The organism is Sphingobium sp. MK2, from assembly GCF_040170545.1.
In the GTDB taxonomy this organism is placed as follows: Bacteria; Pseudomonadota; Alphaproteobacteria; order Sphingomonadales; family Sphingomonadaceae; genus Sphingobium.
The window spans coordinates 1-55,993 of the sequence record NZ_JAZDXA010000018.1; the positions used below are offsets into that span (position 1 = coordinate 1).

Below are 55,993 nucleotides of genomic sequence, written 5' to 3' on the forward strand. Positions count from 1 at the left end.
GGCGGTCTCCTTCGATTGAGATCTAACGACTCACTCTGGCACATTCTGATGCCGTACGGAGGCCGTCCACCCCAACAGGGCATTGCGCGTGTCGCCATTCCTTATAACCCGGCGATCCGCCCTGGTGGCTTTGCCGCGGTGACGATTACCAGCGGATCGGGGACCGCGCCGTTGCTGCCGGAATCGGCGGTGCAGAGCGACGCCAAGGGCAATTATGTCTATATCGTCAACGCCAAGAATATGGTCGAGCGACGCGATGTAACGGTCGGACAGGTTTCCGATGCGGGCGTCGCTGTCACCGGCGGTATTACGGGGCAGGAAAAGATCGTGACATCGGCCGGGGCGTTCCTGACGCCGGGGCAGAAGGTCAAGCCGGAAGCGATCAAGGGCAGCTAGGGCCGGCGCGGCCGACAACGGCGCGCGCTGGATGGATTTGAAGAGAGGGGCGGCGTACCGTCCGGCGAGGGAAAGCCCGTCATGAGTTTTCGCAATATGTCCGCATGGGCGATCCGCAATCCGGTGACACCGCTGGTGATGTTCGCTGCGCTGCTGCTGGCAGGAATCGTCAGTTTCAGCCGGATGGACGTCAACAATAATCCCGACATCAGCTTCCCCGCAGTCAGCGTGATCGTCAGCCAGCCCGGCGCGGCCCCGACCGAATTGGAAACCCAGGTTACCCAGCGGATCGAAGCGGCGGTACGCGGTATCAGCGGGGTCGAGGATATCACCTCCTTCGCCTCAGAAGGTCAGTCGCTGACCAATGTGCAATTCCAGATCGGCACCCCGGTCGATCGCGCGGTCAACGACGTCAAAAATGCGGTGGACCAGATCCGCAGCGACTTGCCTGACGGGATTTTGGAGCCGCAGGTCACCCGGATCGACATTGACGGCGGGCCTATCGCCTATTTCAGTGCCGAAGCGACCGACATGACGTTGGAGGAACTGTCCTGGTATGTCGACAATACGGTCGCCAAGCGCTTGTTGTCGGTCAGCGGCATGGCGGCGGTCAATCGGGGCGGCGGCGTCAGCCGGGAAATCCGCGTCATCCTGGACCCGGCCAAATTGCAGGCGTTCGGTATTACTGCGGCGCAGGTGAACCAGCAGCTTAATCAGGTCAATCTGAACGCCGCGGGCGGTCGTACCGAAATCGCCGGGGCCGAACAGTCGATCCGCGTGCTGGGCAATGCGCGTGATGCGCGCGACCTGGGTGCGACCCAGATCGCCATTACCGGCGGCCGTACCGTCAAACTGGCCGACATTGCCGACGTGCGTGATATGTATGCCGAACAGCGCAGCCTGGCGCTGATGAACGGGCGGCAGGTCACCAGTTTCAGCCTCGAAAAGGCGAAGGGTTCGTCGGACGTCACCGTCTATGACGAGGCGATGAAGGAGCTGGACAAGCTCCGCAAGGAAAACCCCAAGGTTACCTATAAGCAGCTTTATACCAGCGTCGATTATACCAAGGAGCAATATCATTCGGCCATGGCCGCGATGATCGAGGGCGCGGTGCTGGCGGTCGTTATCGTCTTCCTGTTCCTGCGCGACTGGCGCGCGACATTGATTTCGGCGCTGGCGATCCCGCTCTCGGCGATCCCGACCTTCTGGTTCATGGACATGATGGGCTTCACGCTCAACGGCATTTCGCTGCTGGCGCTCAGCCTGGTGGCGGGTGTGCTGGTCGATGACGCCATCGTGGAGATCGAGAATATCGTGCGCCATATGCGCATGGGCAAAAGCGCCTATCAGGCGTCGATCGACGCCGCCGACGAAATCGGTTTGGCCGTGTTGGCCACCACCATGGCGATCGTCGCGGTGTTCCTGCCGGTTGCGCTGATGCCGGGTCTTTCGGGTCAGTTCTTCATTCAGTTCGGCATGACCGTGGTGGTCGCCGTGCTCATGAGCCTGGCCGTGGCGCGTCTCATCACGCCGATGATTGCAGCCTATTTCCTCAAGGCGCATGGCGAGGAAAGCCATGGCGAAGGCTGGCTGATGGACCGCTATATGAGCGTGCTGCGCTGGTCGCTCGACGAACGCCGGGCTGTCGCGCGTCGGGCGCGGGGCGGCTGGCATCGCTTTACCGCCATATTCTTCGATCATCGGGTGTGGACCGTAGGGTTCGGCGCGCTGGCGTTCATCGCGACGATCATTGCCTTCTGGACGCTGCCTATGACGTTCCAGCCTACGACCAATACGGATTTCAGTCAGGTGAAGATCGAAACCGTGCCGGGCAGTACCTTGGCGCAGACAACGGCGATCACCCGCAAGGTTGCGGACATGCTGGCGGCTGATACGAAGGTGGTCGATGCCGCCTTTGCCGACATCAAAACCACCAATGCCGACATCTTCCTGACACTGAAAAAGGATCGGCCGATGTCATCGGTCGACTGGGAGCGCAAGATCGCGCCCCAATTCCAGACGATCGCGGATGCACGAATCAATTTCCAGTCGCAGTCGGGTGGCGGCTTTGGCCGTGATATCATCATGATGTTCGGGTCGGACGATCCGGTGAAGCTGGATCAGGTGGCCAACCAGTTGGTGGCGGAAATGGCGCGTATTCCCGAATTGCGTGCGCCGCGCGTGCAGGGCGACATGCAGCGGCCCGAAATCATCATCCGGCCGCGTCTCGACCTGGCCGCAAGCATGGGTGTCACGACGGCCGCGCTCAGCCAGTCGATCCGTATCGCCACGATCGGCGACATCGATCAGAACAGCGCCCGCTTCTCGCTGTCCGACCGCCAGATTCCGATCCGCGTGTCGATCACGGAGGAAAGCCGCAAGGATCTCGGCACGATCGAGAATATGCCCGTGCCGACGGTCAATGGCGGCTTCGTCCCGCTCAAGGTGGTTGCCGACATCACATTCGGCGCAGGCCCGACGCAGATTCGCCGCTATAACCAGATCCGCCGTATTGTTGTCGGTGCCGATCTGGCACCGGGGGTCGTCACCAGCCAGGGCTTGGCAAAGCTCAACGCCCTGCCGTTGATGAAGGCGATCAATGAAGGCCGCGTTCAGGGCGTCCAGAAAATCAGCGCAGGTGACGCCAAGTGGCAGGCGGAAATGCTCGTCAACTTCGCGATCGCGGTGGCATCGGGCATATTACTGGTGCTGGCGGTTCTGACCCTGCTCTACAAGAGGATCATGCCACCCTTCGTCAATCTGGGGTCGCTGCTGCTCGCACCGCTTGGCGGAGCGCTCGCCTTGCATATCGCCGGCCAGCCCTTGTCGATGCCGGTGTTCATCGGCCTGTTGATGCTGCTCGGCATCGTCGCCAAAAACTCCATCCTCGTCATCGACTTCGCGCTGGAGGAAATCGACAAGGGCGTGCCCAAGTTCGAGGCGATCGTGGACGCGGGCCATAAACGCGCACAGCCGATCGTCATGACGACCGTGGCGATGGTGGCGGGCATGGTGCCCACCGCCTTGTCGCTGTCGGGCGATGGGGCCTGGCGCGCGCCGATGGGCATCACGGTGATCGGCGGCCTGCTGCTGTCGACCGTGCTGACGCTGGTGATCGTGCCGGCGACCTTCAGCCTGGCAATCGCGATTGAAAGCTGGGTCGGGCCGCGATTGAGCCGCGGATTGCTGACCTATAAGAAGGGCGACGACAAGGGCGTGCCTCTGCCCGCCGAATAAGGTCGCGGATTTGGGCTTTGCCTGAACGATTGGGCGGCGTAACCGTTAAGGGGCCATGAAATTGCTCCGCGCCCCCCGGTCGACCGGCGACAGCCTGCCTAATCCCGCGCGGCGCATGCGGATCGTCGCCACCGCCATGCTGCTGGTGATGGCGCTGATCTTCATTACGGCGCGCGCGACGGTGCATCTTCATCCCGCCATCGGCTTTGTGCAGAGCTTCGCCGAAGCGGCGATGGTGGGCGGCCTGGCCGACTGGTTCGCGGTCACCGCGCTGTTCCGCCATCCCCTCGGCCTGCGCATCCCGCATACCGCGATCATCCCGCGCAACAAGGACCGGATAGGCGATACGCTGGCGCTGTTCCTGCGCGACAATTTCCTGACCCCGGCCGTCGTCGCCCGGCGGATGCGGGGAATGGATGTGGCATCGGCGGCGGGTCGCTTCCTCGCCAGTCCCTCGGCGGGCGACGGGCGGTTGCGCGCAGGGGCCTCGCGCCTGATCGCCGACATGCTGGAAGCTTTGGACCAGGAACGGCTGGGCGGCATGGTCAAGGGCGCGATCGGCCAGCGACTGCGTGGCATCAACATCGGGCCGCTGATCGGCCAGGCGATCGAGGCGGCGATGCGCGACGGCCGCCATGCGCCGGTCATGGACAGCCTGATCCATTGGGCCGACAAGACGCTGGAAGCCAATGACCATCTGATCCGCCAGATGGTGCATGACAAGGCGGGCAAGGTGCTGCGCTGGACCGGGCTGGATGAAAATCTGGCCAATGCGATCATCGACGGACTGCGCAAGATGTTGGCCGAAATGGCGGCTGATCCGGGGCATGACCTGCGCCTCAAGGCGGAAGAGGGCATGGCGAAACTGGCCTTCGACCTGCAATTTGACTCGGAGATGCAGGCCAAGGCGGCAACAATCCGTGACGAGATACTGGATAATCCCGCCATGCAGCGCTGGATCGACGGATTGTGGGAACAGGCGCGCGGCGGACTGCTGCGCGCGGTGCGCGATCCGGGCCGGGCGATGGCCGGGCGACTGGGCGAAGCGCTTCGTCAATTGGGCGGCACATTGCAGGAGGATGCGCGGCTGCGGCTGGTCATCAACCGTTTCGTTCGGCGCGCGGCCGTAGGCGCGACCGCGACCTATGGCGACGCGATCGTGCGGCTGGTGAGCGATACGGTGCGCGGCTGGGATGCGGGCACCATCACCAATCGGCTGGAGAATGCCGTTGGTCGCGATCTGCAATATATCCGCATCAACGGTACGTTGGTCGGTGGCCTTGTGGGGCTGATCCTGCACATGATTGATGTTGCCCTATAGACCTCGCGGTTCCTCGATCTCGATCCTCAAAAATAATGTTGCAACATATCATTATAATATGATGTAACATTGCATGATCCGTCCAAAGACGGGCGGTGTGGAGAGGAGTCGAACGATGCGCAGGCTGGCAGTTCAGGCGACGGGCAATCAACGGCAGGAGGCGGCAGCCACTGCGCCGTCAGGCTATCAGGGCGGCAAGGGGTCGCCATTTGGCATTGGCGGCGCGATCGCCGTCCATATGGTGGCGATCGGGGTCTGGCTGATGATCCCTCAGACGATGATAGATCAGGTGTTCACACTGCCGCCTCTGGTGACCACCAATGTCCCGCTGCCTGATTCCCCACCACCCAAGGCGCACGATTCGACCAAAGTGCAGCCGGTTCCAAATCGGCCGATGCCCTCGCGGCCCACTGCGGCGGACCCGATCGTGCCGCTGAGCCAGGGTGATCCCATCATCACTGGCGGCTCAGGATCAGGGGAGGGCATAGAGCCAGGCCCCACCATCATCCTGCCACCCGCCGCCCCGCCGCATGTGCCTGTAATGGTCGAGCCGACGATCGACCCGCGCGCCCTGTCTGGTTTCCAGCCCGATTATCCCGGCAGCATGATCCGGCAGGGCGTGGAAGGAACAGTAACGGTGCGGGTGACGATCAGTGCGGAGGGTCGGGTAACCGACATTGAACGTCTTGCCGCGAGCGATGAGAGTTTCTGGCTGGCGACCCGGCGCCATGCACTGCGCCAATGGCGATTCCGTCCCGCCACGCGCGATGGCGTTGCGGTAGCGGCGACCAAGGTGCTGACTGTGCGCTTCACGCTGACCGAACGGTAATCCGCCCAGACAGGGGCATCGGCCCTGCCCTGCCAACGCGGGTTGGCAGGGCAGGGCAGCACCATTTCGCGGCAAGCAACAGACTCTTTTGCATCCTGGTCAAGCCTGCCCTATAAGGCGGGCATGGCGATCTTTCCCCGTCCCGTTTCCCCCAAAAGGGCTGCCCATGATCTTTGGGGCTATTTCCTTGAGCAGCGCCCGCATAAATGGCCCTTGCTGGGCCTGTCGGCCGCGATCACCTATGTCATTATCTGGGCGTTTATCGTCGATGGCAACACCAACACGATGCCGACGCGCAACAAGATCATCTATGTCAAAAGCTGGGACGCCAGCCGGTCCGACGCGGCGGTGATTTTGCAGCAGAAGATGGACATTGCCCGCTACGAGGTCGCGCTGGCGGCCAAGCAGAAGGACATGCAGAAGATCGCCGACATGGTCGGCATCGAATGGCGCGAAGATGCTGCGCGCAACAGTGCCCGGCGCAAGGAAGCGCTGGAACGGATCGACGCCATGCTCGATGCGCGCCTGGCTGAGGCCAAGAAGGCTGAAGGGGCGCAGCAGCCCTGACCGCGACGGTGCCGATACATGATGTAGAGGCCGACCGGCGTATCATGGCCGCGGCCATCGCGCTGTCGCGGCGCGGGCGCGGGCTTTCGACCCCCAATCCCAATGTCGGCTGCATCATCGTGCGCGACGGCCATATCGTCGGGCGCGGCTGGACGCAAAAGGGCGGGCGGCCCCATGCCGAAGCGCAGGCGCTGGAACAGGCGCTCGACCGCGCGCATGGCGCTTGCTGCTATGTGACGCTGGAACCCTGTTTTCATCTGTCGCCACGCGGGCCGCGTTGCGCCGACCTGCTGGCACGCGCAGGCGTGGCCCGCGTCGTGATCGCGCTGCGCGATCCCGATCCGCGCACCGACGGACAGGGGGCGGCCTGGTTGCGTGAACGGGGCATCACGGTCGACATGGGCCTGATGGCAGAGGATGCCGCCCGCGCCATGGCGGGGTTCGTGCTGGGCCAGACGCTGGGGCGGCCGCATGTGACGCTCAAGCTCGCTCTCTCACTTGATGGCCAGATCGCGCTGGCCGATGGTTCCAGCCGCTGGATCACCGGCCCGCAAGCGCGCGCCCACGCCCATATGGAGCGGGCGCGGCATGACGCAATTTTGGTCGGCGGCGGCACGCTGCGCGCCGACGCGCCGCGCCTCGATGTGCGGATCGCCGGGCTTGAGGGGCGCAGTCCGCGCCGCATCCTGCTCAGTCGGGGTGAAGCGCCCGACGGGTGGGAACGTATCAGCGCGCCGGACGACATATCGACGCTCGACCGGGTCGATCATCTGCTGGTGGAGGGCGGGGCGGCCACGGCAGCAGCTTTCCTCCGTGCGGGCTTGGTTGATCGGCTGATGCTCTATCGCGCGCCGATTCTCATCGGTAATGGCCTTGCAGGGATCGGCGACATCGGACTGACCGACTTGAGCGAGGCGCATGGCCGCTGGCGGCTGATCGACGAACGGCGGCTGGGTGCCGACGGACTTGAGGTTTACGAGGCGGTTCGGAGCGCTTAGAGGCCGGGGTACAGGCCCCAATAGATGGATCAGGACGCATGTTCACCGGCATCATCACCGACATCGGCACCATCCGCAGCGCGGAGCAGCGCGGCGACCTGCGGCTGGTCATCGGCAGCGGCTATGCCATGGACACCGTGGCGATTGGTGCGTCGATCGCCTGTTCGGGTGCGTGCCTGACGGTGGTGGAAAAAGGCGCGGACTGGTTCGCGGTCGACCTGTCGGCTGAAACCGTCGCGCGCACCGCGCCGGGTCTGTGGGCGGAAGGGGGGCGGCTGAACCTCGAACGCGCGCTCAAGGTCGGCGACGAACTGGGCGGGCACATCGTCACGGGCCATGTCGACGGTGTCGGGCACCTTGTGTCGGCCACGCCCGAAGGCGATTCTATGCGCCTGATCATCGCCGCGCCCGCTGCGCTGGCGGCCGCGCTGGCGGCCAAGGGGTCGATCACGCTGGACGGGATTTCGTTGACCGTGAACAGTGTCGAGGACCAGGCGGATGGCAGCGTCCATTTCGGCCTCAACATCATTCCGCATACCACCGCTGAAACCACGCTTGATGCCCTGCCCCAGGGGCGCAGCTTCAATCTGGAGATTGACGTGCTGGCGCGCTATCTTGATCGGATGCAGAGCCTTCGCACCAAGTGATTTTAAGTGAATGGCTATTGCACGACTCGAAAATCACGACCGACGAAAATCGCACGATGTGATTGTGGCTTGAAATAATCACATTGCAATGTGATATACGGCCCCGGTCCTTTCCGGGCAGGAGTCGTTTTCATGTCGTCCGCACTTCTCGATACCGTTCGCAGCCTCGTCACCGATGGCGGCATGTCCCGTTCCGGGCTGGCGCGCGCCGCCGGTCTCCACGCCAATTCGCTGCGCAAGCTGGGCGAGGGCGACTGGAACCCGACCGCCGACACGCTGGGCAAGCTGGAGGCCTATCTGTTGAAGCGCGAGGGCGGCACCGCGCTCGCCTCGCCAGAAGAGATCATCAACGAAGCGCGCAACGGCCGCATGTTCATCCTGGTCGATGATGAGGATCGCGAAAATGAGGGCGACCTGGTCATTCCAGCGCAAATGGCGACCCCGGACGCGATCAATTTCATGGCCACCCACGGCCGCGGCCTCATCTGCTTGGCGCTGACCAAGACGCGGGTCGAGGAACTGGGCCTTGGCCTCATGAGCCGCAACAACGGCACCCGCCACGAAACCGCCTTCACCGTATCGATCGAGGCGCGCGAAGGCGTGACCACCGGCATCAGCGCCGCCGACCGCGCGCGCACCGTATCGGTCGCGATCGACGGGTCGAAGGGCAAGGCGGACATCGTGACGCCGGGCCATGTCTTTCCCCTGGTGGCCAAGGATGGCGGCGTGCTGGTCCGCACCGGCCATACCGAAGCGGCGGTGGACGTCGCGCGGCTGGCGGGCCTCAATCCATCCGGCGTCATCTGCGAGGTGATGAAGGATGATGGCACCATGGCCCGCCTCGACGACCTCATTCCCTTTGCCGCGAAGCACAAGATGAAGATCGGCACGATCCGCGACCTGATCGCCTATCGCCGTCGGCATGATCATATTGTCGAACGCCGTGCCGAAGCGACTTTCCAGAGCAAATGGGGCGGCGACTGGAAGGCAATCAGCTTTTTCAACAAGGCGACCCAGACCGAGCAACTGGCGTTGCAGAAGGGGCATGTAATCCCTGACCAGCCAACCCTGGTACGGATGCATCAATTTTCGCCGTTGACCGATACGTTCGGTAAAGAGGGACCGCGCGCCGGCATGCTTGCCCGGTCGATGGAGATTATCGGCGCGGAAGGCGCGGGTATCATCGTCCTTCTGCGCGGCGACGAGCCAGATATGCTGACGCGGATGCTCCAATATCATTCCGGTGCGGCGCAAGGCGACATGGACGAACTACGCAACTATGGCGCGGGCGCGCAGATATTGGCCGAACTCGGCGTGCATGACATGATCCTGCTGACCAACAGCAACCATAGCCTGATCGCGCTTGACGGCTATGACCTGGCCGTGGTTGGGCAGCGTCCGATCGAGTTGTAAAGGATTTACCATGGCCAAATTCCTGATCGTCGAAGCGCGCTTCTACGACCATCTCAACGACCTGCTGATCGAGGGCGCGACGGCCGCACTCGATGATGAGGGGCATAAATATGAGGTGGTGACGGTGCCGGGCGCGCTGGAGATTCCAGGCGCGGTGGCGCTGGCGGCGGAAACCGGGCGCTATGACGGCTTCATCGCCATCGGCGTGGTGATCCGCGGCGAAACCTATCATTTCGAAGTCGTCTCGAACGAAAGCGCGCGCGGCCTGATGGCCTTGTCGATGGACGGTATCCCGATCGGCAACGGCATATTGACCGTTGAAGATGAGGCGCAGGCCCTGACCCGCGCCAAGATGACGGAAAAGGACAAGGGCGGCGAGGCGGCCAAGGCGGCGATCGCCATGCTTGGCCTGCGCCAGAAGTTCGCGATCTAAATTCGCGCGCTGAAAATAGGATAGTCGGCCGGAGGGGGAGACGGTCCGGCCGACTATCGACCCGATCAGGCTGGTGCGCGTGTCCGCACCAGCGTCGGGTAATCGGTATAGCCAGCCTCGCCCGGACCATACCAGGTCGGCATAGGCTGGGGCGGGTTCAGCGGCGCATCGTCGCGCAGCCGCTCGACCAGATCGGGGTTGGCCATGAAGGGACGGCCAAAGCTGATCGCATCGGCAAGGCCGCTGTCGAGATCGGCCTGCGCCCGCGCCTTGTCATAATCGCTGTTCAGGATCAGTGGCCCCTTGAAATGCTGGCGGATCAGCGGCGACTGGCGTGGCACGTCGGTCGCGCCGAAGGTGCCGTTCGGACCCGGCTCGCGCAGTTCGAGCGAGGCGATGCCGATTGCGTTCAGCACGTCGGCGGCATGGGCGAACAGCGTAGCGGGATCGCTATCGTCCACGCCCTGGCTGTCGCCATTGGGTGACAGGCGCACCGACACCTTGTCCGCGCCGATCGCATCGACCACCGCCTGGGTGACCTCGCGCAGCAGGCGAACGCGGTTTTCGACGCTGCCACCATAATCATCGTCGCGAAAATTGGCATTGTCGCGCAGAAACTGGTCGATCAGATAGCCATTGGCGGCGTGGATCTGCACCCCGTCAAACCCGGCGCGAATGGCATTCTGCGCGGCCCGGACGTAAGTTTCGATCAGCGCGGGAATTTCCTCGATCGCCAGCGGACGGGCGGTCTCGAACGGTGCCTTGCCGTCATATGTATGCGCGTCGCCTGCCGTCGCGGTGGCGCTGGACGATACCGGCTGTTCGCCGGTGACGCTCGAATGGACCTGCCGCCCCATATGCCATAGCTGGGCGATAATTCGTCCGCCTGCGTCATGCACGGCTTGCGTCACGGGCTGCCAGGCGGTGACCTGCTCGTCGGACCAGAGGCCGGGCGCGTAGGGCCAGCCAAGCCCCTGGCGCGACACGCCGGTCGCCTCGCTGATGATGAGGCCCGCGCCTGCGCGCTGGCGATAATAGTCCACCATGATCGGGGTGGGCACATGGTCGCGGGTAGCGCGGCCACGGGTCAGCGGCGCCATGAGGATGCGGTTGGGCGCGTCGATCGTGCCGATCTGGATAGGGTCGAACAGGCTGGTCATGGAATCTCCCGAACTTTCAAGGTTGCAATTTGCAACGGGACTTGGGTGCCAAAGCCAGCTAGGGAGCCGCCATGCCCAGTTCAACCCCCGCAACCCCGATGGACATACCACGCCTCGCCTTTCCGGCGCTGATCCTGGCGAATATCATGCTCTCGCTCGGCCCGGTAATGGTGCGGCTGGCCGATGTCGGGCCAGTGGCGGCGGCCTTCTGGCGGTTGACGCTGGCGTTGCCCGTGCTGCTGCTGCTCGCCATTCCCCGGCTCGCGCGTACGCCGCCGACGCGAAGCGAATGGGGCGTGATGCTGTTGGCGGGCGTGGTGTTCGCAGGCGACCTCGCCGCCTGGCATTTGGGCATCATCCATACCAAGGTCGCCAATGCGACCCTCTTCGGCAATATGAGCGCGCTGATGCTCCCGGCCTGGGCGCTGTTGGTGCTGCGCCAGCGCCCGACGCGAATCCAGGTAGCCGCGCTGCTGCTGGCGGGCGCGGGCGCGCTGGTTCTGATGGGGGGCAGCTATGACCTGTCGCCGGTCAATCTGCGCGGCGATCTGCTCTGCCTGCTCGCGGGGGTCTTCTATACCGCCTATATCCTGATCATCCAGAGCGCACGCGGGCGTCTCGACAGTTGGTCGGTGCTCGCCGTGTCGAGCGTCGCCAGCGCGCCGACCCTGCTGCTCTGCGCTGTATGGCTGGGGGAGCGGATCATGCCGGGCAACTGGACGCCGCTGCTGATCCTGGCTTTGTCGAGCCAGTTGATCGGGCAGGGGCTGCTCACCTATGCGATCGGTTGGTTTTCGCCGCTGATCTTGGGGTTGAGCCTGTTGCTGCAACCCGCCGTCTCGGTGCTGCTGGGCTGGCTGATGTTCGGCGAATGGCTCAGCATCACCGACATGATCGGAACGGTTGCGGTTGGCGCGGCGCTGGTGCTTGTGCGACTGCCCACCCGCTCCTAGATTGGGGTCATGACCCAGGATATGACCCTCGACGAAATCCGCGATCTTCTGGCCCCCGTGCTGGCCCGCCACGCCGCCTTCGACGGATGGCGCAAGGAGGCCGTGATGATGGCGGCGGCGGAAAAGGGCGTGGATTCGGATATCGCCGCGCTCGCCTTCGCCGATGGCCCGGTCGACATGATCGACGCCTGGTTCGCCAGCATCGATGCGGCGATGCTCGATGCGCTGCCGCCCGAAACGCTGGATGCCCTGTCGATCCGCAAGAAGATCATCGCGCTGATCGAGGCGCGGCTCGCCCTCATCGCCCCCGATCGGGAAGCGCTGCGTCGGGCGCTGGCGATCCTCGCCATGCCGACCAACACTGCGCGGGCCGCCCGGCTGGGCTGGCGCGCGGCCGATGCCATGTGGCGCGCGGCGGGCGACACCAGCACGGACCTGGCCCATTATACCAAGCGGATGACGCTCGCCGGGGTCTATGCCGCAACGCTGCTGGTGTTCGTCGATGACGCCAGCGATGACCATGTCGACACCCGCGCCTTTCTCGCGCGGCGGATCGAAGGGGTGATGCGCTTTGAAAAGCTCAAGGCCAGGATCAAGGGCGTCGGCGGCGGCGAACGGCTCAGCCTCGCGCGCTTCGTCGGGCGGCTGCGCTACCCCGCGATCTGACGCAGACGCGATTCGCGCTGGCCTTTCCCAATCGGTATTGATAGTCACTCGCAGCAATCATGCTGAGAGTATCCATTGCCGTGCGCCTGACCGACCTGCCGCTGCGCCAGCCCGCTTATGTTGACCTGATCGACTGGTCCGCTCTGTCTCCTTCCGAAGGCCAGCGCCTGCGCGAATTCGGCCTGTGCGAAGGCGCGAGCGTCGAGGCGCTGCACCGGGGCGGTATTTTCGGGCGCGGGCCGATCGCCTGCAAGGTCGGCCGCATGACCATCGCCATGCGCCGCAGCCATGCCGCCGCCGTCACGGTCCGCACCGGCCCGGACAGTCGCGATCAGGACCGCGCCGCATGAGCGCGCTGCCCCTGGTCGCGCTGGTCGGCAATCCCAATGCGGGCAAGAGCGCCCTGTTCAACGCGCTGACCGGCGCGCGGCAGAAGCTCGGCAATTATCCCGGCGTCACCGTCGAACGCAAGGCAGGCCGCCTGTCGCTCAGCGATGGTCGCCCGATCGAGCTGGTCGACCTGCCCGGCACCTACAGCCTCGATCCCGGCAGCCCCGACGAGCAGGTGACCCGCGATGTCGTGATGGGCAAGCAGGTGGGTGAAAAACGCCCCGACGCGCTGGTGATCGTGGTCGATGCCGCCAATCTCGACAATCATCTGCGGTTCGCGCTGGAACTGATCGCGCTCGGCCTGCCGACGATCGTGGCGCTGAACATGGTCGATCTTGCCACCCGCGACGGGCTGGAACTGGACGCCGCGACCCTGTCGCGCGAACTGGGCGTACCCGTCATCGCCACCGTCGCGGTGCGCAAGCGTGGCCTCGATCATCTGCGCGAAGCACTGGGCGAGATGCTGGGCGAGGGCCGCGCGGTGCGCGCCGCCGCGCCCGACCGCGATTTCGACGCCCTGCGCGCCGAAGCGCGGCGCATCGCCCGCGCCGGGATCGTGCGCGAAACCCCCTCGCGTCGCCTGACGGCGGCGGTCGATCGCGTCGCGCTGCATCCCGTCTTTGGCCTGTTGCTGCTGCTCGCCTTGCTGTTCGTGATGTTCCAGGCGGTCTATGCTTGGTCCGAAGCGCCGATCGCGATGATCGAGGGGATGGCCGAAGCCGCCGCCAGCGCCGTGCGCGACACGCTGCCCGATGGCATCATCCGCTCCTTCCTGGTGGATGGCGTCATCAACGGCGTCGGCTCAGTTGTGGTGTTCCTGCCGCAGATTCTGATCCTCTTCTTCTTCATCCTCATGCTGGAGGCGACCGGCTATATGGTCCGCGCCGCCTTCCTGATGGATGGCATCATGGCCAGGGTCGGCCTGTCAGGCCGCGCGTTCATTCCCCTGCTGTCCTCCTTCGCCTGCGCGATTCCCGGCATCATGGCGACGCGGACGATCGCGGATCCGCGCGATCGGCTGACGACGATCCTCATCGCGCCGCTGATGACCTGCTCGGCGCGCCTGCCGGTCTATGCCGTCATCATCGGGGCCTTCATCCCCGCGCGCGACGTGCTGCCGGGCGTGGGGTTGCAGGGCTTCGTCCTCTTCTGCCTCTATGTCGCGGGCATCGTTGGCGCGATGCTGGTGGCGCTGATCCTGCGGATGACCGTGACCAAGGGCGCCAGCGGCGGCTTCCTGATGGAAATGCCCAAATATCAATGGCCGCGCGCGCAGGACATCCTGCTCGGCCTGTGGCAGCGGGCCATGACCTTCCTCAAGCGCGCCGGCACGATCATCTTCGCGTCCACCGTGATCCTGTGGCTGTTGCTGTCTTTCCCCAAAGTACCGGACGGCAGCTCGGTCAGCCAGGTCGATCATTCGGTGGCCGGACGCATCGCCAGCGGCCTGACGGTGGTGCTGGAGCCGATCGGCTTCAACCGCGACATTTCGCTGGCGCTCATCCCCGCCATGGCGGCGCGTGAAGTCGCGGTATCCGCGCTCGCCACCGTCTATTCGATCGAGGCGGGCGATGACGAGGCACTGCTGGAAAAAAGCCTGGGCGACCGGCTCAAGGACCAGTGGCCCCTGCCCACCGCGCTCGCCTTCCTCGCCTGGTTCATCTTCGCGCCGCAATGTATTTCGACGATCGCCGTCACGCGACGCGAAACCAATGGCTGGAAATGGCCCATGTTCATGGTCGGCTATCTGTTTGCGCTTGCCTATGTCGCGGCGGGCGTCACTTACTGGACGGCGACCGCAGCGGGACTATAAGGGGCCGCTTTCAAGGCATTCGGAGGAATCATGGCAGGGTCTGTCAACAAGGTCATTCTGGTCGGCAATCTGGGCGCGGACCCGGAGGTCAAGAGCTTCCAGAATGGCGGCAAGGTGTGCAACCTGCGCATCGCCACATCCGAAAGCTGGAAGGACCGGATGAGCGGCGAGAAGAAGGAGCGTACCGAATGGCACACGGTCGCGATCTTCTCCGAAGGTCTGGTCGGCGTCGCCGAACGCTTCCTGCGCAAGGGCAGCAAAGTCTATATCGAAGGTCAGCTCCGCACCCGCAAATGGCAGGACCAGTCGGGTAACGACCGCTATTCCACCGAAGTCGTGTTGCAGGGTCTGGGCTCGGTCCTGACCATGCTGGACGGCGCGCCGGGCGGCGGCGGTCAGGGTGGCGGCTATGGCGGTGGCGGCGGTGGTCGCGCGCAGCAGGGCGTTAGCGACTGGGGCGGCGGTTCGAGCGGCTATGGCGGCGGCGATGCCGACGACTTTGGCGGTGGCCAGGGCGGCGGCTTTGGTGGCGGCCGCGCTTCGGGTGGTGCAGCCGGCGGCAGCCGCGGTGGCGCAGGCAGCCCCAATTTCGACAACGACCTGGACGACGAAGTGCCGTTCTGATCGGCACAAAGAAATCCTCCTCTGGAAGGGGAGGTGGCAGGGCGTAGCCCTGACGGAGGGGTGCACCCCTATCGAGACGGCGACACCCCTCCGTCTGGCTTCGCCAGCCACCTCCCCCACAGGGGGAGGATAATCTCCTTTTAGCCGCGCGCCAGTTCGGCGGCGGCAAAAGCGCGGATATGCGCGCCCATATCCTCACGCTCCAGTGCCAGCACCAGATTGGCCTCAACATAGCCCGCTTTCGACCCGCAATCGAAACGGCGGCCGTCAAAGGTCACGCCATGGAAGGGCTGCTGCCCGATCAGCGAAGCCATGGCATCGGTCAGTTGGATTTCGCCGCCAGCCCCCTTTTCCTGCGTTTCCAGGATCTTCATCACTTCGGGCTGTAAAATATAGCGACCAGGCAGGATGAGATTGGAGGGCGCGGTGCCGAGCGCAGGCTTTTCGACCAGCCCCTTGACCTCCGTCAGCACGCCATCGCGCGCACCCGGATCGATCACGCCATAGCTCGGCGTCTGTTCCATCGGAATTTCGAGCGCGCAGACCAGATTGCCGCCGACCTGTTCATAGGCATCGACCATCTGCTTCATGCAGCCATGCCCCGGCGCGCCCTTCATAAACTCGTCGGGCAGCAGGATGGCGAAGGGTTCGTCGCCGATGATGTCGCGCGCGCACCAGATGGCGTGGCCCAGACCCAGCGGCTCCTGCTGGCGCAGGAATACCGCATTGCCCGGCAGCAACCGCGTCCCGTCTAGCGCCGACAGATCCTTGCCGCGCTCGCGCTGCGTCGCCTCGGTCTCATAGGCGATGTCGAAATAATCCTCGATCGCCCCTTTGCCACGCCCGGTGACGAAGATCATCTGCTCGATCCCGGCTTCCAGCGCTTCGTCCACCGCATATTGGATCAGCGGGCGATCAACGACCGGCAGCAATTCCTTGGGCACCGCCTTCGTCGCGGGCAGGAAGCGGGTGCCAAGCCCCGCAACGGGGAAAATGGCCTTGCGGATAGGTTTGTTGGACATGCTACTCCATTCTCGCTGTGAGGCGGGATGAAGCAAGGCATCGCCATCCTTGCTGCAAAGGTCAAGCGTTACGACGGCGACATACCATGTTCGGGAAAGCGATGTTCACGCAGCGCGAATATTATACCGCTATTATACCGCTAAAAGTCGCTGTGCGATCTGGTCGAGCGAAGCGATCTCGATTTCAAGCTGGTCGAGCGAGACATGAATCTGGGTATTGCGCCCGTCGCGACAGGTAAAGCCGTCCTCGGCCGGTTGCTGGAAACCATTGATGATGAGCGCGCGGAAACGGTCGATCCGCTGCATGTCGCGCTCGATTGCGGAAATTTCGGTCAAGGCGCTCGCGTTGCGCCGGTCGCGCATCGCGACCATGGTGCGCAATTCGGTCATCAGCTTGGCCATGCTTGGCCGGGTGCGCGCGCCCACCGTGCGGATATCGCCCATCGCTTCGCGCAACAGGCCGATCTTGGCCTCCAGGCTTTGTTCCAGCATCGTCCAGGCGCAGACCAGTCGCCCCACCGCACAGAGCAGCGCCGCGTCCTGCGGCGCATAATCGGAAACCGGCTTCATCGTCATATCGGAAACTAGCTGCAATCCCACGCCCCATACTCCTTTGTCCAAATCCTGCACAGGACGTGGGACAAAAGGCCATAGGGCGATCGGTGTCCGCTCGTGCGCATAACACGGCCTGGCGGCAGCCGTGCAAAAAGGGCGGCGAGCGGAGGAAGGAGGCGCTAAGTCCTAAAAATCAATCGCAATTCCCTTCCGCTCCCAATCGCCATAGCGCACCGGGCTCATCTCCTCGGTGTGCCTCGTCGGGGCGTCGATCGGGTCGGGCTGGGGCACCGGCGGGCTTTTGGACAGATGCGCCGGAGCCTGCACATGCGCCGGGCGCTTGCCGTTGAAACTTCCCATGATGACGCGGCCTTTCGATTGCGGAGCGCCAGGAGCAACCCCATATTCATCTGCAATGATCTATCTGGGTTGCAACGGAGGCAAGTGCAAGTGAACGGGTTGAAGACCACCATGTTGCTGGCGGCGCTGACGGCGCTGTTCATGGGGCTTGGTTATACGCTGGGCGGCAGCGGCGGGGCGATCATCGCGTTGCTGGTCGCGGCGGGCATGAACCTTGTCACCTTCTGGAACGCCGACAAGATCGTGCTGTCGATGCACAATGCCCGCGAAGTGGACGCCAATAGCGCGCCGGAATTTTACGGACTGGTGCGTGATCTGGCGCAGCGGGCCGGACTGCCGATGCCGCGCGTGTATCTGATCGACCAGCCAGCGCCCAATGCCTTCGCCACCGGGCGCGATCCCGATCATGCCGCCGTCGCCGCGACCACCGGCCTGCTGGCGATGCTGAACCGCGACGAAGTGGCGGGCGTGATGGCGCATGAACTGGCGCATGTGCAAAATCGCGACACCTTGATCATGACGATGGTGGCGACGATTGCGGGTGCCATTTCGATGCTGGCCAATTTCGGCCTCTTCTTCCGCAGCGGCGACAATCAAAATGGCCATGGCAATATGATCGCGACCATCCTGGCCGTGATCGTCGCGCCCTTTGCCGCGATGATCGTGCAGATGGCGATCAGCCGTCACCGCGAATATGGCGCGGACGAAGGCGGCGCTAAAATCAGCGGCAACCCCCGTGCGCTCGCCTCCGCCCTCGCCAAGATTGCAGGCCAGGCCGAACGCATTCCCAACCCCGTGGCGCAGCGCAACCCGGCCGCAGCGCAACTCTACATCGTGCCGACCCATGTCAGCGAGCTTTTCTCTACCCACCCCGCGACGGAAAAGCGCATTGCCGCGCTGGAAGATATGGCCGCGCACATGGGCGCTCCGGCGCTTCGCACGCCACCGCGCGCCTCGGCCCTCTCACCCGTCGCCCCACGCCCGCGCCGCCGCAGCGCCCTTGATCCGCACGGGCGGGATTAGGATGAGACGCTCAAGCGCAGGGCTAGAGGTGCATTGATGTGAACTGGGCCATGAAGTCGATACTGTGGAAGACTTGAGCTTGGGACAGAAACACTCGATTGGATTGTGACCGAGACGGATCGCGTAGCCCTAGAAGTAATTGCTTTTGCGAGGTGCCAATGTCGCTGTTCGAAGAAAATGCCTGGGTGTTGCAGGATCTCGAAGCCAAAGGGAGCGACCTTGGTCCGCCGCGCTTGATCGACTTCTCGCACATCTTTCCTCATGAGGCTTCAGCCAATGCGTTCGCGCGAGACGCGCAGCAGGATGGCTTCTCCATCGCGATTCAGGAAGTTGATCGGGAGGATGCCCCTTGGGACGTCACGGCATCGAAAGAAATGGTGCCAACCTGTGAAAATATCACAGGCACGGAAGCGTGCCTCGACGCTCTGGCACGGTCGTATCAGGGCCGAGCAGATGGCTGGGGCTTCTTTCGGGTCTGATCCCATTCATGTTATGGGTTCATGACTGAGTTCCCGCCAAACAGGCGTGTCTTTTCAGCTAATTCCGCCTAGGGACCGTGCATGGTCCGTAAATCACAACCCCATCCCGACACTGTCCCTGGCCTTCCCGCCCGCCGCGCCGCGCTCCGGCTGCTCGACGCGGTGCTGCGGCGGGGCGATCCGCTCGAACTGGCGCTGCACGGCGCGGCGCAGGGATTGCCGCCCGCTGATCGCGCCTTGGTCCATGCCATCGCCGCCGAAACGCTGCGCCATCTGCCCGATCTCGACGCGCTGATCGACGGCGCGACGCAGCAGGTCTTGCCGCCCGATGCCAAGGCGCGGATGGTGCTGCGCATTGCCCTCGTCCAGACGCTGGCGCTCGACACGCCGCCCCATGCCGCGATCGCCACCGCGCTGCCGCTGGTCGATGGCGGCCCGCGCAAGCTGGTCCATGGCGTGTTCGGCACGGTGACCCGCGCTGCGCCGACGCTGCCCGTGCCACCCACGCTCCCCGCCGAAGTCGCCGCCCGCTGGGACGCGCAATGGGGCGCAGCGATGGTGGAAGCGGCCGCCCGCGCCTATGCCATCCGGCCGCCGGTGGACATCAGCCTCCGCGACGCAGCGGAAACCGCGCGCTGGACCGAGGAACTGGGCGGCACCAGCCTTGCGCCGGGCCATGTCCGCCTGCCCGATGGCGTTCCGATTCCCGAATTGCCCGGCTTTGCCGAGGGGGCCTGGTGGGTGCAGGACATCGCCGCCTCCTGCGCGGCGCGGTTGCTGGGGCAAGGGGCTGGGCGCAGCGCGCTCGACCTGTGCGCCGCACCCGGCGGCAAGACGATGCAACTGGCGGCGGCGGGGTGGCATGTCACCGCGCTCGACCAGTCCGCCAAGCGGCTGGAAAGACTGACCGAAAACCTCACGCGCATCGGCCTCACCGCCCAGGTTGCCCAGGCCGATCTGCGCACTTGGCAGCCCGACGCGCCGGTCGATGCGATCCTGCTCGACGCGCCTTGCACCGCGACCGGCATCTATCGCCGCCATCCCGACGTGCTGCACCGCATCGGCGCACGCCAGATCGAGGAGCTGGCGACGTTGCAGGGCGACCTGCTCGCCCGCGCCGCCGATTGGGTCAAACCGGATGGGCGTATCATCTACGCCACCTGCTCGCTGGAACAGGCGGAGGGCGAGGATCAGATCGCTCGCTTCCTCGCCGCACGGCCCGATTTCGCGATCCACCCGGTGCAGCCCGGCGAATTGCCCGATGGCTTTGTCCCGACGTCGGACGGCTGGCTGCGCACCTTGCCCGATACGCTGGCCGATCGCGGCGGCGCGGACGGATTTTTCATTGCACGGCTTGTCAGGGGAGCGAACTAAGCCTTAACCAAGAAGGGCTTAAGACGGACATATTTCCGACGGAAAGGTGCATGATGAGACCGATCGAGCCTCTGCCCCTGCATCATAGCTGGCCGCTATTTGACCTGCACGACTATCTGGCGCCGGTCACGCTCGACCCGTCGCTGGCGCGCAATGATGTGGCTCTGGCCGAACGGGGGCTGGGTCTGTGGCATTGCGACCTGACTGATGAGACGCTGAGCTGGACAGCGGGGGTCTATGACATGTTCGGGCTGGAACGGCATAGCGTCGTACCGCGAACCTTGTCCGTGTCGCTGTACGCCTCGGAGTCGCGAGAGGCGATGGAGCGATTGCGCAGCTACGCCATCCGCCACAAGCGCGGTTTCACCCTCGACGTCGATATCCACCAGGCCGACGGCATGGGCCAATGTGCCCTGCGCCTGATCGCCGCGCCCCTGCTGGATCAGGCGGGCGAGGTGACCGCCTTGCATGGCGTCAAACAACTCCTGCCGCCCGGCGCACCTTGCTCGCGCCGCCTGGACCCAACGGTCTTCGTGATGCTATAGACGCACCGCACAAACTTATCGTTTCATCGCCAAATCCCCGTTGCCCTGAGTCCAAGCCGTAGCTAAGGCAAACGGTTAATGACCCGGCCCATTCTCATCTCTCCGTCCATCCTCTCCGCCGACTTCGCCCGCTTGGGCGAGGAGGTTCGCGCTATCGATGCGGCGGGCTGCGATTGGGTGCATATCGACGTCATGGACGGGCATTTCGTGCCCAACATCACGATCGGCCCTGCCGTCGTGAAGGCGCTGCGCCCGCACAGCGCCAAGCCATTCGACGTCCATCTGATGATTTCGCCGGTCGACCAATATCTCGACGCCTTCGCGCAGGCGGGTGCGGACATCATCACCGTCCATCCCGAAGCCGGGCCGCATATCCATCGCTCGATCCAGCATATCAAATCGCTGGGCGTGCAGGCGGGCGTGGTCTTGAACCCCGGTACGCCTGCCAAGATGCTCGATTATCTGATCGACGATGTCGACCTCATCCTGGTGATGAGCGTCAATCCGGGGTTCGGCGGACAGAGCTTCATCATGAACCAGTTGCGCAAGATTGAGGCGATCCGCAAGATGATCGACAAGTCGGGCCGCGACATCCGCTTGCAGGTCGATGGCGGCATCGACCTGACCACCGCGCCGATGGCGATCGCGGCTGGGGCCGACGTGCTGGTCGCGGGCACCGCCACCTTTCGGGGCGGGCCGGACGCCTATGCCGACAATATTCGGAAGCTGCGGGGCGGGTGAACGACGCGCGGCGCATCTCCCCCGCTTCCACCGGACAGGTGGCCGATTCCGTGGCCACGGACGATGGAATAGAACAGGGCAAGCGCCTCATTCGCGTCGCGGATGACAAGGGGCTGTCGCTGGCGCAGCGGATCGCCAATCATTTCTATCTGCTCAGTTGGAAGACGCCGATCCACGGCCGCAAGCTGCGCGGCAAATATCCGCTCAAGCTGCTGGCCGTGCCCGACGACGATATCCCCGGCGATGCGCGGGCGGGGCAGGCGTTGCGCGCGGGCTATTTCCTGTTCCGGGGCCGCAAGCAGATCATCGACACGGTCGATTTCGCGCGGCTCGATCTCGGCCCGGCCTTCGCCGACCATATTCACAGCTTCCGCTGGCTGCGCGATCTCGCCAGCGCGGCAACCCGCGAACAGGCGGCACCGATCGCCGAAGGGGTAATGCGGCGCTGGCTGGCGGCCCATGCCGAAACGCCGAGCGAACCGGCCTGGCGCGCGGACAATGCGGGCTGGCGGCTGCTGTTCTGGACCGCCCATGCGCCGTTGATCCTGTCATCGAGCGACCTTGTCTATCGTTCGCTGGTCCTCAACTGCATCGCCCGCACCGCCCGGCATCTCGACCGCATTGCCGACAAGGCCCCGATGGGCCTGCCGCGCATCGTCGCCTGGAGCGCGATCGTGGCGGCCTCGATGCTGATCCCCGGCGGCGCGTCGCGCAAGATTTTCGGGGAAGCGGGCCTCAAGCGCGCGATCGACAGCAGCTTCCACCCCGATGGCGGCATTGTATCGCGATCGCCTATGGCCCAGGTCGACGCGGTGATGGCGCTGGCCATGCTGCGCGCGGTTTACGATGTCCGCCGCGAATCCCTGCCCGCTTTTCTGGACGAAGGCCTGGGCCGCGCGGTTCCGGCGTTGCTCGGCCTCACCCATGGCGATGGCGGGCTGGGTAGCTGGCAGGGATCGGGTGCAATCGCTCCGGCGACCGTCAACGCCGTCGTGCAGGCCAGCCGCGTGCGCAGCCGCCCATTGCGACAGGCGCGCGACTGGGGGTATCAGCGGATCGCGGCAGGCGCGACCGTGGTGCAGGTCGATGCCGCTCCGCCGCCCGTCGCCCGGCTCGCCGAAGCCGGCTGCGCATCGACCGGCGCGATCGAGATCAGTGACGGCCCGCACCGACTGGTCGTCAATTGCGGCGGCGCCGGGCTGGAGGGGGCATGGATTCCCGCTGACCTCGCGCAAGGGCTGCGCACTACGGCCGCGCACAGCACGTTGGTGCTGGACGATTGCAACAGCACCGCTTTGCTGCCTGACGGCACGCTGGGCAAAGGCGTGACCGAGGTGGAATTGAACCGGCAGGAGCTGGACAATGGCAGCCGGGTCGATCTGTCGCATGACGGCTATGTCCGGCGGCTGGGTTATATCCACCGTCGCCTGCTCTTGGTCAGCGGCGACGGCAAGGAAATACGGGGCGAAGATATGTTGACCCCGGCCGAACGGCGGCGCAAGCCGTCGAAGCTGCCTGTCATGCTGCGCTTCCACCTCGCGCCCGGTGTCGAGCCGACGCTGACCGCCGACAATCAGGGGGCGCTGCTGCGCGTCGAGATGGGCGCGCTCTGGCAGTTCCGCACCGGCACGGGCCTGTTGAGCGTCGAGGAAAGCCTGTGGGTCGATGCCGATGGGCGACCGCATCCGACGCGCCAACTGGTGGTGACCAGCGAAGCACTGCCCGGTGGATCGAGCATCGGCTGGCTGTTCAAGCGGTCAGGCTAAGCGCAGCCGAATCACTCCCGCCAGCTTTTGTCGATCCGGTCGATCACCCGCACCATCGCCTGAAAATCGGGCACGCCCGGCCCGACGGGCAATTGAATCCCCGACAGATCGCGCTGATGCACCGCGATCACCTCCGGCGCGATTTCCATCGGCGTGCCCGCCGCACCTGCGGCCACCTGGATTTCGCAGGCGCGCTGGAGCGACCAATGTTTCAAAAAGGCTTCGGGTAGGGTGGACGCCATGACCAGCGTGCCATGGTTGCGCAGCATCATCACGAGCTTGTCCCCCAGATTGGCGACCAGCCGCTCGCCCTCTTCAGGGCGAATCGTGATGCCTTCGAAATCATGATAGGCGATGTGCCCGGTAAAGGCGGCGGCGTAGAAGCTGATCGGCCGTAGCCCTTCGCGGGTCGCGCTGACCGCCATCCCCGCCGTCGTATGGGTGTGGATGATGCAATGGGCGTCGGGCAGATAGCGGTGGAACACGCTATGCTGGGTGAAGCCCGCGCGATTGACCGGATAGGGACTGCCGTCCAGCACCGTGCCATCAATGTCGATCTTCACCAGATTGGATGCACAGACTTCGGCATAACCCAGCCCGAACGGGTTGATTAGGAAGGCATTATCCTCCCCCGGTACGCGCAAGGTGATGTGGTTGTAGATGAGCTCGGACCAGCCCATATGCTCGAAAATGCGGTAGCAGGCGGCAAGCTGCTGGCGCGCTTCCCATTCGGCGGGGGACATGTCGGTGCGTTTTGCGGCGCTGGCCATGGGCGATCCTCTCTTATAGTCTTGCCCCACATCATCGACCTTTCCGGCATGGGAGTCGAGACTCTGCATGCTTAAGGGTTGATGTGCCGCGACTCTACTGGTAGGGCGCGCTCCACACGGCGTAGGGTGACCTGCGACGACTCATTGGCTTTGCTATTCGGTCGGGCTGTCGGGACGGATCATAGAATCCCGGCGAACCGCTCGTTTTCGATTGGAGATAGACGGACTTATGCAGATCATCGTTCGCGACAATAATGTCGACCAGGCCCTCCGCGCGCTCAAGAAGAAGCTGCAGCGTGAAGGCGTGTATCGCGAAATGAAGCTGCGTCGTCACTACGAGAAGCCCTCGGAAAAGCGTGCCCGTGAAAAGGCCGCCGCCGTCCGTCGCGCGCGCAAGATGGACCGCAAGCGCGCCGAACGCGACGGCGCGAAGTAAGCGCCGTTCGGGGCGGCATGCGCCGTCCCGCTTTCCTGCTGCTATCCCGCCCCTAATTGCGAGACTTGTCGCCATGTCCACGACGGCTGTTCCCCTTCGTTCCATCGCCAAGGGGTCGCTTACGCGCCTCTGGATCGGTATCGCTGCGGTTGCTCTTGCGGCGGGTGGTCTCGCCTGGGCAGGCCAGCAGCATGTGCCCGCCTCTCCTGCCGCCTTCCTGGCGGACAATGCCAAGGCCGACGGCGTGGTGACGACCGAATCGGGCTTGCAGTATAAGGTGCTGAGCGAAGGCGCTGGTCCTAGTCCGACCACCGCCGACGTGGCGCTGGTGGGCTATAAGGGAACATTGCTCGACGGCACTGTGTTCGACGAGAATCCGCAGGCACCGATGCCCGTCGATGGCGTCGTGCCTGGTTTCTCCGAAGGCCTGCAGAGGATGAAGAAGGGCGGCAAATATCGCCTCTGGATTCCGGCGCAGCTTGGCTATGGCGATCAGGCGGCTGGTCCCATTCCTGCCGGTTCCGTGCTGGTGTTTGACGTCGAACTGCACGACTTCAAGTCCCGCGCCGAAATCATGCAGATGCAGCAGATGATGCAGCAACAGCAGGGTGGCGCGCCGGGTGCAGCGCCCCAGCCGATGCCGGGCAACTGACCGCTAAAGCCAAATGAGATAAGAAAAGGGGCCGCAATCGGCCCCTTTTTTGTGCGTTGCGGGTAAACAGGCGAAAGCGAATTTACCCCGGATAGCGGATCGCCATTACCTCATATTCCTTTTCACCCGATGGCAGTATGACGCGGCGCACGTCGCCTATAGCGGCACCGCGCAGGGCGCGGGCGATGGGGGAGGACCAGCCGATGCGCCCGGCATCGACATCCGTTTCGTCATTGCCGACCAGCGTGACGGTGCGATGGGCGTCATCCTCGTCGGCGATGGTGACGGTCGCGCCGAAATAGACGCGGTTCCGGTCGGGCTGCTGCCGGGCATCGACGACCTTGGCATCCTTCATCTTCTTCGACAGGCGCTTCAACTGCCCGTCAATCTCGCGCATTCGCTTGCGGCCATAGAGATAGTCGCCATTTTCGCTACGGTCGCCATTGCCCGCCGCCCAGCTCACCACCTCGACCACCGCCGGGCGCTCGACGCCCAGCAGATGGTCATATTCGGCGCGTAACTTCGCAAAGCCTTCGGGCGAGATGTAATTGGGATAGGGGGTGGTCATCGGATGACCCTATCGTGTGTCACGGGCTTTACGCAATTTTGTTCGCGCGGAGGCGCGAGGACGCGGAGAAGAATAGGCGGCCTTCCCCTTTCTCCTCCGCGTCTCCGCGCGAACCATTCAGCCCGGCGTCTGCTTGCCGAGATAGCGGCTCAATACCGCGCTGGTCCCCCGGAACCGCGCCCGTTCCGGGTTCATCGCTTCATAGACCACGGCATTTTCCAGCACCCGCTGCACATAATTGCGGGTCTCGAAAATCGGAATCTGCTCGATCCAGCGCAGCATGTCTGCACCGGGCATACGGGGGTCGCCATTGGCGCGAACCCATTTGTTCACATTGCCAGGACCGGCATTATAGGCAGCGACCGCCAAAGGGTAAGAGCCGCCATAATAATCGAGCATCCGCTGAAAATAGCCTGATCCCAACATGATATTATAGCTGGGGTCGTTGAGCGAAGCGGGGTCGTACCCCATGCCCATCTTGCCCGCCTGCTCGCGCGCCGTGCCCGGCATCAATTGCATCAGGCCGCGCGCGCCCGCATGGCTGACGATCTGCTTGTCGAACTGGCTTTCCTGCCGGGCGATGGCGTGGATCATCGTCCAGCTATGCTGGGCTTGTGCTGGCACGGGCACACGCGGGAAGGCTGTGGTGCCATAGCCCGTCAGGCCGCTCGATACCGCACGGCGACCGACCATGACGCTCATGTCGGGGCGACCGATCGCCTCGGCGAGCTGTCCCGCGAGAATATGATCGACATCATTGTCGGCATTATTGGCAATGGCGCGGGCAAAGAGTCCCTGATCCTGCCAATAGCCCATTTGTCCCAACGCCTTGACCGCGCGGACGACCGAGCGTGCTTCGAAAGCGGCACGGTCGGCCGCGGAAATCTGCACCGGCCGTTCTGCGGAGGGCGGCGGCGGGATCGGACGGCCCAGCCGTTCAAGCGACAATTGCCCGTAAAATTGATCGGGATAGATGCCAGCCTGGCCGAAATAACTGTTGGCCGTCGCGGCATCGCCCGCCTGGAGCGCAGCGCGCCCGGCCCAATAATAGCCCTTCGATTTGGTCTGCGGCGATTTGGCCGCTTCGGCATAGCGGCGGAACATCGTCATCGCGTCGGTGGGGCGATTGAGATTGTAGAAGGCCGTCGTGCCCGCCAGCCAGGCAAGACTGGTATAATCGTCGCGCACGCCAAGCGCCATGTCGCTGACGTCGCTGCCGGGCGGAACCGCATCGTCAATCTTGCTGGCGATGCCGTAGGCGAAACTCCATTGGCTATCATTGGCGGCGGCACGCGCCTGCCCCAACAGCGCTTCATAGAATTTCTCGGCGTCGGTGGGCCGATAGGTCAGGGGCGCGCGGTTCGCCAGATATTGGCGCGCCGCCACCCAATTGCCCGTATCGCGCAGCCACACCGCCTTGTCGGCGACAAAGCCCGCATCGCTGGCACCAATGGGTTCGGCTGCCTGCATCAGCATGGCCGCGTCGCTGCTCTTGCGGCGAAAGGCGATGCGTGCCTGATAGATAGGGCGGCGGGCCGGGCTGACATAGGCCAATATCCGCTCCGCGCCGCTGACGTCATTGCCCCAGAGCAATTTGTCGGCGCGTTGATCATGATCGGCGGCGGTCAGGCCGGTGCCGAACAGGGATAGCAACCGCGCTTCGTCGACCGCGTTGAGCGATCCACCGATCCAGGCATTGCGCGCGGCAACCCGCGCTTCGTCCATCCGGCCGACCTGCATCAGCGCGGTGGCATTGCGGGCATGGCCGACCGCCGTGCGCGCCGGGAAGCGCGTGAAGAAGGCCGTGACCTGGCGCGGATCATAGCTGTCGGGATTGATCCCGGTTTCGGCCAGCCGCCGCATCCGGTCCTCACCCGGCCAGCCAGGGTGGGTCGTGATAAAGCTGGCATAGGCGGAAAAGCCAAGCCCATCGCTCTGCTGGAGCGCGCGCCACTGGCTGATCGTCGCGGTGATCGCGCTGTCGCTCGGTTGGCCGACGCGGCTGGCGACCTGGTTCCAGGGGCTGGGGCCGCTGTCGCCCTTCGGGAGCGGCTGGACCACCGCGCCGGGCGGGAAGGGCGATGGCGCGGAGGGCTGTCCGTCGGTCTGTGCGCTGGCACCGGCGGTAAACAGCAAAAGGGCAATAAGAGGCATGCGAATCAGGGTACTTTCGACAGGAGGGGGCGTCGACATGCTGGACATAATCGCAATTGCATCCTTATCAGGCCCTGAATGACGCGCTATAGCGCGCCGCTTGCCCGATCATGCCCCGGCCGCCCGGAGAATTGAAGGAGTTAAATCATGTTTTCCGGCTCAATTCCGGCTCTGGTGACCCCGTTTCGCGACGGACGGGTGGATGAGGAGGCGTTTCGCGCGCTGGTCGACTGGCAGATTGCGGAAGGTTCGAGCGCGCTCGTACCCTGCGGCACGACCGGCGAAAGCGCAACCATGACGGTCGAGGAGCATAATCGCGTCATCGCGATCTGCGTCGATCAGGCGGCAGGCCACGTGCCGGTGATCGCAGGCTGCGGCTCCAACGACACGCGCATCGCGCTGGAGCATATGTATGCCGCGCAAGGGGCCGGGGCCGACGCCGCACTGGTGGTCGCGCCTTATTACAACAAGCCCAACCAGGATGGCGTCTATCAGCATTTCGCTTATCTGGCCGAACGCTGCGCCCTGCCGATCATCCTCTATAATGTGCCCAGCCGGACCATCACTGACATCGGCGTGCCGGTGATCCATCGCCTGTCCGAAGAATTTCAGACGATCGTGGGCATCAAGGACGCCACCGGCAATCTCGGCCGGGTCACGGCGCAGCGGCTCGCCTGCCGCCCGGATTTCTGCCAATTGTCGGGCAATGACGAAACCGCGCTGGGGTTCAACGCCATGGGCGGCAAGGGGTGCATTTCCGTCACCGCCAATGTCGCGCCGCGCCTGTGCGCCGATTTCCAGGCGGCCTGTGCCGCGCATGATTGGGATGGTGCCTTGGCGCTGCAGGATCGTCTTTATCCCCTGCATGATGCTCTGTTCAGCGATTCTTCACCTGGCCCGGTCAAATATGCGCTCACGCGCGTTCGACCCGACATGCCCGGCGACGTCCGCCTGCCGATCACCTGGCCGTCGGAATCGAGCCGGTCGGCGGTCGATCGCGCGCTGGAGATTGCGGGACTGGTTTAAGAGTGACAAAGCCCCATATTATCCGTTCGCCCTGAGCGAAGTCGAAGGGCTTGGCCGAGCAACGCGAGGCACTTCGCTCCGCTCAGTAGAAGGCTTCGACTTCGCTCAGCCCGAACGGGTGTTGAGAATTAGGTATTAGATTCATTTTATGGCCCGCCCACGTCCCGTCACTTTCGACAAAAAGAAGATCGTCGCCGAAAACCGGCGCGCCCGGTTCGATTATTTTATCGAGGACGTGTTCGAGGCGGGCATCGCCCTGCAAGGCACCGAGGTCAAGGCGTTGCGCGGCGGCGAGGGGTCGATCGCGGAAAGCTATGCCGAAGTGAAGGGCAATCAGGTGTTCCTGGTCAACAGCAACATCCCTGAATATAGCCATGGCAACCGGCAGAACCATGAGCCCAAACGCCCGCGCAAGCTGCTGCTGCACGAACGCGAAATCCACAAGATGCACAGCGCCGTATCCCGCCAGGGCATGACGCTGGTGCCGCTGATGGTCTATTTCAACAGCCAGGGCCGCGCCAAGATCGAACTGGCGCTGGCCAAGGGCAAGCAGAACCACGACAAGCGCGAGACGATCAAGGACCGCGACTGGAAGCGCGACCAGCAGCGCATCATGCGGGACAAGGGCTGATGGACAATCGCTTCAGCCGCTGGTGGCACGCCAACGCCCCGACCCGCGAGTCGCTGGAGCATAACAAGTTTCTGGCACCCGTTGCGCATCGGGTGCTGGAACCCTCGCTCTGGCGCTTCACCCGCCGTTCGGTGCCGCGCGGGGTGGCATTGGGACTTCTGGTCGGCATTTTCCTGCTGATCCCCGGCATCCAGATTGCCGGGGCCGCGCTGCTGGCGCTGCCGTTCCGCGCGAATATCCCGGTGGCGGCCGCCATGACCTTCCTGTCCAACCCCGCGACGACGCCGCTCATCCTGTGGCTGTCGGTCTATATCGGCAACTGGATGCTGGGCCGCAGCGCCGATGCATCGGGCTTCATGGCGCTGGTCGATGAGCATGCGACGATCGGCCAATGGACCGCCTGGCTGGTGTCGGAGGCCGCGCCTGCGATGCTGCTGGGCCTCGCGATCATATCCGTGGTGGCGGCGATCGTGGGCTATGTCCTGGCCGACTGGTTCTGGCGTCATCGCATGGGCCGCAAGTGGCAGGCGCGCAAATTGAGGATTGGCAAGGTCCACGAAAGCAGCGCAAGGGAAGAAATCGCGCCGGTGTGAACCGGGGCGATAGGGAACCAATGCTGGTGCAAGGGGAAGGCCGATCATGGCCGCGCGGCTGAACAAGGATGGAGAAGCATGGCTGACGCAGCCATCTTCGCGCCTCGCGCTGCCGCTATTGCTGCTGGCCGCCCTGCTGTCGGCTGCGCTTATTTTCTATGTCATCGGGAATGGGGCGCTGGCGGCCGGATTCGCTGCGACTCTTCTGGTGATCGCAGCGCTGATGGCCTGGGCGCGCCGCCTCTATCCACCGCATGTCGTAGCGGGTGAGGCCACGCCTGACTGGACCGTGGCGCGGGCTGCCGCCGATGCTTCCAATGTTGCGATTGCGGTTACTGATCGCGCCGGTCGGCTGGTCTGCGCCAGCGACCTGTTCGGGCAATGGTTCCCCGGCTACCCCACACCACCCGGCATTACGGGCGAAACGACGCTGACCGACAGCTTATCCCTCGCAGCGCGTGCGGCCTGGCGTGACGGGGATTCACGGGTCGAGGGGGTGGCGCAGGGCGCACTCCGGCTCGACGTTGATATCGCCCGCACGGGACGCGCGGAGGATTATCTGCTCTGGCGCTTCACGCCTGTCCGCCAGCCGAGCGCACTGGATGATGTCCATCGGCTCCTGACCGGGGAGGCGGGCCGCCAATTGGGCGAAGCGGGCGTGATGGCCGTCATGATCGGTGGCGAAGGCCGCATCCGCGCCGCCAATGGTGCTTTCCTGCTGCGCGCGGCAGGTCGGATCGACGCCAATATCATCGGCCGCGACTTCGCCGCGCATATGCGGGTCGATGACAAGGCGCGGCTGTTCCTGGCGCGCGAGGAGCAAGGCGGGCTGCCGCTCCGTTTGCTCCAGGTGCCGTTGAAACGCGCGATCCAGGCCAATGGCGCGCAGGGTTCGGCGCAGGACGGCCCGATGCTGCTGCTGCTGATTGATGAGCCGGTCGGCGGGGGCGGCACATCGGCACTGTCCTATATCGAAACGCTGCTTTCGCTGCTCCCGTTCGGCTTGGCGATGGCCGACCGCGACGGGCGGGTGCTGTTCCTCAACAATGCCTTTGCGCGGGTGGTGGGCCTCAAGCCTGGCGAAACGCCCAGCTATCCCGGTGATCTGGTGGTGCGGGAAGATCAGGCGGCGGTCGCGGACGCGGTGCGGCGCTTTGCGGTCGGCCCGCAAATGTCGGGCGACATCGCGGTGCGGATGCGCGACCAGCCGGACGAACCTGTGGCACTCAGTCTGGCGGGCGTGCGCGGCCTTGGCGAAGCGGCGGTGCTGCTTTCTCTCAAGGACAATAGCGAGGAGAGCAAGCTCAAGCGGCAGGTCGCGCAGGCGACCAAGATGCAGGCGATCGGCCAGCTCGCGGGCGGCGTCGCGCATGATTTCAACAATATCCTGACCGCGATCATCGGCCATTGCGACCTGATGCTGATGCGCCATGCGCCGGGCGACAGCGATTATGACGATCTTCAGCAGATCAAGTCGAACAGCAACCGCGCGGCGGGCCTGACCCGGCAGTTGCTCGCTTTCTCGCGCCAGCAGACGTTGCGGCCGCAGATATTGCAACTGCCCGATATCGTCGCCGACGTGTCCAACCTCTTGAAACGCTTGCTTGGCGAGAACGTCAAGCTGGAGGTCAATCACGGCCGCAATCTTGGCGCGGTGCGCGCCGACCCCGGCCAGATGGAGCAGGTGATCGTCAACCTGGCGGTCAACGCCCGCGACGCCATGCCCGAAGGCGGCACGCTGAATATCCAGACCTATGCCGTGCCCGCGATCAAGGTGCGGGAGATGCGGCAGCAGATATTGCCCGCGGGCGACTATAGCGCGCTGCGCGTGTCGGACACGGGGCTTGGCATACCGCCCGACATATTGGCCAAGATTTTTGAACCCTTCTTCACCACCAAGGAATTGGGCAAGGGCACCGGCCTTGGCCTTTCCACCGTCTATGGCATCGTCAAGCAATCAGGCGGCTATATCTTCGCGGAATCGGAGATGGGGCGCGGGGCGAGCTTCGTCATCTATCTGCCGGTCTATGCCGGCGCCGATGCGCAGGAGGTCGCGCCGGTCAAGGCGCCGGTCAAGCGCAGCGAGACATGGGGCACCGGCACGATCCTGCTGGTGGAGGATGAGGATATGGTGCGCGCCGTCGCCGAACGCGCTTTGACGCGACAGGGCTACACCGTGCTGACCGCCAATGACGGCGAACAGGGGCTCGAAGTGCTCGCGAACACCGACAGGATCGACCTGCTCATTTCGGATGTGGTGATGCCCAATATGGATGGCCCCTCGATGGTGGCCGCTGCCCGGCGGGCGCGTCCCGACCTGCCGGTCTTGTTCATGTCCGGCTATGCCGAGGAGCAATTGCGCAAATCGATCGACATTCCGAACGTCGCTTTCCTGCCCAAGCCCTTTTCGGTCAGCCAGTTGGCGGAGGCCGCGCGTGATGCGCTGGGCGTAGGGTCATCGGCCGATTAGCATATGCGCCATCGCGCCAATTATGCTGGGCAAGCCCGCAGCGATACGGTAGCGGACGATGATCGAAAACAGGGGAACCCCGCACATGACTGAAGGCAAGAGCATTTTGATCGTCGAGGATGAAGCGATGATCGGGATGATGCTGGAAGATTATCTCGACGCATTGGGTTACCGGCTCCATGCGGTGGCGGCGAGCGTTGACGAAGCCTGCGACCATGTGCGCCAGGGCGGTTTTGACGCCGCTCTGGTTGATTGCAATCTTCACGGGGAAAAAAGCTGGCCTGTTGCCGACTTGCTGGCACAGCAAGCCATTCCCTTTGTGTTTGCCACGGGCGGCATGGCGGATGACCTTCCGCCGACCCATGCCGACCGTCCGACATTGGCCAAGCCGTTTACGATCGGCGCGGTCGAGCGGGCGCTTGGCAAGATATTCGCCACGCAATAGGAAATTTCCGTTCCCCTCTTGTTCCGCTAGAACAAAAGAGATACATCATGTCCAAGACGCCGATCGAATCGGCGGCTCCGCTTGACAGGAGATTGGCTGATGACCGCAATGCTATCCCTCATCGATTCCAAAAAGAACGGGACTATGGACAGACAGAAAGCATTGGACGCGGCGCTGGCGCAGATCGACCGCGCCTTCGGCAAGGGCAGCGCGATGAAGCTGGGGTCGCGCGAGAAGCTGGAGATCGAGGCGATCTCGACCGGCTCGCTTGGCCTCGACATCGCACTTGGCATTGGTGGCCTGCCCAAGGGGCGGATCATCGAGATTTACGGCCCGGAAAGTTCGGGCAAGACGACCTTGGCGCTGCACGCCATCGCCGAAGCGCAGAAGATCGGCGGCACGGCCGCGTTCGTCGACGCCGAACATGCGCTTGATCCGGGCTATGCCAAGAAACTGGGCGTCGATATTGACGAACTGATCGTGTCGCAGCCCGATACGGGTGAGCAGGCGCTCGAAATCGTCGATACGCTGGTGCGCTCCAATGCCATTGACATACTGGTGATCGATTCGGTCGCGGCGCTGGTGCCACGCGCGGAAATCGAGGGCGAGATGGGCGACAGCCATGTCGGCCTGCAGGCGCGCCTCATGTCCCAGGCGCTGCGCAAGCTGACCGGATCGATCTCGCGCTCCAAATGCATGGTCATCTTCATCAACCAGGTGCGGATGAAGATCGGCGTGATGTACGGCAACCCGGAAACCACGACCGGCGGCAACGCGCTCAAATTCTACGCCTCGGTTCGTCTCGACATTCGTCGCACCGGCCAGATCAAGGATCGCGACGATATCGTCGGCAACGCAACCCGCGTGAAGGTGGTCAAGAACAAGGTGGCCCCGCCGTTCAAGCAGGTCGAATTCGACATCATGTATGGCGAAGGCATTTCGAAGATCGGTGAGATTCTCGATCTCGGCGTCAAGGCCGGGATCGTCGAGAAGTCGGGTGCCTGGTTCTCCTACGATTCGATCCGCATCGGCCAGGGCCGCGAAAATTCCAAGACCTTCCTCAAGGGCAATCCCGAACTGGCGGACAAGCTGGAAAAGGCGATCCGCGGCAAGACCGAAGCGGTAGCCGAAGCCCTGATGACCGGACCCGAAGCGGATGACGATGACGAATAAGGGCTGATATTCTTGTCCGGTCGGATCAGCCGGATGAGACAGCCCGGTTCGTTCGCGCTTTTGCTTCACGCACTGAAAAGGCCCGTCCCGTGGTGGGGCGGGCCTTTTACCGTGATCGGCCCAGCGGGAACGCTTCCCTTTCCGATAGGATCAGCCGGGCGTAAGATTATGTCGAAATGTGCGGGAAAAGTGCGAAGTTAAGCGCCCGCCACCATCCCCCTTGCCTTGTGCCTGCGGCTTCGCAATGTTGCTTTTGGAGCATGCGGACCCGGACTCCTTATCCGCGCGTTTGGCGCATATTCCCTGACAGAAAGGCATCCCATGCGCGTCGCGATCGAAGCGATACTGGACTATGATTTCGCCCAGCCAACCGACGTGCTCCTTGCGGTGGAAGCCGCCGCGATGCCCGACCAGCGTATCGTCGAACAGTCCCATATCATCCAGAACGCTGGCCCGCTGACCAACAAGGTCGGCGGTAGCGGCGTGGGCCGTCGCACCTGGACGCGGACTGGTACGGGCCGGATGGTCAGCACGTTCCGCGCGACGGTGGATGTGGAACGGCCGACGGTGGACATTGCGACCCTGAACAAAAGTCCGCTACCCAGCCTGCCCGAAGAGGTGCTGCCCTTCATCTGGCCGAGCCGCTATTGCGAGGCCGACCGTTTCGTCAGCTTCGTCTGCGGCCATTTCCCTGATCTGGAAGGCGGTGCGCTTGTGCAGGCCTTGATCCAGTGGGTGAACGAGAATCTGGTCTATGTCTCCGGCAGCTCCGACGCCACCACGACCGCCGCCGACACCTTCGTCGCACAGCAAGGCGTCTGCCGCGACTTCGCCCACCTGACCGCCGCCCTCATCCGCTCGCGCGACATTCCCGCGCGACTGGTGTCGGTCTATGCGCTCGGCCTTGAACCGCCGGACTTTCACGCCGTGGTCGAAGTCTGGCTCGACGGCGCCTGGCATCTGGTCGATTCGACGGGCCTTGCGCCTGTTGAAACCATGGTCCGCATCGCCGTCGGCCGCGACGCCACCGACATCGCCTTCATGACCATCTTCGGCGGCGGCCAGATGAACGCCCAGTCGATCAGTGTCACGCAGGTCGACGCCGAATAATCGTCCGATGGGGCGGCCCGGTCGTCGCCCCATCTCACTCCAACCATCGCTCCCACATTGACAGCGGCACCACTTACCCCGAAAAAGAACATAAAGGGAACAAGTGAAATGGCCGAGTCGATTCACAGTCTCGCCGCGCTCAGGCGGCATATCGCCACGCTGGACCGCGCGCCAGCGGTGGAGGCCTCGCCGCGCTTCACCTGTGGCCCGGCGGTGATGGACGCCGCGCTGGGTGGCGGACTGGCGCAAGGGCGCGTGCATGAGATTTTCGCCAGCGTCGAAGAGGAAGGGGCCGCCGCTGGCCTCGCCCTGCTCTGGATGCGCCAGGCCGGGCGCGGCGCCCCCTTATTGTGGCTGCGCAGCGCGACCGCAGTGCGGGTAGCGGGCGCACCTTATGGTCCGGGGCTGGCGGCGTTGGGGCTGGACCCGCAACGCTTGTTGATCGGCATGATGGCCGACGATGCGATGCTGTTGCGCGCCGCGGTGGATGCGCTGCGCTGTCCCGCCCTGGGCGCGCTGCTCATTGATCTGCGCGGCCCTGCGCCCTTGCTCGACCTGACCGCCAGCCGCCGACTGGCGCTGGCGGCGGAGACATCGGGCGTGACCGCGCTGCTGCTGCGGATCGGCGGTGATCCGGTGCCCAGTGCGGCCGAAACGCGCTGGCGCGTGGCGGCGGCCCCCTCCACCCCGCTGCCGGGCCAGGCACCGGGCCAAAGCGCCTTCGACGTTACCCTGCTGCGCCGCCGGGCAGGGCCGGACGGCATGGCATGGCGACTATATTGGGACAGCAACAGGGGTGAATTTGGAGACGCGGCAGATGAACGCCATGACGATGACGACATCCGCGACGCGCCGCTATCTGGCGCTGCATTTTCCCTTCCTGGCGCTGGACCGTCTGCGGGTCGCGCGGCCTGAGCAATGGGCGACGGGCGGCAACGGCCCGGCGGTCATTGTCGAACCCGTGCGCGGCGCGATGCGGCTGGCGAACGTCGATGCCGACGGGTTGGCCATCGGCTTGCACCCGGCCATGACCCTGGCCGACGCGCGCGCCCGCGAGCCGGACCTGCGCACATTCGACGCCCAGCCTCATGCCGATCAGGATTGGCTCGAACGGCTATGCGATGGCTGCGGACGCTATACCCCCAATGCCGCGCTCGATGGTCCCGACGGGCTGATGCTCGATATCAGCGGCTGCGATCATCTATGGGGTGGGGAAGAGGCGCTGGCGCGCGATGCGGCTGACCGGCTGGAGCGCTATGGCATGCGCGTCCGCCATGCGATCGCCGCCAGTCCCGAAGCCGCCCACGCGCTCGCCCGCTTTCCCGTGCCCCCCGCGCCCGACGAAGCGGCAACGATCCGCCGCCTGCCGGTGGAGGCGCTACGGCTGGAGGCGGAAAGCGCGGTGGCGCTGCGCCGCGCGGGCCTGCGGACGGTGGGCGATCTTGCGGCCCGGCCCGCTGCGACCTTGGCGGCGCGCTTCGGGGCGGAAGCGGTCGATGCGCTTCATGCGCTGTTGGGCTTGGGGCATCGCCCGCTCGCGCCCCGCCGCGCCCGCCCCGCCATCCGCATCGACCGCCGCTTTGCCGAACCGATCGGTAGCACCGCCTATGCGCTCAAACGGCTGGCGGAGATGGCCGCCGAAGCCGGCGAACAACTGGCAGAAAGAGGGCAGGGCGGCCGCCGGTTCGAAGCGGTCTTTTTCCGCAGCGATGGCCTCGCCTTTCCGCTGCGCGTCGAAACCGGCCTGCCCGTGCGCGATGCCCCCTCTATCCTGCGACTGATGCGCGAACGGATCGACGCCCTGTCCGATCCCATAGATCCCGGCTTCGGTTTCGACATGCTGCGCCTGACCGTGCCGCTGGCCGAGCCGATGGCTGCGACTCAATTGGCGCTGGAAGGGGGCGAAGCGCGCAAGGGGGAAAGCGTGGCGGCGCTGGTCGATCGACTGTCGATCCGGGCCGGGCGCGGACGCATCCAGCGGTTGGTGCCGCGCGACAGCCATATTCCCGAACAAGCGCAACTGGCATTGCCCGCTGTCGAAGTGCGCGCGCCCGCCGATTGGGGGCCGGTCGGCGAACCGGGCGACCCGCCGCTGCGCCCCATTCATTTGTTCGATCCGCCCCAGTCGATCGACGTGATCGCCGGCGTGCCCGACGGCCCGCCGCACCGTTTCCGCTGGCGGCGCGCCTTGCATGACGTGGTCCGCTTTGAAGGCCCCGAACGGATCGCGCCCGAATGGTGGCGCGCGCCCGACGGCGCAATCGAGGGGGAGAGCATCGGCAAGACACGCGACTATTACCGGGTCGAGGACGCGCGCGGCCGCCGCTACTGGCTGTTCCGCCACGGCCTCTATGGCGCGGAGACGCCTGACCCCGGCTGGTATCTCCACGGCCTGTTCGCATGAGCAGCCGCCGCAAGGGGCCAGACCCGGCCAAGCCCAAATCGGCCGACCCACGGGGCACTATGGGGCGGGAGGCGCACAGGCAAAGCGCGCCTCCCCATCCTGCGCCAGCCGATGCGCCGCCCTTTGCCGAACTGGTTGCGGCGACCAATTTCTCCTTCCTGCGCGGCGCGTCCCATGCCGCCGACATGGTGGCGCAGGCGATGGCGCTGGGGCTGACGGGCCTTGGCATTGCCGATCGCAACACGGTGGCGGGCGTCGTGCGCGCGCATGTCGCGCGCAAGCGGGCACCGGACAACGCCCGCACGGCGCTGCTCGAAGCAAAGGAGGAAGCGGGCCTGCCGCTCGAACTCAGCGCGGCGGAGGAACGATCCTGCCACTCCGACCTGCGCCTCATCGTCGGCGCGCGGCTGGTCTTTACCGATGGCACCCCGGACATCGTCGCCTATCCCGCGACGCGGCGCGGTTGGGGCGAACTCACCAAATTGCTGACGGTCGGCAATCTCCGCTCGGTCAAGGGCGACTGCATCCTGACCTATGCCGACCTGACCGGCTATATGCAGGATCTGCTGCTGATCGTCCTGCCGACATCGACCGCCACCGCCCAGACCGCGCATCGCAAGCCGGTGGACTATGAGCATGACGACAGGCCATCGGCCGAAGCGATCCGGCAGGGGCATCTCAGCCTCGTTCCCCCGCCGCGCCCCGCCGATCTGGAAGCGCTGCTGACTCGCTTGTCGCGGCTGGCACCGGGGCGGATATGGCTGGGCGCGGCCTTGCAGCGCGATGGGCGGGATGCCCGGCGGCTCGCCCGCTATCGGGCGCTATCGGCGCGCACGGGCGCGCCGCTGCTCGCGACGATGGACGCGCTCTATGCCCACCCCGCTGAACGCCCCTTGCAGGATGTGCTGACCTGCATCCGCGCGGGCACCACGATTGCCGGGGCCGGACGTATTTTGCAGGCCAATGCGGAACGGCATCTCCATGGCCCCGCCGCCATCGCGCATCTGTTCCGGGCCTGTCCCGAAGCCGTGGCGGAAAGCCTGCGCCTGCTGGACCAGGTGCATTTCTCGCTCGACCAGCTTCGCTACGAATATCCCGACGAACCCGTGCCGGAAGGCTGGACCGCGCAGCAATGGCTGGAGGAACTGACGCTCAGCGCCGCCCATGCCCGCTATGGCCCGCATATCCCCCATGCCGTGCGGGCGTTGCTGGACGAGGAATTCGGCCTGATCCGCGCGCGCGATTACGCCGCCTATTTCCTGACCGTCCATGACATCGTCGCCTTTGCCCGGATGAAGGGGATATTGTGCCAGGGACGCGGCTCTGCGGCGAATTCGATGGTCTGCTTCCTGCTGGGCGTCACCTCGGTCGATCCGCAGCGGCACGACCTGCTCTTTTCCCGCTTCGTGTCGGAAGAGCGCGACGAGCCGCCCGACATCGACGTCGATTTCGAACATGAGCGGCGCGAGGAGGTGATGCAATATATCTATGAGCGCTATGGCCGCCATCGCGCGGGAATCGCCGCGACCGTCATCCATTATCGCGCCCGCAGCGCGGTGCGCGAAGTCGCCAAGGTGCTGTGCCTGTCGGAAGATGTGTCGGCCCGGCTGACCAGCACCGTATGGGGCAGTCATGGTCGCCAAATGGCTGAAGAGCGGATCAGTGAAGCGGGCTTCACGCTCGACAATCCGCAGATTGTGCAATTGCGCGCGCTGGTGGATCAATTGCTCGACGCACCTTTCCCCCGCCACCTCTCGCAGCATGTCGGCGGCTTCGTGCTGACCCGCAACCGGCTCGACGAGACGGTGCCGCTGCATCATGCCGCGATGGCCGACCGCAGCTTCATCGAATGGGACAAGGATGATATCGACGCGCTCGGCCTGATGAAGGTCGATATATTGGCGCTGGGGATGCTGACCTGCATCCGCAAGGCGTTCGACCTGATGCGCGCGCATAAACTGGGCGACCACCAGTTGCAGGTCGACCTGCAATCCAGCGATCCCGCCGTTTACGACATGCTCTGCAAAGGCGACAGTATCGGCGTGTTCCAGGTCGAAAGCCGGGCGCAGATCAACATGCTGCCCCGCCTGCGCCCCCGCACGCTATATGACCTCACCGTGCAGGTCGCGATCGTGCGACCGGGGCCGATCGAGGGCGACATGGTGCATCCCTATCTGCGGCGGCGCTGTGGCGAAGAGAAGGTCGACTATCCCGCGCCTGCGCCCGACCATGGTCCGGCCGATGAACTGCGGCAGCTCTTGGGCAAGACGTTCGGCGTGCCGCTGTTTCAGGAGCAGGCAATGAAGCTGGCGATCATAGCAGCCGACTTCAAGCCGTCCGAGGCGAACCAGCTACGCCGCGCCATGGCGACCTTCCGCAATGTTGGGACCATCCACCATTTCCGTGAGAAGATGATCGGTGGGATGGTGAAGCGCGGTTATGAAAGGGATTTCGCCGCTCGCTGCTTCAAACAGATTGAGGGCTTTGGCAGCTATGGCTTCCCTGAGAGCCATGCGCTCTCCTTTGCCCGGCTGGTCTATGTGTCGGCCTGGCTCAAATGCCATCAACCCGCGGTCTTTGCCTGCGCGCTCCTCAATGCGCAGCCGATGGGGTTCTACGCGCCCGCGCAACTGGTGCGGGACGCGCGCGCCCATGGCGTGACCGTGCAGGGTGTCGATGTGAATGCCAGCCAATGGGACAATGGGCTGGAGCCGATCGACCGGGCGCGCCGGACGGATCGGGGGGAGGGGACGGGTCCAGCCCTGGCGCTGCGGCTGGGGTTGCGACAGGTCGATGGGTTTCGCGAAAACTGGGCTGCGCAGATGGTGGCGGCGCGGGCCGATGCCCCCTTTACCAGTATCGAGGATCTGGCGCGTCGGGCGGGCCTGCCCGCGCGCACGTTGCGATTACTGGCCGATGCCGATGCCTGCCGCTCGCTGGGGCAGGACCGGCGCGCCGCCTTGTGGGAGGCGCGGCGCACGCCGTCCGACGAACTGCCGCTCTTCGCCGCGGCGCGGAGGCAGGACCGGGCCGCGCGCGAACTGGGCGAGGAACCGGACGCCATGCTGCCCGCCATGCTGCCCGCCATGCCGCTCGCCGAGCAGGTGGCGACCGATTATCAGGTAACGCGCCTGTCCTTGAAAGGCCATCCGATGCAGTTTCTGCGCCCGGCCTTCGCCGCCGAAGGCGTGCTGAGCTGCGCGCAGGCGAGCGCGGCCAAAAATGGCGCGCGGGTGCAGGTGGCGGGCGTGGTGCTGGTGCGGCAACGGCCGGGCAAGGGCAATGCCGTCTTCATCACGATCGAGGATGAAACCGGCGTCGCCAACATCCTGCTGTGGGCGCGGCTGTTCGAGATGCAGCGGCGCGCAGTGATGGCATCGCGGCTGATGCTGGTGGAGGGCGAAATCCAGCGCAGCAAGGAAGGCGTCGTCCATCTGATGGCTGTGCGCGTGCATGACCGCAGCGACGCGCTGGGCCGCCTGACCCACAACGGCGACGGCACCGGCAGTCCCCCACCGCGCACCGCCACCCACCCGCGCCAGGTACGGATATTACCGGGATCGCGCGACTTCCATTGAGGGGATAGCGTGGCTCAACAAAAAAAGGGGCCGCGCACCGCGCAGCCCCTCGCTTTACGACCTGATGCCGGATCAGAAGGCGTAGCGCGCCATGATCTGGAACACGGGTCCAGCCTTTTCGCTTTCCAGCTCATATTCGTCGAAGTTGCGGTCGATCTGGTCGGCCAGATTGTCGAACTTGTTGAATGTCTCGCGCTTTGCACCGTTCAACAAGTTAGAGCCGACCGCACGGATCGTGAAGGTCTTGCCAAAGCGCTTTTCGACGAAGATTTCGAGGTCCGCGCCATAGGTGGTGGTCACTTCTTCTGCAAGCACCCGACCATAGGCGCTGCCCTGCTTGCGATAGGTGGCACCGAATGCCGCTCCCGCCTGTGGGAAATCCTGAATAAAGCCGAAATTATAGACATATTTCGACTGGTCATTGAAACGGCGTTTGCCTTGGAAATCACTAATCTCGCTATCCAGCAGCGAAAAATTGCCAAAGATGCCGGTGTTGGGAAGGCCGATAATGCCCAGATCGCTCGATAGGTCGAACTCGATACCCCACACTTTGCCGTCGCCCACATTCATGGGTTGATATACGAAAGTGCCTGCACCCGCCGACCCTTGCTGGCCAGTGTTGGTCAGTTCGATCAGGTTTTTGACGTCGCGATAGAAGAAGTTGACGCCAAAGATACCGCGTGGACCGAGGCGATGCTCATAGCCGATGTCGAAGCCCCACGCCGTTTCGGGGTCAAGCTGGGGATTGCCCAACAGGTCGCTGTCACCCACTTCCTCTTCCAGCGTAGCGGGTGAGAGATAGTTGAATTCCGGGCGACGATTGGTGCGAGCGGTCGAGGCAATGATGCGATTTCCCCCGCCGATGTCGAACTTGATGGATGCCGACGGCAACAGCTTGGCATAATCGTTGGACTGCACCCGTAGCGCTGCCGCCGCGGTTTCGTCGGTAATCTTCAGATCGGTCGTTTCATATCGAAGGCCCACTTCCCAACTGACCGGACCGCCCTTGCTTTCGATAAGACCAAAGAGGTCGCGCCGATCTTCCTCGATCTTGTTAAGGCCGCCAGCAATCGGTGCGGGCGTACCAAAGCTGGTGTTCAGCGTGGTGGGGTTCTGACTGAACTGGTCCCAATTATTGCGGACGGCGGCGACGTTGAAGCGGTTGCGAATCTCCGCGATCGACGTGTTGCGATCCTTATTCTGGGCGAATCCACCGACAATCAGCTTCATCTTTTCATTCAGGGGAACCGCATGCTCCAGCTTGACCGAAACTTCCTTGTCTTTGATGCGGGCCTCAGTCAGGTCGCCGGTAAAGCGGGGCGTAGAGCGATCGAAATCGACTTCATATTCGGTTTCGTCACGTTTTTCATCGAACTTGGCGTAGCTGACCCGAATGCTGGTTTCGCCCAACGACCAATTATGTGTCAACTTGCCATCAATCGAGTAATTTTCTTGGTCAATCTTTGCCACATTGGCATTGTCGGTCAGAAGGTTGCCCGATGGGACTGGTCCTGAAATAGCGGTAGGATCATTATATTCGAAGCTGCGTTCGTCTTCCGTCCGGTCGGTACGGACAAAGAAGCCGTTCAATTTGAATTTGGTGTCGCCAGCGTCGATTTCATAGCTGCCGTTGAAGCTATAATCCTTGCCATCGCGGGTATCGCTCTGGTCCTCGCGATTATCGAAATCATCGGTCGCGTAATCGGGATTATTTTCCGGTGAGTCGCCGTAGCGCAGGCTCTTTTTCTGCTTAGGATTGTGACGGCCCTGCAGGTTCGCGCCCAGCAGCAGACGGCCGGGGCCGACCTGACCGCCCCAGACCAGGCCCAGGCTCGGTTCGATTTCTTTGTCGTCATAATAGAGGCCGCCGGCACGGATATAGCCACCATCCAGCTCATAGCCGTCGCGCAGATTGATGTTGAGCGATCCTGCAACCGCATCACCCGTGCGACGCGCGGAGGAAGAGCGGACAATCTCGACGCTGGAGATCAGTTCGGCGGGGATGCGGTCGAGGAAGAAGCTGCGATCCGCGCTGCCGCCGGGCACGCGCTCGCCATTGATCAGGATCTGGGTATAACCGGGCGGCAGGCCGCGCAGACGCGGCGCGTCGCTTTCGATCACGTCCGACAGGAAGGTGACGGAGGGGACGCGCTTGAGCGCATCGCCAGCGGTCAGTGGCTCGAAGCGCTGAAAATAATCGGTGCCATATTTCAGCACGGGTTCGGGGGTGTCGGTGCGATCGCGATAGCCGATCCCGGCAATGACGACGATGTCGGCCGCCTGCGTAATCGGCCCGTCCGTCCGTGCGACCTCATCAGCGTCGGCGGGTGCCTGCGCATGTGCGGAAACGGAAAACAGTGCGATTGATGCGCAACCGAATAACAGCCACTTATTCGCGACCATACCTACCCCCTATTGACAATAGTTTAATTGACCAGCGGACAATGTCTTGTATCTAGCCGGTCGAATTGCGCCGCTAGGAGGTATTCGTGACTACATCGCGAAATAAATATTACAGTTCGATGATTTTGGGTTTCACTTTTGTTACATTGTCGGCCTGCGCCGCTGGTGAAGTCGAAGTGCCGATCGCCGTGCGCATCGCCAACGCTACCCCGGCGGTGTCCGTGACCGCGCGCGGTGAAACGACGCCAGTCGGTACGTCAAATGCCGATGCGGCGGATGATCCGGCAATTTGGCGCAACGCGACCGATCCGCTGCAAAGCCTGATCGTCGGCACCGACAAGAAGGCGGGCGTCTATGTCTATGGTTTGGATGGCAGGGTGCGAGACTTCCTCGACGCCGGCCGGGTCAATAATGTCGATCTGAAGGATGGCGTAACGATTAATGGCGGCACGGGTATCCTGGTTGTTGCGTCAGATCGCAATGACATTGCACGAGCGAAGCTGGCATTGTTTCAACTGGACCCGGTCACGGCAAAGTTAAAAGCGCTGGGCATTGTCGATGGCGGTTCTGGCGAAGCTTATGGCGTATGTATGGGATCGGACACCGCCGGTCTCTATGCCTTCATCGTGCTCAAGGACGGGACGATCAATCAGGTCGCACTCGATGCGTCGGGTACGACACCGACTGGCCGCATTGTGCGAACGATGAAACTCGACACCCAGTCAGAGGGCTGCGCGGTCGATGACCGCACCGGCACGCTTTATGTGGCGGAAGAGGATGTCGGCCTGTGGCGCTTCGACGCGCGGGCCAGCGGCAGCACCACACCCACCAAGATCGCAGCCGCAGACGGCAAGAATATCGTCGCCGATGCCGAAGGCGTCGCCATCGCCCCGATCGGAGAGAAAGACGGTTATGTCATTGTCTCAAGTCAGGGCGACAACGCCTATACCCTCTATCGCATCAGCGACGACAGCTATGTCGGTCGTTTTCGTATTATCGATGGAGCAATTGGTGGGACGGAAGAAACCGACGGCATTGAGGTGATGCTGGGTGATTTTGGCCCCCAATATCCCGGCGGCCTGTTCATCGCGCAGGATGGCCAGAATGGCGCGGCGGCGCAGAATTTCAAGCTTGTCGCCTGGGCCGATATCGTCAAGGCCTTGGGCCTGCCGCAATAAGGTGCGCGGCCGGGACGACCTAAACCGTCCCGGCCGCGCCACAGCCTCTTGGTCTTGGCCGGGGCTTCCTCTATGGCGGCAAACGTCTTGCCACTAAGGAAGCCGATTTGATCCTGGACCTTGCCGCCGCCGCTTCGAGCGCCATCCGTTTCGAGGATCTGGGGCTTAGTCCCATTGCCCTCGACCTCGGATTCTTCACGCTGAAATGGTATAGCCTTGCTTATCTGGCGGGCATATTGATCGGCTATTGGTATCTGCTGCGGCTGATCGCGCAGCCCGGATCGCCGATGGCCCGGCGGCATGCCGACGACATGATCTTTTATGCGACGCTGGGCATCATCATCGGCGGCCGGCTCGCCTATGTGATTTTCTACCAGCCCGAAATCCTGCAAAATCCGCTCGATATCCTCAAGCTCTGGAATGGCGGCATGTCCTTCCACGGCGGCGCGGCGGGCGTGTCGCTCGGCATCCTCTACATGGCGCGCAAGGAGAAGCTCTCTTGGCTGCGCATCCACGATTATGTCGCCTGCTGCGTGCCCTTCGGCCTGTTCTTCGGTCGGCTCGCCAATTTCGTGAATGGCGAATTGTGGGGCAAGGAAACCGATGTGCCTTGGGGCATTATCTTCCCCACCGGCGGGCCGTTCCCGCGCCACCCCAGCCAGCTCTACGAAGCCGCGCTGGAAGGGGCCGTGCTGTTCGCCATCCTCGCCTTCGCCTTCTGGCGCACCCGCGCCCGCTATCAGCCGGGAATGCTCGTGGGCATATTCCTGCTCGGCTATGGCTGCTTCCGCTTCGGTGTCGAATATGTGCGGGAGGCTGACGCGCAGTTGATGGAGTTCGCCGCACGCACCGGCCTGCATATGGGCCAGTGGCTGTGCGTGCCGATGATCCTGGGCGGGCTTTACCTCATCTTCACCGCCAAGGGCCGCCGCGTGCGGGTGGAACCGATCGCGGGCAGCGCGAGTGTCAGCTGAACCGCTCCCGCTGGCGGAACGACTGACGCGGCAGATTGCGGCGGGCGGGCCGATCTCGGTCGCCCATTATATGGCCGAATCGAACCAGCATTATTATGCGACCCGCGATCCGCTGGGGCTGGAGGGTGACTTCACCACCGCGCCGGAAATCAGCCAGATGTTCGGCGAACTGGTGGGCCTGTGCCTGGCCGATGTCTGGATGCGGTCGGGGCGGCGGCCCGGCGCGCTTTATGCCGAACTGGGGCCGGGGCGCGGTACGTTGGCGGCCGATGCGCTGCGGGCGATGGAGCGCGCGGCGCTCGCCCCGCGCGTCCATTGCGTCGAGACCAGCCCCGTCCTGCGTGACCGGCAACGTGGGCTGATCCCCCATGTCACCCATCATGAGACTATCGACAGCTTGCCGCATGAAGGGCCGCTGCTGGTCGTCGCCAATGAATTTTTCGATGCGCTGCCCGTCCGCCAATGCATCCGCGTCGGCGACGAATGGCGCGAGCGGGTAGTGATCCGGCGCGAGGCGGATGCCGCCTTTCTGCCCGTGCCGGGTTATCGCCGCATCGAATCAGGCCTGCCGCCGATCGCCGCGCAGGCGCAGGATGGCGCGATCATCGAAACGCCGATCGTGGGCGCCGGCATCGCCTATGCTCTGGCGCAGCGCATTGCCAAGCAAGGCGGGGCGGCGATCATTATCGACTATGGCTATGAAGGGCCGCTGCTGGGCGACACATTGCAGGCGGTCAAGGCGCACCAGTTCGCCGACCCCTTCACCGATCCGGGTGAGGTGGACCTGACCACCCATGTCGATTTCAGCGTCATCGGCAACATGGCGCGGCAGGCGGGGCTGCGGGTCCATGGCACGGTGGGGCAGGGCGATTTCCTGCGCCAGTTGGGGATTGATCCGCGCGCCGAGCAACTGGCCCGCGCAACGCCCGCGCGCGCGGCGGAGGTCGAGGCGGCACGGATGCGGCTGACCGATGAAGAAGCGATGGGCACCTTGTTCCGGGTGATGGCCTGGACCCATCCCGACTGGGCCGATCCGGCGGGCTTTACGGCCTAATCTCAATCGTCCTGATGATAGCGGCCCAGGCGACGGATGAAGCCGATCAGGCCGGTCTGGCGGCTGCGCTTCATGCGCTCGGCATGCAGGATGGTCTGCACCCGGCTGAAACAATCATCGGCATCGACATTGCACAGCACATAATCATAGCCGTCCCAATGCGCGATTTCGCCCGCCGCGCGGGCCATGCGGCCTTCGATCACGGCATTGCTGTCAGTCCCGCGCCCGCGCAGGCGGCGTTCCAGTTCCTCCATCGAGGGCGGCAGGATGAAGATGCGGACGACATCGCCCCCGGCGATCTGATGCAATTGCTGCGCGCCCTGCCAGTCAATGTCGAACAGCACGTCCTTGCCGGACTTGAGCATCGCTTCCACGGGTGCGCGTGGCGTGCCGTAGCGCTGGCCAAAGACATGCGCCCATTCGAGAAATTCATGGTCGGCCGTCATCTGGCGGAACGCTTCCAGATCGACGAAATGATAATCCTTGCCATCGACCTCGCCCGGTCGCATCGGCCGGGTGGTGGCGGAGACGGACATGGACAGGTCCGGTTCGGCGGCGAGCAGCTTGCGCGCGATCGTGGACTTGCCCGCGCCCGACGGGGACGACAGAACGAAGAGAACGCCACGGCGCTGGAAATCGGGCGTTTCGATCGGAATATGCTCAGCCATGGCCGCTAGTGACGCTTGCGACGCATTTTGGCAAGAGGCGGGATCAACAAGCGACCGGATAGGAAAAGCCGGGTCGGCAGCGCTTAGCCCTCGCGTGCCTTGCGCGCGGTTTCGATCGGGATCGGTTCGGCGCTGAGGTCGGGCAGCAATTTGGTCGCGCGCTTGCGATCCGCTTCGCATTTCGCCTCATAGAGTTTGCCCGCCATATAAGCCCCGGTCACAAACAGGGCACCAGCAGGGTAACGCATGATGACCCGCTTGGCCCCCATGCCGGCCACGAGACCGAAAATGCCTTTCTTGCCGGTGGCGGCAGCGACACGGGCGGCCACGACCGTCGCACCGACACGCGCAACCTTGCGCAATATGCCCCGACCCTTGGGCGGGCGGACAGTGGCGAGCGGGGCGGAGGGGGTGCGCGGCTTCTTCATAAGGGGTTAATGTATCGGACGCCCGCCGGTTCCACCAGTGCCATGTCGATCACACCATATTTTCCGGGCGCACCAGCGCGTCGAAGGTCGCCTCGTCCACCAGACCCAGTTCCAGCCCGGCTTCCTTGAGCGTCTGGCCCGTCTTGTGGGCATGTTTGGCGATCGCAGCCGCCTGGTCATAGCCGATCGCTGGGGCGAGTGCCGTGACCAGCATCAGCGACCGATCGACCAGTTCAGCGATCCGCGCCTCATTCGCCTCCAGCCCCTCGACACAGCGTTCGGCGAAACTGTCCATGCCCACGGCAAGCAGATGGATCGAGCGCAGCACCGCCGCGCCGATCATCGGTTTGAACACGTTGAGTTCCAGATGCCCCTGCATCCCGCCCACGGTCACCGCCTGATGATTGCCGATCACCTGCGCCGCCACCATCGTCAGCATCTCGCACTGAGTCGGATTGACCTTGCCGGGCATGATCGAACTGCCAGGCTCATTGGCGGGCAGGTCCAGCTCGCCAAGGCCGGAGCGCGGGCCGGAGCCGAGCAGGCGGATATCGTTGGCGATCTTGGTCAGCGCCACCGCCAGTGTGGCGAGAGTCGAGGAGAGGTGAACCAGCGGATCGTTGGAGGCCAGCGCCTCGAACTTATTGTCGGCCGTGCGGAACGGCAAGCCGGTGATCGCCGCAATCTCCGCCGCGACCGCGACGTCGAAGCCCTTGGGCGCATTGAGCCCGGTGCCAACGGCGGTGCCGCCCTGCGCCAGCGCCATCATGCCGTGCATCGCCGCCGGTTCGATCCGCTTTTTGGCGCGATAGAGTTGATGCGCGTAGCCGGAAAATTCCTGTCCCAGCGTTAGCGGGGTCGCATCCTGCAAATGGGTGCGGCCGATCTTGACGATGCTCGCCCACGCCTGCGCCTTGGCATCGAGCGCGGCGTGCAGCCGGTCGAGCGCGGGGAACAGCGCCTTTACGACCGCCAAGGCCGCCGCGATATGCAGCGCAGTGGGGAAGCTGTCGTTGGAGGATTGACCGAAGTTCACACCGTCGTTGGGATGCACCGGCACCTTGCCGCCACGGGTGCCGGTCAGCGCTTCATTGGCGATACCGGCGATCACTTCATTGACGTTCATATTGGTCTGGGTGCCACTGCCGGTCTGCCAGATGACAAGCGGAAACTGATCGTCATAGTCGCCCGCCGCAACCGCCACCGCCGCCGTCTCGATCGCTTTGGCTTGTATGGCGTCCAGCCCATGATGCCGGTTCACCCGTGCCGCCGCCTGCTTCACGATCGCCATGGCATGGACAATGCCGATCGGCATGCGTTCGGTGTCGCCAAAGGGGAAATTCTCGATGCTCCGCTGCGTCTGCGCCCCCCAATAGGCGTCGGCGGGGACGTCGATCGGGCCGATACTGTCGGTTTCGGTACGGGTGGCGGGCATGGATACTCCAAATTGAGAATTGTTCGCATCTGCTAGGCGCATTTGGGGTCGGATATTGGAAATCCAAGAGCGTTGGTGTGAAATGTTGCGCTGATCATAATGAAGAGGAAGCGTATAGGACAGGTCCGCGTCACCGTACCGGGTAATCAAGGGGCATGCTGGTCCATCACGCCGCCAAACCCAACTATTGCCCTACCCGGCGATATTTCCTAACCCTCAGCGGCTATCGAATGGCCCGATTAGGACGACCCGTTAATGTCTCAAGCTGCTCTTGCAAAAGTCCATGATTTTGAAGGTAAATTGGAGCGGGCTACGCTTGACAGGGTCGAGGGGTGGGCGTGGGACAAGAATAATGATGATCCGGTTTTCGTAAATATTTTCATCGATGGCGGACTGGTCTGCACGGTTGTCGCCGACCAACTGCGTGGTGATTTACAGGGCAAGGGCAAGAGGGGCGGATTTTGTGCCTTTTCCGCTACTCTTCCCGAAGACTATGTTGATGGACGCAGGCATAGTGTCCGTGCTGTCATCCTGCATTCCGACCCTCAATTCGTTCTAGGGGATCTGACGAGCGAAATGGGTGATGCGGACACATCGGCGCGGCAGATGCAGTCCACGGTTTCTTTTTACCGCCCGACCGCGCCACATAAAAATACGACGGCACGCGCCTTGCTCGGTAGGGACAATTGGTTGTTTCTTGCTGACGACAGTAACAGGGTAAGGGACCAGATTGCCGGACGTTTTTCTGTGACGCCGGTGATGAAAGACAATTATCGCTCGGTGTTTGACGAGCGACGGCGCAGGTTCCGTGACTTGGGCGTCCCCTATTTCTTCTTTATCGCGCCGACCAAAGAGCGGATATGCTTGGAACAACTGCCAACCGGGATGGTAACCGATTTCGATATGATGCCCGCCAACGTGATCCGGCGACTTCTGGCTGAGGATGGATCGCCTCTGATCGCACTTGATACGGCGCTTCGGGATGAACATGCGCGCCACGAAACATTTTACCGTACCGACACGCACTGGAATTATATTGGCGCACATCGCGCATATTGCGAGGTAATCGCAACCGTGGCGGATGTTGTGGATTGCGGGCTTCCGCATGACCGCGCTTTATTTGGATCGCGTATATTCAAGAATTACAGAGGTGACCTTGCCAACAAGGAAAAGGTCGCCTTTATCGGAGAAGAATATCCGCTGCTGGCGATATCGCCTACGGGCCTAGATCCGGCCGTTTTCCAAGAAAATGTTGAGCAATTATTTGATGCTAATGGTGATGTTTTCACGATTAAGGTTGCTGAGCATCTCAAGGTTTCGCAGACGCGCGAAACGCTGGTAATGAAAAACAATAACAAGAATTTACCGAAGGCGTTGGTTTTTCGAGATTCTTTCACGACGCTTCTCGCTCCCATGATCGCACGCCATTTCAGCGAGGTCATTTATGTCTGGCGGCCGGAAGTTCTTTTTTCTTTGGTCGAGAGCGAAAAACCCGATGTGGTGATTCATATCATGGTCGATCGCTTCATGGTCCGGCCGCAAGCCAATATCTTATAGGATCATTATGAACCAGACGCTCCCGACTTGCCTACCCACTCCACGGACCGAGGAATGGTGGACTCCAAAATTCCAGCAGCAAATAGCCTATTTGGCAGGAAAAAAAATCAGCACTTTAATGATCGGTGACTCACTCGCCGCTAACTGGCCAAAGCATGTTCCCTGGCCAGGCGGCGGCACCGTCTACAGATATGCCATTGGCGGTGATCGAACGCAGCATATCCTGTGGCGATTGATGCAATTGGATCTGGCCGATATCAATCCCGATCAGGTAGTCATATTTGCTGGTGCCAATAATATTACGAGCGGCCCTACGGAAGAGGCCGTGGCGGAAGGCATATTGTCGATCGTGCGCCATGTGCGCGCTCAACTACCCGACCAGAAAGTGACGACGATGGCGGTTCCCTTGCGAGGCGCGAATTTCGAATACAAGCGTGGGTTTATTGATAGGGTAAATCGACTGGTAGGACAGCAGGTCGGGACGCTAAAGTCACGTCATGTCGATACCAACCCCGCGTTTCTATGCGCCTCAAATGGAGTCAATCCGTCCTATCTATTCGATGATGAAGTCCATTACAGCGCTGTCGGGTATACATTTATGGCGGGCTATATCGATAGCATGCAACGGCACCAACCGTTCTGAGGGCCGTTGCTGGCGACCTCATGCGCATGGTCACTGGCTAAGGCGATTCGTGTTCCATTGTCCAACGTAACAAATCAGTAGGCGGCAGCGCGCAACCCGCCCTTACTTCTTTTTGCCGAAATCCACGCTGACGACGTTGGAGCCGTCTTCGTTGATAATCACCGGGCCGTCATTTTCGGCTTCGTCATGCGGTTCGGGCAGGGCGTCTGTCTGCACCTGGAATTGCAGGGCGAAGTTGACGGCGGGGTCCACGAAGGCGGTGATCGCGGCAAAGGGGATGTAGAGGTGGGCGGCCACCTGGTTGAAGGTCAGGCTGACCTCGACATGCTGGTCGCTGACCTTCAAATCCCAATATTTATTCTGCAGGACGATGGTCATTTCGTCCGGGAAGCGCTCGATCAGCCGCTTGGGGATATCGACGCCGGGTGCCTGCGTCTTGAAGGTGATGTAGAAATGATGGGCGCCGGGCAGGCCGCCACTGCGTTCCACCTCACCCAATACGCGGCCGACAACGGCGCGCAGGGCTTCCTGCACGATTTCGTCATAGGGAATCAGGCTGTCGGGCAGGTCATCGCTCATGGCCCAATGTCCTAACGGCGCGAATCATGCGGTCAACCCCCGCACGCGCAGATTGCATGGCGCGCACCACACGCTATAGGGCCACCATGCGCACGGCCGAGATTCACCGCAACACAGCGGAAACCCAGATCGACGTGACCGTCAACCTTGACGGCACTGGCCTCTATTCGGTGTCGACCGGCATCGGTTTCCTCGACCATATGATCGAACAATTGTCGCGGCACTCGCTGATCGACATGAGCGTCAAGACGGTCGGTGACCTGCATGTCGACCAGCATCACACGACCGAGGATACCGGCATCGCGATCGGCGAGGCGGTGGCACGGGCGCTGGGCGACAAGCGCGGCATCAGTCGCTATGGCAGCGTCTATTCGCCGATGGACGAAACGCTCAGCCGCGTCGCGCTCGACATTTCGGGCCGGCCCTGGCTGGTGTGCAAGCTTCCCTTCACGGTGCAAAAGATCGGCGAATGGGACGCGGAGATGGTGGAGCATTTCTTCCACAGCTTCGCGCAGGCTGCCGGGATCACGCTGCATATCGAATTGCTTTATGGGGCGAACAACCATCATATCGTCGAAAGCGCGTTCAAGGGGCTTGCCCGTGCGCTGCGCCAAGCGGTCGAGATCGACCCGCGCAAGGCGGACGCGATCCCCTCGACCAAGGGCATGTTGTGAGTTCGTCTTCGCTCTTTTCTTTTGCTCATCCTCCCCTGGTAGGGGAGGTGGCTGGCGTAGCCAGACGGAGGGGTGTCACCCGATCGATAGCGGGACACCCCTCCACCACTTCGTGGTCCCCCTCCCCTTGCAGGGGAGGATGGATGGTGGCCGATAAGCGGGTGGAGACATCGGGCCGATGACCATTGCCCTGATCGACTATGGCGCGGGCAATCTCCATTCGGTGCATAATGCCCTGCGCAAGGCTGGCGCGCAGGATGTCGTCATCACCGCTGACGCCGATCTGGTTCGCCGGGCCGATCGCATCGTCCTGCCGGGCGTAGGGGCATTTCGCGCCTGTCGCGACGCGCTGGTGGCGATCCCTGGCATGGTCGAGGCGATGGACGAGGCGGTGGGCAGCCGCGCGGTGCCGTTCCTGGGCGTGTGCGTGGGGATGCAGTTGCTGGCGGACGCGGGCGAGGAATTCGGGTGGCATGACGGACTGGGCTGGATAGCCGGTACGGTGCGGCTGATCGAACCGGCCGAGCCGGGCATCAAGGTGCCGCATATGGGCTGGAACGATGTGATCCTGCAGGGCTCGCCGCCGTTGCTGGAGCCGGGCGAGGCCTATTTCCTGCACAGCTATCATTTCGAAGCGACCGATCCGGCCCATGTCGCGGCGATCACCAGCCATGGCGGCCCGCTGGTCGCGGCGGTGGCGCGCGATACGATCATCGGTTGCCAGTTCCACCCGGAAAAGAGCCAATCCTATGGCCTTTCCTTTCTTTCGCGCTTTCTGGAGTGGTGTCCTTGAGCCTTATCGTCTTTCCCGCCATCGACCTGAAAAATGGCCAGGTCGTCCGCCTGGCCGAAGGGGATATGGACCGCGCCACCGTCTATGGTGACGATCCCGCCGCGCAGGCGATGCTGTTCGCGCAGGCCGGTGCGCAGCATATCCATGTCGTGGACCTGGACGGCAGCTTTGCGGGCCGTGCGGTCAATGCCGATGCGGTGGAGGCGATCGTCGAGGCTTTTCCTGGGCATGTGCAACTGGGCGGGGGCATCCGCAATCGCGAGGCGGTGGAGCGCTGGTTCGACCTGGGTGTCTCGCGGATCGTGATCGGCACGGCGGCGCTGAAAGACCCGGCATTCGTGAAGATGGCGGCGCGCGATTTTCCCGGCGGCATCGTCGTGGCGGTCGATGCGCGCGACGGGTTCGTCGCGACTGACGGCTGGGCGGAAAAGTCCGACATGCCGGTGATCGATCTCGCCCGCCGGTTCGAGGATGCGGGCGTCGCAAGCCTGCTCTTCACCGATGTCGGCCGTGACGGGATGCTCAAGGGCTGCAATATCGACGCGACCGTCGAACTGGCGCGGGCGACCGACATTCCGGTGATCGCCAGCGGCGGCGTGGCGGGCATCGCCGACATTCGCATATTGAGCCTGCATGCCGACGACGGGATCGAAGGCGTGATTACGGGCCGCGCGCTTTATGACGGGCGACTGGACCTGAAGGCCGCGATGGCGGTGGCGCGGGCGGCGGCGTGACCGTCCGCACGCGGGTCATTCCCTGTCTCGACGTCGCCAATGGCCGCGTGGTCAAGGGGGTCAATTTCGTTGATTTGAAGGATGCGGGTGATCCGGTCGAGCAGGCGCGTCTCTATGACGCGGCCGGGGCGGATGAACTATGCTTCCTGGATATCACCGCGACGCATGAAGCGCGCGGGACCATATTGGACGTGGTGCGGCGCACGGCGGAAGTCTGCTTCATGCCGGTCACCGTGGGCGGCGGCGTGCGCAGCGCCGAGGATGCGCGCGCGCTGCTGCTGGCGGGGGCGGACAAGGTCGCGGTCAACAGCGCCGCGGTGGTGCGGCCCGAACTGGTGGCCGACATCGCCGACCGCTTCGGCAGCCAGTGCATCGTCGGATCGGTCGATGCGCGCCAGGTCGCGGAAGGCCGCTGGGAAATCTTCACCCATGGCGGACGTCAGCCGACCGGGATCGACGCGCTGGCGCATGCGCTGCGGCTGGCGGAGCTGGGCGCGGGCGAATTGCTCGTCACCTCGATGGATGGGGATGGCACGCGCAAGGGCTATGACCTGGCGCTGACGCGCACGATCGCCGATGCGGTATCGGTGCCGGTGATTGCCAGCGGGGGCGTCGGCACGCTCGATCATCTGGTCGAGGGCGTGACGCTGGGTCATGCCAGCGCAGTATTGGCGGCATCGATCTTCCATTTCGGCCAGCATACGATTGGCGAGGCGCATCGCGCATTGGCGGCGGCTGGCGTGCCGGTGCGCGGCTGAACAGATCGAAAGCGTCGATTTACCTTACAGTAACCATATCCGCCAAAATGCCGTTAACCGAGATTTTTGGCTGAAATACGTGGCTTTGGCCATTTGGCACACGGCCTGCATTAACGCCTTTCGCGAGCGTCGACCAATGGGGGTCGAGCGCAGGGAGGGTAAAAGCGATGAAATTGAACAACATGCTTCTGGCGGCTGGGGCCGCTGCACTGATGGGCGTCGCGGTGCCTGCACCGGCGTCTGCCACATTCTGGTGTCTGTTTGGCAAGTGCAACACCGGCTCGTCGGGCGGCAGCAGCAGCAGCACCGGCGGCACCAGCACCGGCGGTTCGTCGGGCGGCACGCCAACCCCGGTGCCTGAACCCGAACAGATGGCGTTGTTCGCCATGGGTGCGGCGGTTCTGGTCGGCCGCGTCGTGGTGGGTCGGCGCAAGCGCAAGTAATTTTCGATTGACGGGTTGCGCGCGGACCGCTTCATGCGCGACATGCGCGCAACCCTTCATACCCTTGAGCAGACGATCCGCCAGCGGCGGACGGCTGATCCATCCACTTCCTATGTCGCCAAGCTGACGGCCCGTGGGCGCGGCACCATGGCGCAGAAGGTCGGGGAGGAAGCGGTCGAAACCGTCATCGCTGCAATGACGGGGGACCGAATGGCCGCGATTGGCGAAAGCGCCGACCTGTTATTTCACCTCATCGTGCTGTTGACAGATCTCGATATCAGCCTGGACGATGTGATGGACGAACTCGACCGCCGCGAAGGCGTATCAGGCATTGCCGAAAAGGCCGCGCG

General features: G+C 63.6%; 55 protein-coding genes (1 of these 55 cut by a window edge). 43 read left to right on the top strand and 12 right to left on the bottom strand.

The window, feature by feature from the left end; all coding sequences use genetic code 11:
* From V2I08_RS10165 to ribH, 9 genes are all read left to right on the top strand, one after another.
* A partial coding sequence (locus V2I08_RS10165; RefSeq protein ID WP_405053637.1) for an efflux RND transporter periplasmic adaptor subunit occupies window positions 1-396 on the top strand: 396 nt, incomplete at its 5' end.
* 81 nt (window positions 397-477) lie between these two features.
* Entirely contained in the window at window positions 478-3,633 is a 3,156-nt protein-coding gene (locus V2I08_RS10170) for an efflux RND transporter permease subunit (RefSeq protein WP_349635000.1), read from the top strand.
* A 55-nt stretch (window positions 3,634-3,688) separates the two neighbouring features.
* Window positions 3,689-4,954: a DUF445 domain-containing protein gene (locus tag V2I08_RS10175; RefSeq protein WP_349635001.1), complete on the top strand. Its 1,266-nt coding sequence runs from the start codon at window positions 3,689-3,691 to the stop codon at window positions 4,952-4,954.
* Window positions 4,955-5,069: 115 nt separating this feature from the next.
* The gene (locus tag V2I08_RS10180) at window positions 5,070-5,783 is read left to right on the top strand and encodes a TonB family protein (protein WP_349635002.1); all 714 of its coding nucleotides are present in this window, start codon (window positions 5,070-5,072) and stop codon (window positions 5,781-5,783) included.
* Window positions 5,784-5,906: 123 nt separating this feature from the next.
* Window positions 5,907-6,350, top strand: a complete 444-nt coding sequence (locus tag V2I08_RS10185; RefSeq protein WP_310224266.1) for a hypothetical protein — start codon at window positions 5,907-5,909, stop codon at window positions 6,348-6,350.
* Between the two features lie 14 nt (window positions 6,351-6,364).
* Window positions 6,365-7,348: a bifunctional diaminohydroxyphosphoribosylaminopyrimidine deaminase/5-amino-6-(5-phosphoribosylamino)uracil reductase RibD gene (ribD, locus tag V2I08_RS10190; RefSeq protein WP_349635068.1), complete on the top strand. Its 984-nt coding sequence runs from the start codon at window positions 6,365-6,367 to the stop codon at window positions 7,346-7,348.
* Between the two features lie 38 nt (window positions 7,349-7,386).
* Window positions 7,387-7,995, top strand: a complete 609-nt coding sequence (locus tag V2I08_RS10195) for a riboflavin synthase (RefSeq protein WP_349635003.1) — start codon at window positions 7,387-7,389, stop codon at window positions 7,993-7,995.
* A gap of 132 nt (window positions 7,996-8,127) precedes the next feature.
* The gene (gene ribB / locus V2I08_RS10200; protein WP_349635004.1) at window positions 8,128-9,408 is read left to right on the top strand and encodes a 3,4-dihydroxy-2-butanone-4-phosphate synthase; all 1,281 of its coding nucleotides are present in this window, start codon (window positions 8,128-8,130) and stop codon (window positions 9,406-9,408) included.
* Between the two features lie 10 nt (window positions 9,409-9,418).
* A complete protein-coding gene (ribH, locus tag V2I08_RS10205; RefSeq protein ID WP_349635005.1) occupies window positions 9,419-9,841 on the top strand; it encodes a 6,7-dimethyl-8-ribityllumazine synthase in 423 nt (140 codons plus the stop codon).
* A gap of 65 nt (window positions 9,842-9,906) precedes the next feature.
* Here ribH and V2I08_RS10210 read toward each other — a convergent pair whose 3' ends face one another.
* A complete protein-coding gene (locus V2I08_RS10210; RefSeq protein ID WP_349635006.1) occupies window positions 9,907-11,001 on the bottom strand; it encodes an alkene reductase in 1,095 nt (364 codons plus the stop codon).
* A 71-nt stretch (window positions 11,002-11,072) separates the two neighbouring features.
* On the opposite strand from V2I08_RS10210, the gene V2I08_RS10215 reads away from it, so the two are divergent.
* From V2I08_RS10215 to ssb, 5 genes are all read left to right on the top strand, one after another.
* Entirely contained in the window at window positions 11,073-11,954 is an 882-nt protein-coding gene (locus V2I08_RS10215; protein WP_349635007.1) for a DMT family transporter, read from the top strand.
* Between the two features lie 21 nt (window positions 11,955-11,975).
* On the top strand, window positions 11,976-12,620 hold the full coding sequence (locus tag V2I08_RS10220; RefSeq protein WP_405053641.1) for a COQ9 family protein: 645 nt from the start codon (window positions 11,976-11,978) through the stop codon (window positions 12,618-12,620).
* An 80-nt stretch (window positions 12,621-12,700) separates the two neighbouring features.
* Complete coding sequence (locus tag V2I08_RS10225) at window positions 12,701-12,970, top strand: FeoA family protein (protein ID WP_349635069.1); 270 nt, start codon at window positions 12,701-12,703, stop codon at window positions 12,968-12,970.
* Window positions 12,967-14,823, top strand: a complete 1,857-nt coding sequence (locus tag V2I08_RS10230; protein WP_349635009.1) for a ferrous iron transporter B — start codon at window positions 12,967-12,969, stop codon at window positions 14,821-14,823. The genes V2I08_RS10225 and V2I08_RS10230 overlap by 4 nt, the downstream gene beginning before the upstream one ends.
* A gap of 30 nt (window positions 14,824-14,853) precedes the next feature.
* On the top strand, window positions 14,854-15,447 hold the full coding sequence (gene ssb / locus V2I08_RS10235; RefSeq protein ID WP_349635010.1) for a single-stranded DNA-binding protein: 594 nt from the start codon (window positions 14,854-14,856) through the stop codon (window positions 15,445-15,447).
* A gap of 140 nt (window positions 15,448-15,587) precedes the next feature.
* Here the strand turns inward: ssb and V2I08_RS10240 are convergent, their stop codons facing one another.
* From V2I08_RS10240 to V2I08_RS10250, 3 genes are all read right to left on the bottom strand, one after another.
* Entirely contained in the window at window positions 15,588-16,469 is an 882-nt protein-coding gene (locus V2I08_RS10240) for a UTP--glucose-1-phosphate uridylyltransferase (RefSeq protein WP_349635011.1), read from the bottom strand.
* A gap of 132 nt (window positions 16,470-16,601) precedes the next feature.
* On the bottom strand, window positions 16,602-17,045 hold the full coding sequence (locus V2I08_RS10245; RefSeq protein WP_310224455.1) for a hypothetical protein: 444 nt from the start codon (window positions 17,043-17,045) through the stop codon (window positions 16,602-16,604).
* A gap of 165 nt (window positions 17,046-17,210) precedes the next feature.
* Window positions 17,211-17,384, bottom strand: coding sequence for a DUF1674 domain-containing protein (locus V2I08_RS10250; RefSeq protein ID WP_069065441.1), 174 nt, complete (start codon window positions 17,382-17,384; stop codon window positions 17,211-17,213).
* Window positions 17,385-17,474: 90 nt separating this feature from the next.
* Here V2I08_RS10250 and htpX point away from each other — a divergent pair, with 90 nt between their 5' ends.
* The 6 genes from htpX (at window position 17,475) to V2I08_RS10280 (ending at window position 23,312) form a co-directional block, all read left to right on the top strand.
* Window positions 17,475-18,407, top strand: coding sequence for a zinc metalloprotease HtpX (gene htpX / locus V2I08_RS10255; protein WP_349635012.1), 933 nt, complete (start codon window positions 17,475-17,477; stop codon window positions 18,405-18,407).
* Between the two features lie 158 nt (window positions 18,408-18,565).
* On the top strand, window positions 18,566-18,886 hold the full coding sequence (locus V2I08_RS10260; protein ID WP_349635013.1) for a ribonuclease E inhibitor RraB: 321 nt from the start codon (window positions 18,566-18,568) through the stop codon (window positions 18,884-18,886).
* An 81-nt stretch (window positions 18,887-18,967) separates the two neighbouring features.
* Window positions 18,968-20,260 (top strand): transcription antitermination factor NusB, encoded by a 1,293-nt coding sequence (locus tag V2I08_RS10265; RefSeq protein ID WP_349635014.1) that lies wholly within the window; start codon window positions 18,968-18,970, stop codon window positions 20,258-20,260.
* A 53-nt stretch (window positions 20,261-20,313) separates the two neighbouring features.
* Window positions 20,314-20,805: a diguanylate cyclase gene (locus V2I08_RS10270; RefSeq protein ID WP_349635070.1), complete on the top strand. Its 492-nt coding sequence runs from the start codon at window positions 20,314-20,316 to the stop codon at window positions 20,803-20,805.
* Between the two features lie 78 nt (window positions 20,806-20,883).
* Complete coding sequence (gene rpe / locus V2I08_RS10275) at window positions 20,884-21,546, top strand: ribulose-phosphate 3-epimerase (protein ID WP_069065437.1); 663 nt, start codon at window positions 20,884-20,886, stop codon at window positions 21,544-21,546.
* Window positions 21,543-23,312: a heparinase II/III family protein gene (locus tag V2I08_RS10280; protein ID WP_405053638.1), complete on the top strand. Its 1,770-nt coding sequence runs from the start codon at window positions 21,543-21,545 to the stop codon at window positions 23,310-23,312. The genes rpe and V2I08_RS10280 overlap by 4 nt, the downstream gene beginning before the upstream one ends.
* Window positions 23,313-23,323: 11 nt before the next feature.
* Here V2I08_RS10280 and V2I08_RS10285 read toward each other — a convergent pair whose 3' ends face one another.
* The gene (locus tag V2I08_RS10285; RefSeq protein ID WP_349635016.1) at window positions 23,324-24,082 is read right to left on the bottom strand and encodes a class II aldolase/adducin family protein; all 759 of its coding nucleotides are present in this window, start codon (window positions 24,080-24,082) and stop codon (window positions 23,324-23,326) included.
* A 229-nt stretch (window positions 24,083-24,311) separates the two neighbouring features.
* On the opposite strand from V2I08_RS10285, the gene rpsU reads away from it, so the two are divergent.
* Both rpsU and V2I08_RS10295 read left to right on the top strand, forming a co-directional pair.
* The gene (gene rpsU / locus V2I08_RS10290; RefSeq protein WP_006957190.1) at window positions 24,312-24,518 is read left to right on the top strand and encodes a 30S ribosomal protein S21; all 207 of its coding nucleotides are present in this window, start codon (window positions 24,312-24,314) and stop codon (window positions 24,516-24,518) included.
* A 73-nt stretch (window positions 24,519-24,591) separates the two neighbouring features.
* The gene (locus V2I08_RS10295; RefSeq protein WP_349635017.1) at window positions 24,592-25,170 is read left to right on the top strand and encodes an FKBP-type peptidyl-prolyl cis-trans isomerase; all 579 of its coding nucleotides are present in this window, start codon (window positions 24,592-24,594) and stop codon (window positions 25,168-25,170) included.
* 82 nt (window positions 25,171-25,252) lie between these two features.
* On the opposite strand, the gene greB is transcribed toward V2I08_RS10295, so the two are convergent.
* Complete coding sequence (gene greB / locus V2I08_RS10300; protein WP_349635018.1) at window positions 25,253-25,738, bottom strand: transcription elongation factor GreB; 486 nt, start codon at window positions 25,736-25,738, stop codon at window positions 25,253-25,255.
* A 117-nt stretch (window positions 25,739-25,855) separates the two neighbouring features.
* Window positions 25,856-27,940: a lytic transglycosylase domain-containing protein gene (locus V2I08_RS10305; RefSeq protein ID WP_349635019.1), complete on the bottom strand. Its 2,085-nt coding sequence runs from the start codon at window positions 27,938-27,940 to the stop codon at window positions 25,856-25,858.
* A 99-nt stretch (window positions 27,941-28,039) separates the two neighbouring features.
* Here V2I08_RS10305 and dapA point away from each other — a divergent pair, with 99 nt between their 5' ends.
* From dapA to V2I08_RS10355, 10 genes are all read left to right on the top strand, one after another.
* The gene (gene dapA / locus V2I08_RS10310; RefSeq protein ID WP_349635020.1) at window positions 28,040-28,918 is read left to right on the top strand and encodes a 4-hydroxy-tetrahydrodipicolinate synthase; all 879 of its coding nucleotides are present in this window, start codon (window positions 28,040-28,042) and stop codon (window positions 28,916-28,918) included.
* Between the two features lie 148 nt (window positions 28,919-29,066).
* A complete protein-coding gene (smpB, locus tag V2I08_RS10315; protein ID WP_017182833.1) occupies window positions 29,067-29,549 on the top strand; it encodes an SsrA-binding protein SmpB in 483 nt (160 codons plus the stop codon).
* On the top strand, window positions 29,549-30,142 hold the full coding sequence (locus V2I08_RS10320) for a DUF2062 domain-containing protein (RefSeq protein WP_096061652.1): 594 nt from the start codon (window positions 29,549-29,551) through the stop codon (window positions 30,140-30,142). The genes smpB and V2I08_RS10320 overlap by 1 nt, the downstream gene beginning before the upstream one ends.
* A 46-nt stretch (window positions 30,143-30,188) precedes the next feature.
* Window positions 30,189-32,612, top strand: coding sequence for a response regulator (locus V2I08_RS10325; RefSeq protein WP_349635021.1), 2,424 nt, complete (start codon window positions 30,189-30,191; stop codon window positions 32,610-32,612).
* Window positions 32,613-32,697: 85 nt separating this feature from the next.
* Window positions 32,698-33,057, top strand: a complete 360-nt coding sequence (locus tag V2I08_RS10330) for a response regulator (RefSeq protein WP_349635022.1) — start codon at window positions 32,698-32,700, stop codon at window positions 33,055-33,057.
* Between the two features lie 99 nt (window positions 33,058-33,156).
* On the top strand, window positions 33,157-34,230 hold the full coding sequence (gene recA / locus V2I08_RS10335; RefSeq protein WP_349635023.1) for a recombinase RecA: 1,074 nt from the start codon (window positions 33,157-33,159) through the stop codon (window positions 34,228-34,230).
* Window positions 34,231-34,551: 321 nt separating this feature from the next.
* Window positions 34,552-35,340 carry a transglutaminase family protein gene (locus V2I08_RS10340; protein ID WP_310224316.1) on the top strand — a complete coding sequence of 263 codons (789 nt, stop codon included), beginning with the start codon at window positions 34,552-34,554 and terminating at the stop codon, window positions 35,338-35,340.
* 108 nt (window positions 35,341-35,448) lie between these two features.
* Complete coding sequence (locus tag V2I08_RS10345) at window positions 35,449-36,255, top strand: hypothetical protein (RefSeq protein WP_349635024.1); 807 nt, start codon at window positions 35,449-35,451, stop codon at window positions 36,253-36,255.
* Window positions 36,167-37,744, top strand: a complete 1,578-nt coding sequence (locus tag V2I08_RS10350) for a DNA polymerase Y family protein (protein WP_349635071.1) — start codon at window positions 36,167-36,169, stop codon at window positions 37,742-37,744. Before V2I08_RS10345 ends, V2I08_RS10350 begins: the two co-directional genes overlap by 89 nt.
* Window positions 37,741-41,322, top strand: a complete 3,582-nt coding sequence (locus V2I08_RS10355) for an error-prone DNA polymerase (protein ID WP_349635025.1) — start codon at window positions 37,741-37,743, stop codon at window positions 41,320-41,322. The genes V2I08_RS10350 and V2I08_RS10355 overlap by 4 nt, the downstream gene beginning before the upstream one ends.
* Before the next feature lie 72 nt (window positions 41,323-41,394).
* Here V2I08_RS10355 and V2I08_RS10360 read toward each other — a convergent pair whose 3' ends face one another.
* Window positions 41,395-43,725, bottom strand: coding sequence for a TonB-dependent receptor domain-containing protein (locus V2I08_RS10360; RefSeq protein WP_349635026.1), 2,331 nt, complete (start codon window positions 43,723-43,725; stop codon window positions 41,395-41,397).
* A 119-nt stretch (window positions 43,726-43,844) separates the two neighbouring features.
* On the opposite strand from V2I08_RS10360, the gene V2I08_RS10365 reads away from it, so the two are divergent.
* The 3 genes from V2I08_RS10365 (at window position 43,845) to V2I08_RS10375 (ending at window position 46,931) form a co-directional block, all read left to right on the top strand.
* Window positions 43,845-44,903, top strand: a complete 1,059-nt coding sequence (locus tag V2I08_RS10365) for a phytase (RefSeq protein ID WP_349635072.1) — start codon at window positions 43,845-43,847, stop codon at window positions 44,901-44,903.
* 107 nt (window positions 44,904-45,010) lie between these two features.
* The gene (gene lgt / locus V2I08_RS10370; RefSeq protein ID WP_349635027.1) at window positions 45,011-45,877 is read left to right on the top strand and encodes a prolipoprotein diacylglyceryl transferase; all 867 of its coding nucleotides are present in this window, start codon (window positions 45,011-45,013) and stop codon (window positions 45,875-45,877) included.
* On the top strand, window positions 45,867-46,931 hold the full coding sequence (locus V2I08_RS10375; protein WP_349635028.1) for an SAM-dependent methyltransferase: 1,065 nt from the start codon (window positions 45,867-45,869) through the stop codon (window positions 46,929-46,931). The genes lgt and V2I08_RS10375 overlap by 11 nt, the downstream gene beginning before the upstream one ends.
* A gap of 2 nt (window positions 46,932-46,933) precedes the next feature.
* On the opposite strand, the gene gmk is transcribed toward V2I08_RS10375, so the two are convergent.
* The 3 genes from gmk to fumC form a co-directional block, all read right to left on the bottom strand.
* Window positions 46,934-47,599: a guanylate kinase gene (gene gmk / locus V2I08_RS10380; RefSeq protein ID WP_069065420.1), complete on the bottom strand. Its 666-nt coding sequence runs from the start codon at window positions 47,597-47,599 to the stop codon at window positions 46,934-46,936.
* Between the two features lie 83 nt (window positions 47,600-47,682).
* Window positions 47,683-48,027 carry a hypothetical protein gene (locus tag V2I08_RS10385; RefSeq protein ID WP_349635029.1) on the bottom strand — a complete coding sequence of 115 codons (345 nt, stop codon included), beginning with the start codon at window positions 48,025-48,027 and terminating at the stop codon, window positions 47,683-47,685.
* A gap of 49 nt (window positions 48,028-48,076) precedes the next feature.
* Entirely contained in the window at window positions 48,077-49,462 is a 1,386-nt protein-coding gene (gene fumC / locus V2I08_RS10390) for a class II fumarate hydratase (RefSeq protein WP_349635030.1), read from the bottom strand.
* 255 nt (window positions 49,463-49,717) lie between these two features.
* On the opposite strand from fumC, the gene V2I08_RS10395 reads away from it, so the two are divergent.
* Window positions 49,718-51,019 (top strand): alginate O-acetyltransferase AlgX-related protein, encoded by a 1,302-nt coding sequence (locus tag V2I08_RS10395; protein ID WP_349635031.1) that lies wholly within the window; start codon window positions 49,718-49,720, stop codon window positions 51,017-51,019.
* A gap of 7 nt (window positions 51,020-51,026) precedes the next feature.
* Window positions 51,027-51,662, top strand: a complete 636-nt coding sequence (locus tag V2I08_RS10400) for a GDSL-type esterase/lipase family protein (RefSeq protein ID WP_349635032.1) — start codon at window positions 51,027-51,029, stop codon at window positions 51,660-51,662.
* Between the two features lie 102 nt (window positions 51,663-51,764).
* Here the strand turns inward: V2I08_RS10400 and V2I08_RS10405 are convergent, their stop codons facing one another.
* Complete coding sequence (locus V2I08_RS10405; protein ID WP_349635033.1) at window positions 51,765-52,241, bottom strand: ClpXP protease specificity-enhancing factor SspB; 477 nt, start codon at window positions 52,239-52,241, stop codon at window positions 51,765-51,767.
* Window positions 52,242-52,327: 86 nt separating this feature from the next.
* Here V2I08_RS10405 and hisB point away from each other — a divergent pair, with 86 nt between their 5' ends.
* The 6 genes from hisB to V2I08_RS10435 form a co-directional block, all read left to right on the top strand.
* Window positions 52,328-52,915, top strand: coding sequence for an imidazoleglycerol-phosphate dehydratase HisB (gene hisB, locus V2I08_RS10410; protein ID WP_043150195.1), 588 nt, complete (start codon window positions 52,328-52,330; stop codon window positions 52,913-52,915).
* A 178-nt stretch (window positions 52,916-53,093) separates the two neighbouring features.
* Window positions 53,094-53,708: an imidazole glycerol phosphate synthase subunit HisH gene (gene hisH, locus V2I08_RS10415; RefSeq protein ID WP_349635034.1), complete on the top strand. Its 615-nt coding sequence runs from the start codon at window positions 53,094-53,096 to the stop codon at window positions 53,706-53,708.
* Window positions 53,705-54,442 (top strand): 1-(5-phosphoribosyl)-5-[(5-phosphoribosylamino)methylideneamino]imidazole-4-carboxamide isomerase, encoded by a 738-nt coding sequence (gene hisA, locus V2I08_RS10420; protein ID WP_349635035.1) that lies wholly within the window; start codon window positions 53,705-53,707, stop codon window positions 54,440-54,442. Before hisH ends, hisA begins: the two co-directional genes overlap by 4 nt.
* Window positions 54,439-55,200 (top strand): imidazole glycerol phosphate synthase subunit HisF, encoded by a 762-nt coding sequence (hisF, locus tag V2I08_RS10425; RefSeq protein WP_349635036.1) that lies wholly within the window; start codon window positions 54,439-54,441, stop codon window positions 55,198-55,200. The genes hisA and hisF overlap by 4 nt, the downstream gene beginning before the upstream one ends.
* Before the next feature lie 167 nt (window positions 55,201-55,367).
* Window positions 55,368-55,643 (top strand): PEP-CTERM sorting domain-containing protein, encoded by a 276-nt coding sequence (locus V2I08_RS10430; protein WP_349635037.1) that lies wholly within the window; start codon window positions 55,368-55,370, stop codon window positions 55,641-55,643.
* A 42-nt stretch (window positions 55,644-55,685) separates the two neighbouring features.
* A protein-coding gene (locus tag V2I08_RS10435; protein ID WP_310224352.1) for a phosphoribosyl-ATP diphosphatase crosses the window boundary here: on the top strand, window positions 55,686-55,993 show its 5' portion. It continues 13 nt past the right edge of the window; the window shows 308 of its 321 coding nt (coding positions 1-308); it begins with the start codon at window positions 55,686-55,688; the stop codon falls past the right edge of the window.

Excerpts from the sequence above, each read along its gene's own strand:
- V2I08_RS10170 (WP_349635000.1), top strand. The coding sequence starts at position 478 with ATGAGTTTTCGCAATATGTCCGCATGGGCGATCCGCAATCCGGTGACA.
- V2I08_RS10175 (WP_349635001.1), top strand. The coding sequence starts at position 3,689 with ATGAAATTGCTCCGCGCCCCCCGGTCGACCGGCGACAGCCTGCCTAAT.
- V2I08_RS10180 (WP_349635002.1), top strand. The coding sequence starts at position 5,070 with ATGCGCAGGCTGGCAGTTCAGGCGACGGGCAATCAACGGCAGGAGGCG.
- V2I08_RS10185 (WP_310224266.1), top strand. The coding sequence starts at position 5,907 with ATGGCGATCTTTCCCCGTCCCGTTTCCCCCAAAAGGGCTGCCCATGAT.
- V2I08_RS10195 (WP_349635003.1), top strand. The coding sequence starts at position 7,387 with ATGTTCACCGGCATCATCACCGACATCGGCACCATCCGCAGCGCGGAG.
- ribB (WP_349635004.1), top strand. The coding sequence starts at position 8,128 with ATGTCGTCCGCACTTCTCGATACCGTTCGCAGCCTCGTCACCGATGGC.
- ribH (WP_349635005.1), top strand. The coding sequence starts at position 9,419 with ATGGCCAAATTCCTGATCGTCGAAGCGCGCTTCTACGACCATCTCAAC.
- V2I08_RS10210 (WP_349635006.1), bottom strand. The coding sequence starts at position 11,001 with ATGACCAGCCTGTTCGACCCTATCCAGATCGGCACGATCGACGCGCCC.
- V2I08_RS10215 (WP_349635007.1), top strand. The coding sequence starts at position 11,073 with ATGCCCAGTTCAACCCCCGCAACCCCGATGGACATACCACGCCTCGCC.
- V2I08_RS10220 (WP_405053641.1), top strand. The coding sequence starts at position 11,976 with ATGACCCTCGACGAAATCCGCGATCTTCTGGCCCCCGTGCTGGCCCGC.
- V2I08_RS10230 (WP_349635009.1), top strand. The coding sequence starts at position 12,967 with ATGAGCGCGCTGCCCCTGGTCGCGCTGGTCGGCAATCCCAATGCGGGC.
- ssb (WP_349635010.1), top strand. The coding sequence starts at position 14,854 with ATGGCAGGGTCTGTCAACAAGGTCATTCTGGTCGGCAATCTGGGCGCG.
- V2I08_RS10240 (WP_349635011.1), bottom strand. The coding sequence starts at position 16,469 with ATGTCCAACAAACCTATCCGCAAGGCCATTTTCCCCGTTGCGGGGCTT.
- V2I08_RS10245 (WP_310224455.1), bottom strand. The coding sequence starts at position 17,045 with ATGACGATGAAGCCGGTTTCCGATTATGCGCCGCAGGACGCGGCGCTG.
- V2I08_RS10250 (WP_069065441.1), bottom strand. The coding sequence starts at position 17,384 with ATGGGAAGTTTCAACGGCAAGCGCCCGGCGCATGTGCAGGCTCCGGCG.
- V2I08_RS10260 (WP_349635013.1), top strand. The coding sequence starts at position 18,566 with ATGTCGCTGTTCGAAGAAAATGCCTGGGTGTTGCAGGATCTCGAAGCC.
- V2I08_RS10265 (WP_349635014.1), top strand. The coding sequence starts at position 18,968 with ATGGTCCGTAAATCACAACCCCATCCCGACACTGTCCCTGGCCTTCCC.
- V2I08_RS10270 (WP_349635070.1), top strand. The coding sequence starts at position 20,314 with ATGAGACCGATCGAGCCTCTGCCCCTGCATCATAGCTGGCCGCTATTT.
- rpe (WP_069065437.1), top strand. The coding sequence starts at position 20,884 with ATGACCCGGCCCATTCTCATCTCTCCGTCCATCCTCTCCGCCGACTTC.
- V2I08_RS10285 (WP_349635016.1), bottom strand. The coding sequence starts at position 24,082 with ATGGCCAGCGCCGCAAAACGCACCGACATGTCCCCCGCCGAATGGGAA.
- rpsU (WP_006957190.1), top strand. The coding sequence starts at position 24,312 with ATGCAGATCATCGTTCGCGACAATAATGTCGACCAGGCCCTCCGCGCG.
- V2I08_RS10295 (WP_349635017.1), top strand. The coding sequence starts at position 24,592 with ATGTCCACGACGGCTGTTCCCCTTCGTTCCATCGCCAAGGGGTCGCTT.
- greB (WP_349635018.1), bottom strand. The coding sequence starts at position 25,738 with ATGACCACCCCCTATCCCAATTACATCTCGCCCGAAGGCTTTGCGAAG.
- V2I08_RS10305 (WP_349635019.1), bottom strand. The coding sequence starts at position 27,940 with ATGTCCAGCATGTCGACGCCCCCTCCTGTCGAAAGTACCCTGATTCGC.
- dapA (WP_349635020.1), top strand. The coding sequence starts at position 28,040 with ATGTTTTCCGGCTCAATTCCGGCTCTGGTGACCCCGTTTCGCGACGGA.
- smpB (WP_017182833.1), top strand. The coding sequence starts at position 29,067 with ATGGCCCGCCCACGTCCCGTCACTTTCGACAAAAAGAAGATCGTCGCC.
- V2I08_RS10320 (WP_096061652.1), top strand. The coding sequence starts at position 29,549 with ATGGACAATCGCTTCAGCCGCTGGTGGCACGCCAACGCCCCGACCCGC.
- V2I08_RS10325 (WP_349635021.1), top strand. The coding sequence starts at position 30,189 with ATGGCCGCGCGGCTGAACAAGGATGGAGAAGCATGGCTGACGCAGCCA.
- V2I08_RS10330 (WP_349635022.1), top strand. The coding sequence starts at position 32,698 with ATGACTGAAGGCAAGAGCATTTTGATCGTCGAGGATGAAGCGATGATC.
- recA (WP_349635023.1), top strand. The coding sequence starts at position 33,157 with ATGACCGCAATGCTATCCCTCATCGATTCCAAAAAGAACGGGACTATG.
- V2I08_RS10340 (WP_310224316.1), top strand. The coding sequence starts at position 34,552 with ATGCGCGTCGCGATCGAAGCGATACTGGACTATGATTTCGCCCAGCCA.
- V2I08_RS10345 (WP_349635024.1), top strand. The coding sequence starts at position 35,449 with ATGGCCGAGTCGATTCACAGTCTCGCCGCGCTCAGGCGGCATATCGCC.
- V2I08_RS10350 (WP_349635071.1), top strand. The coding sequence starts at position 36,167 with ATGACGATGACGACATCCGCGACGCGCCGCTATCTGGCGCTGCATTTT.
- V2I08_RS10355 (WP_349635025.1), top strand. The coding sequence starts at position 37,741 with ATGAGCAGCCGCCGCAAGGGGCCAGACCCGGCCAAGCCCAAATCGGCC.
- V2I08_RS10360 (WP_349635026.1), bottom strand. The coding sequence starts at position 43,725 with ATGGTCGCGAATAAGTGGCTGTTATTCGGTTGCGCATCAATCGCACTG.
- V2I08_RS10365 (WP_349635072.1), top strand. The coding sequence starts at position 43,845 with ATGATTTTGGGTTTCACTTTTGTTACATTGTCGGCCTGCGCCGCTGGT.
- gmk (WP_069065420.1), bottom strand. The coding sequence starts at position 47,599 with ATGGCTGAGCATATTCCGATCGAAACGCCCGATTTCCAGCGCCGTGGC.
- V2I08_RS10385 (WP_349635029.1), bottom strand. The coding sequence starts at position 48,027 with ATGAAGAAGCCGCGCACCCCCTCCGCCCCGCTCGCCACTGTCCGCCCG.
- fumC (WP_349635030.1), bottom strand. The coding sequence starts at position 49,462 with ATGCCCGCCACCCGTACCGAAACCGACAGTATCGGCCCGATCGACGTC.
- V2I08_RS10395 (WP_349635031.1), top strand. The coding sequence starts at position 49,718 with ATGTCTCAAGCTGCTCTTGCAAAAGTCCATGATTTTGAAGGTAAATTG.
- V2I08_RS10400 (WP_349635032.1), top strand. The coding sequence starts at position 51,027 with ATGAACCAGACGCTCCCGACTTGCCTACCCACTCCACGGACCGAGGAA.
- V2I08_RS10405 (WP_349635033.1), bottom strand. The coding sequence starts at position 52,241 with ATGAGCGATGACCTGCCCGACAGCCTGATTCCCTATGACGAAATCGTG.
- hisB (WP_043150195.1), top strand. The coding sequence starts at position 52,328 with ATGCGCACGGCCGAGATTCACCGCAACACAGCGGAAACCCAGATCGAC.
- hisH (WP_349635034.1), top strand. The coding sequence starts at position 53,094 with ATGACCATTGCCCTGATCGACTATGGCGCGGGCAATCTCCATTCGGTG.
- V2I08_RS10430 (WP_349635037.1), top strand. The coding sequence starts at position 55,368 with ATGAAATTGAACAACATGCTTCTGGCGGCTGGGGCCGCTGCACTGATG.